Here is a 57,671-nt window from a genome sequence, read left to right on the forward strand (position 1 = left end):
CTATTAGATAATGGCGTATCAAGAACCGGAACTTTTAATCCTACAATTGCTCAAATTATTGATGAATATCAGGACGATGCAGACGGATTAGGAGACTTTACCGTCACCTACACTATTACTACAACTGATGGCTGTACAGATTCAACAAATCTTACAATTCGAGTAATTGAGGAAGGACCAGGAGAAGCTGGTAGTTTTGATGATATAATTGATGTATGTTCAAATGATGCTTCAATTGATCTAACCAATCTTACTAACAACAATCCAGAAGCCACTTTAGGTGGAACTTTCTCTGGAGACGGGGTAGCAGACAATACTTTTGATCCGTCTGTTGGACCTGGCACTTATACAATCACTTACTCGGTAGATGATACACTACCATGTGTAACCAGTAGTGATGAAACAACTTTTACTATTACAGTAATCGAAGGCGCCGATGCTGGTGAAGATGCTACTGTAGAATTAAGTAGTACTGATGACCCTATTGAACTTTTCGATTTCTTAGGGGGAACCCCAGAGATGGGCGGAACCTGGAGTCCTGGAAATGGAACTTTCGATCCGGCAACCGATGCTCCTGGTGAATTTGTTTATACAGTAACCAATGGAAATTGTGAAGATTCGGCAACGGTAACTGTTACGGTTGATTCAGAAACTGAATGTGAAGGAGCTGCTGGTGATGATAATGTTGGAGTAGTTTGCGAGGATGATGTCCCTACTACTTTTACATCAAACGATGAAGTTAGAAAATACTATCTAAATCTATTAGATAATGGCGTATCAAGAACCGGAACTTTTAATCCTACAATTGCTCAAATTATTAATGAATTTCAGAACGATGCAGACGGATTAGGAGACTTTACGGTCACATACACTATTACTACAACTGATGGCTGTACAGATTCAACAAATCTTACGATTCGAGTAATTGAGGAAGGACCAGGAGAAGCTGGTAGTTTTGATGATATAATTGATGTATGTTCAAATGATGCTTCAATTGATCTAACCGATCTTACTAACAACAATCCAGAAGCCACTTTAGGTGGAACTTTCTCTGGAGACGGGGTAACAGACAATACTTTTGATCCGTCCGTTGGACCTGGCACTTATACAATCACTTACTCGGTAGATGATACTTTACCATGTGTCACCAGTAGTGATGAAACAACTTTTACTATTACGGTAATCGAAGGTGTAGATGCTGGTGAAGATGCTACTGTAGAATTAAGTAGTACTGATGACCCTATTGAACTTTTCGATTTCTTAGGGGGAACCCCAGAGATGGGCGGAACCTGGAGTCCTGGAAATGGAACTTTCGATCCGGCAACCGATGCTCCTGGTGAATTTGTTTATACAGTAACCAATGGAAATTGTGAAGACTCAGCAACAGTAACGGTAATTATTACAGATTGTCCTGAGGAATTAACCGCAAATGCAGGTAATTTCGATAACATATCTGATGCTTGTTCAAACGGTGATGTAATCGATCTTAGCGAATTGATGAATAATGATGAAAACGCTATAGAAGGTGGAACATTTACAGGAGAAGGTGTTATGGACAATATGTTCGATCCTACTTCAGTAGATAATGGAACCTATACTATTACTTACACAGTAGATGAAACAACTCCTTGTGTAACAGGTAGTGATTCAACCACGTTCACGATCACTGTTTCAGAACCAGCAAATATCGGAACCGATACAACAGCCGATGTATGCGTGCTGGACGTTCAGGATCTATTCCCTGACATCGCTAGCGTTAGAAACTTCTACCTTAACCTGTTGGACGATGGAGTAGCCAGAACTGGAACTTTTAGTCCAAGTATTCAGCAAGTCATTGCCGAATACCAGGCTGATGAAGACGGACTTGGAGACTTCTCTACAGTTTATACCTTAACATCTGAAGGTGGATGTGCTTCTTCAGTTACCTTAACAGCTTCTATTTTTGAAGCCGATGTAATCGAAATCGAGCAGCCAGGGGATCAAAGCCTATGCTTAAGTGACGACGCAGTTAATCTTTCAGATTACCTGGCAGACGGAACTCTGGAAGGCGGAAGTTTCGCAGGTTACGATGATGGAACATTCGATCCTTCAGTTGTTGGAGAAGGAACTTATGATATCACCTATACAGTAAGAGGAGAAGGTTGTTCTCAGGGAACTACCACATTCTCTATCACTGTTACTGATGCTGCTTACGCAGGTGAGGATATGGAATTCGACGTTTGTATGAACGCTGGAATTCAGGATCTTTATTTATTCCTTTCTGCTGATGCTGACATGGATGGAGAATTCACTTATAACGACGAAGTGATCACTGATGGACTTATGGATCCTTCAGCTTTCGAAGCAGGTGAATATGAAGTAACCTACACTGTTACTGCAATCAACGATTGTGGAGACGATACAGCTACTTTCACAATCACTGTGCTTGAAGCTGCCGATGCACCAGAACTTAATGACATCTCTTTCTGTGCGATCCAGAATCCAACAGGATTAGACCTGATTGCTGAAAATGCAAATCTTACTTTCTATACCGATGAAGATTTAACCATGATGGTAATGGAAGAAGATGAATTAGTAGCGGGTACTTATTATGCTACTTTGACTCCTCAGGATGGATGTGAGTCTGAAGCAGCATCATTCACCGTTACGATCAACGATCCTGGAACACCAACGATCGATGATGCCAATCCGGTATTCTGTGAGTATGATGATGCGACCATTGCAGATCTTAACGATGCGGTAGACCAGACATCAAATGTTACCTGGTTCTCCACTGCAGACGGAACTGAATCATTAAGCACAGGAACTCCTCTACAGGATGGAGTCACCTACTATGCTTCTCTATATGATCCGGCAACAGATTGTGATAGTTCAGCTAGATTAGCCGTAACAGTAACCATCGAAGGATGTCCGCTTCTATTCCCAGAAGGTATCTCTCCAAACGGGGATGGAAGAAATGACGTATTCGATATCGAAAATATAGAACGAGAATATCCTAATTATACTATTGAGATCTACAACCGTTGGGGTAAAGTAGTATACAAAGGAAACGCCAACACACCAGATTGGGATGGTACTACCACCGAGTCTGGAGCATTAGGCGATGATACTTTACCAGTTGGAGTCTATTTCTACCTACTTGACTTCAATGACGGGGTTACTTCTCCTAGAAGAGGAAAAGTATACTTAAGTAGATAATAAAAGGATAAACACGAAAAAGTAATGAAAAAAAGAATCACAAAATATTTAATATTCGCAGGCATTATCCTTTTTTCAATAAAAGGTATGTCTCAGCAAGATCCCCTTTTCACTCAGTACATGTATAACATGAGTGTGATTAACCCAGCCTACGCTACCGATGAACCTGGTATGCTGGATATGGGAGGAATCTATCGAGCTCAATGGACAGATGTTGAAGGTGCACCACGTACCTTCAACTTCTTCGCCCACACCCCAATCAGCGAGCGAGTTGAATTAGGCTTAACCGTAGTTCACGATGAAATTGGTGGCTGGATCAAGGAAAACAACATCACTGCAGATTTCGCATATGTTATTCCAGCTGGAGAAAGAACCAAATTATCATTCGGAGCAAAAGCAGGTTTAACTACCTGGGATGCCAATATCGCCGGTTTAGATCTTAATGATCCTAATGACCCGGCTTTTGAAAATCAGAATGAAGTTTTCCCAGTTTTTGGTGTAGGAGCTTTCTGGTTTGGAGATAAGCACTATTTAGGTGTGTCGGCTCCCAACCTGTTCACTTCAGAATATGTTGAGAACAACGAAGGTCTTTTAAACAGAGGTACCGAAGAGATTCACTACTACCTTACCGGTGGTTATGTATTCGGAATCAGTGATAACTTCAAACTGAAGCCTTCATTCATGGCCAGAGGAGTTCAAGGTGCACCGCTTTCCATAGACGTTAATGCAAACGTATTGCTATACGATCGCCTGGAAGCCGGAATTGGTTACCGTTTTGACGAAACCGTAACAGGATTGGTGAATTTTAGGATTTCACCAGCTCTTAGAATTGGTTACGCTTACGATTATCCAACCTACGACCTAAGCAGAGACGGATCACACGAGATCATGTTATTATTCGATCTCGATCTGTTCGGTCTTAAAAAAGGATATGACAAATCACCTAGATTCTTCTAAAACCCGACTAACATGAAAAAATTATATAGTACACTTTTAATAATTTCTTTAAGCGTTTCTGCTTTTGCTCAAAAGTCGGATATCCGGGATGGAAACAAGTTTTTCGCCCAGGCTGCCTACGTTGATGCGGCAGATGCTTATGAGAACGTAAACAATAAATCTCAGGAAGTTCTTCAGAATCTTGGAGACTCCTATTTCTACACCAACCAGATGGCAAATGCTGCCGAGGTGTATGAGTTGCTATTCCTGAGACATTCAGGAAATGTAGATAACCAATACAAGTTCAGATATGCTCATGCGCTTATGGCGAACGGCAACTATGTAAAGGCTGATGAGTATATGAATGAAGTGACTGGTGCATCCTGGAATCATGAAGAATTTGCTGAAGAACTGGACACCCTGGTTCCTCACAAATTCAAGTATGACCAGATCATCAATAATGCGTCTTCTTCAGACTTCGGAATTGCGTTTTACGGAGACAACAGGGTAGCTTTTGCTTCTACAAGAAATCAGGAGCGCCCGATCTATCCATGGAACAAACTTCCAACTCTGGATCTTTACAGTGCTGAAATGGACGACGAGGGAGAATTGAGCGATATCGTTCTGTTCTCTGATGCCATCAATACCGATGAGCACGAAAGTTCTGCTACCTTCAGCCAGGACGGGATGGTAATGTTTTTTGACAGGACCAACGAAGACCGTGTAAAGAATGAAGAAGGAATGCGTATTGCACACATAAGTCTGTACCGCGCCGAGAATGTTGACGGAGAGTGGACCAATATCGAAAAACTGCCTTTCAGCAGTGAAGATTATTCGGTTGAGCACCCAACTTTAAGTGCAGATGGTTCTAAACTGTATTTCGCCAGTGATATGCCAGGCGGAAGCGGATCTTTTGACCTGTACGTGGTAGACGTAAATGCTGACGGTACTTACGGAACTCCTCAAAACCTAGGGTCTGGAGTTAACACTCCTTACAGAGAACAATTCCCATTCATCAGTGAAGAGGGAGTACTTTACTTCTCTTCTGACGGACACCAGGGATTTGGTAATATGGATATCTTCCGTACTGAAGGTGACTTTTCTGAAGTTGAGAACCTTGGAGGTTCTATCAACGGTGGTCATGATGATTTTGCTTTCGTAATCAGAGAAGGAGACGAAAAAGGTTTCTTTGCATCTAACAGAAGAGGTACCGACAACCTGTACCAGTTCGTTAGAGAAGAGAACGAGATCATCAAGGCTCCAACCAAGACTGATCCAACTTCTGGCCTTCCAACCATTCCGGTTGATGGAAGCAAGATCTACTTTGATTTTGATAAGTCTACCATAAAGCCAGAATCTGAGCCAGTACTTGACTCTGTTGTAACTTACATGAAACAATACCCAAGCATCAAGGTGAAAGTTGAATCTCATGCTGATGCAAGAGGTAGCGATAAGTATAACATGGATCTTTCACAAAGAAGAGCTGCTTCCACTGTAGATTACCTGGTTAATAAAGGAATAGACAGAAGCAGACTTACTTCTGAAGGATTTGGTGAAAGCAGACCTGTAAATGACTGTACAGAACCTACCGGATGTACAAATGAGCAATATGCTAAAAACCGTAGAAGTACCTTCGTGGTGTCGAACAACAATAAAGGTTCGGGATCAGGTATGGAGAACGAAGACGAAAACTAATTTTTCCGATCGATACTAACTAACCAATCAAAAACTGAAAAGCCCCATGCGACGCATGGGGCTTTTTTAATTCTATACAGCTCTGTATTACTTTTTAGGAGGATATCCGGAAAGAGCCTTTTCAACGATCTTATCAAATTGTTCTCTGCGTTGCTGCGGCTCAGCCTTTGGATTGAAAGGGCTTTCTACTTCGGCCTTCCATACCAGCACATCTTTTTCTACATCAATAAAATCGAAAGTTAGATTTAAATAGGTATCCATTGAACCAATTGGAATTCCACCGGAAACACCTACTCCTACATTACCTCCACCGCCTCCAACTCCAAGTCCAACTCGGCTTCGATTATCCCTCTGGAACTCCTGGGAATATACATTCACATAGATCCCGGGATCATTCGATTTAGAGAATCCCTTTTCCCGCATTTGTTCATTCAGGCTTTCGACCAATCTGGTTTCGTCAAGCTGACTTAATCCGGTACGGAAATCAGGAAATAAAGCATATTGTGAGTAGTTCGAAAAATTGACGCTCTCGTCATAATCGTAAACGGCCTGTGGCGAATTACAGGCCACGAAGAATAGAAGCAAAAGGCTTCTGGATACTATTTTCATGATCAGTTTTTACTTAAATTAAGCAAAAACGATTCCAGACCCTAAAGCTTTAACAGGATTTAAACAGGTTGCTTATTCAGCATTTCCCATAATTTATCCTTAAGATCGGTAAGGCCAGTTTGGGCTACAGAAGAGATAAAAATATAAGGCAATTTCAATTCCTGATCCAGCTCGCTAGCCAGCTCTTCCTTCAATTCGGCATCCAGAAGATCACTTTTAGAGATTGCGATTAGCCTGTCTTTATCCATTAACTCCGGGTTATAGCGCCTGAGCTCATCCAGTAAGATCTCGTATTGTTCCTTAATATCGGGAGCATCGGCAGGGATAAGGAACAAAAGCGTTGAATTACGTTCTATATGTCTCAGGAAGCGGTGACCCAGCCCCTTGCCTTCAGCTGCACCTTCAATGATCCCCGGAATATCGGCGATCACAAATGTTTTATAATCACGATATTTTACAATTCCAAGGTTGGGTTTTAGAGTTGTGAACTCATAGTCGGCGATCTTAGGCTTGGCAGCAGTAATTACCGAAAGTAAAGTAGATTTCCCGGCATTAGGGAAACCAACCAATCCAACATCAGCAAGAACCTTCAGTTCAAGGGTGATATCCTTTTGCTGACCTTCAATTCCAGGTTGTGCATACCTTGGAGTTTGATTAGTGGAACTTTTGAAATGCCAGTTTCCACGGCCACCCATACCACCTTCGGCTATTATAAATTCCTGCCCATCTTCAGTGATCTCCTTGATGATCTCATTGGTTTCTGAATCCCTGATCACAGTACCCAGTGGTACATCGATGTATTCATCAGATCCATCTGCCCCGGTGCTTCGTTGTTTTCCACCATCACCTCCATGTTCAGCTTTCACATGACGCTTGAATTTCAGGTGAAAGAGGGTCCAGAGATTTTTGTTTCCCTTGATGATCACATGTCCCCCACGACCTCCGTCTCCTCCATCAGGCCCTCCTTTAGCTATATATTTCTCACGGTGAAGATGAGCAGAGCCCTTCCCTCCTTTTCCGGAGAAAACATGAATCTTAACGTAGTCAACAAAATTCCCTTCAGTCATTCTTTCTTATTTCATTAATTGGTCGATCACCATACTCAATCGCTCGGTGATCTCTTCGATACTTCCAACACCATTTACGCCGAAATATCTGTTCTTCTTTTGGTAATAATTCTTTAGAATGGCAGTTTCATCATAGTATACCTTGATACGGTTTCTGATCACTTCCTCATCAGCATCATCTGCACGTCCGGACGTTTTTCCTCGTTCCAGCAAACGCTCTACCAAAATATCATCTTCAACTTCCAGTGCGATCATTGCATGCACCTTGGTTCCCTTAGCTTCTAAAAAAGTATCAAGGGCATCGGCCTGTGCTTCTGTTCGGGGAAACCCGTCAAAAATAAAGCCATTGGCATCCTGGTTCTTCTCAACTTCAGCCTGTAACATATTGATCGTAACCTCATCTGGCACCAACTGGCCCTTGTCCATATAGGACTTGGCGCTTAGACCAAGTTCAGTTTGATTCTTGATATTATACCTGAAAACATCTCCCGTAGAAATATGGATGAGGTCATACTTGTCTTTAAGAATGGTCGCCTGGGTTCCTTTTCCCGCACCCGGAGGTCCGAACAAAACTATATTTGTCATTTTTTATTCTTTGCGTTTGTATACTTGAGTGAGATTTCGTCCCAGACCATCATAGTCCAGTCCGTAACCAACAATAAATTTATTAGGTATTTCCATCCCGATATAATCCACAGGGACAGATTTTTTATAAGCCTCAGGTTTAAAGAAAAGGCTAACCACCTTGTATTCCTTAACGCCAGATTGCTTCAGAATTTGATCCAATTCCACAAGCGTATTACCAGTATCAACAATATCCTCAAGCAATACAACGGTTCTATCCTTTAGGTCCTGATTAAGTCCCAGCAAGGTCTTCACCTCCCCGGTACTTTCGGTGCCTTTATACGATCCCAATTTCACGAAACTGATCTCACAATCACCCTGGAATCTTTTTACAACCTCAGATGCGAACATGAACGATCCATTCAGGACCCCTATAAAAACAGGTGTTTTATCACCAAAATCACGGTTTACTTCGTCTGAAATTCTATCGATAACCTGTGTTATTTCTTCTTCAGAAATATAGGGTTCGAATTCAAGATCGTGTAGTTTAATCAAAGTTCTGAGATTTTAAGTGGCAAAGATAAGGAATCTCAATAAGCCCACGGGTGAGATTTCCTTCCTAATATCTATGGCAGAAATTCCGAATAGGTTATTTTTGCGGAAATCCTCTTTAATCTATGGTAAATTATTTTTCTTCAGACTTTAAACTTGGTATTCTCGGTGGCGGGCAGCTTGGGAAAATGATGTTATATGAGACACGGAAATATGATATCCATACGCATGTTTTAGATCCCAGCGCTGAAGCACCCTGTAAGATCGCCTGCAATTATTTCGAAAAGGGGGACCTTATGGATTATGACACTGTCCTGAACTTCGGAAGAAAGGCAGATGTGGTAACCTTTGAAATTGAAGGAGTAAATGTTGATGCCCTGAAAAAACTGGAGTCTGAAGGAATAAAAACCTATCCTTCCGCTACAACCCTGGAAAAGATTCAGAATAAGGCAACCCAGAAGAAATTCTATAAGGAAAAAAATATTTCTACTGCGCCTTTTGAAGTGTTTGATTCATTGGCCTTCCTTAAGGAAAGTGTAGCGAAGGGAAAAATTGAGCTTCCATTTGTCTGGAAAAGTGCCACCGGAGGATATGACGGAAAAGGTGTTTCGGTAATTAGAAAGAAAGAAGATCTTGAAAAATTATCAAGTGGCGAGTGTATAGCTGAAAACCTTATTCCGTTTAAAAATGAACTTGCAGTTATCGTAGCAAGAAACCCATCTGGCGAAATGATCACCTATCCTGTTGTGGAGATGGAATTTCATCCCACTGCCAACCAGGTGGAATACGTGATATGCCCCGCCAGGATTGATGATAAGGTTGCTGAAAAAGCCAGGAAAACAGCCGAACAGGTTTCAAAAGCTTTCGAGCATGTAGGACTTCTGGCCGTTGAAATGTTCCAGACCGAAGCAGATGAGATACTCGTGAACGAAGTGGCACCAAGGCCTCACAATAGTGGGCATTACAGCATTGAAGCTTCTTACACCAATCAATTTGAGCAACATATTCGGGCGATACTCGATTTACCTTTAGGAAGTACCGACAGTAAAGTAGGTGGAATTATGGTAAATTTGGTAGGAGCTGAAGGTCATGAAGGAAATGTGGTTTATGAAAATATAGAAAAGATCATGAAGATGGAAGGTGTAACCCCACATATCTATGGTAAAAAGATCACACGCCCATTCAGAAAGATGGGACATGTGACCATCGTAAACAAAGATCTTGCTGAAGCCAGAAAAATAGCTGAAAAAGTAAAGAACAGTATCAAAGTAATAAGCGATAAAGATTAGAAAATGGGAAAAGTAGCAGTAATCATGGGCAGTACCAGCGACATGCCGGTCATGCAGGAAGCCATCGACATCTTGGAAGGATTCGATATACAGGTAGAAGTAGATATCGTTTCTGCACATCGCACACCTGAGAAACTTTTCGAATTCAGTAAATCGGCTCATGAAAAAGGTATTCAGGTTATCATAGCCGGAGCTGGCGGAGCTGCACATCTCCCAGGGATGGTGGCCTCCATGTCTCCCTTGCCCGTGATTGGAGTTCCGGTAAAATCCAGGAATTCTATAGACGGCTGGGATTCTGTACTTTCCATACTTCAAATGCCAGGCGGTGTTCCAGTAGCAACGGTAGCTCTGGATGGAGCAAAGAATGCAGGGATCCTCGCGGCCCAGATCATAGGTTCTTCAGATAAATGTGTACTGGATAAAATTTTGATGTACAAGGAAGGCTTAAAGGAAAAAGTGATCGAAGGTGCAAAATCGATCAAAAAAATAAAATAAGAAAGGCCGCGATTGCGGCCTTTCAAGTAGTTTTAATCTGCATTATTATTTATTAACCATTCTAAATATAAACCAGAAACTTGTAAACTACTAAGTTATTATTATGTTAATGCATATCGCTTCAAAGTTCTAAAATAGTTAAAATAACTTAAAATATAGCTTTAGAGCTAAAAAAGTTATCAATAACGTCAATTCAAAAAAATTTATGGAATCTAACAACATTTTGCTAACAGAATTTGAATACGCTCCCTTTTCGAAGATCAAAACCAACGACTATAAACCGGCCATTCTAAAAGCCGTGGAGCTTGCGAAAGAAGAAATAAACAAAATAGTTGATTCCAGTGATACACCAACTTTCGAGAATACCATAGAAGCTCTGGAATTCTCAGGTCAAAAACTGGACCGGGTAACCAGTATTTTTTTCAATATCAATTCGGCTGAAACCAACGAAACCATCCAAAAGATCGCCCAGGAAGTGTCGCCAGTGCTTTCCGAATTCAAAAATGACGTGATCCTGAATAAAGGACTTTTCGAAAGGATCAAAGCTGTCTATGAGACCAAAGCTGAATTAGACCTGAATAAAGAGCAAACCACTTTACTGGATAAAAAATACAAACTGTTCACCCGTAACGGTGCGAATTTACCAGAAGACAAGCAGGGAGAGCTCAGGGAGATCGATAAGGAACTGTCTAAATTAAAACTGAAATTCGGCGAGAACGTCCTTGCTGAAACCAACCGGTATGAATTGCTGGTGACCGATGAGTCCAGGCTGGATGGTTTGCCTGATTCCTTCAAAGAGGAAGCAGCAGCATTGGCCAAAGAAAAAGAAAAGGAAGGCTGGATCTTCACCCTGGACTATCCCAGCTATATTCCTTTTATGAAATATGCAAAAGACAGGGAGTTACGCAAGGAACTTTCACTGGCTTTTGGATCAAGGGGCTTTCATAATGATGAACTGGATAACCAGGAGAACGTCCTTAAAATTGTAAAATTGAGATACCAGCGCGCAAAATTACTTGGCTTTGACTCTCATGCGCATTTCGTCCTGGAAGAACGCATGGCCGAAACCCCTGAAAAAGTGGACTCCTTTTTAAATGAAATGCTGGAGAAGGCTAAACCTGCAGCTGAAAGAGAATTCAAAGAACTGGAAAACTTCGCAAAGGAGCTTGACGGGATTGATCATCTTGAAAAATGGGATTCAGCCTATTATGGTGAAAAGCTGAAGCAGAAACTTTTTGACCTGGACGATGAAAAACTGAAACCGTATTTCGAATTAAAGAATGTGATTTCAGGAGTATTTACTATTGCTGAAAAGCTTTACGGTCTGCATTTCGAAGAAGTGAATAACGTAGACAAATATCATCCCGATGTTAAGACTTACCAGGTAACCGGTGTAGCCGGAGAGAAAATTGCCTTATTCTATGCCGATTTCCATCCAAGACCCGGAAAAAGAGACGGCGCCTGGATGACGATCTACAAACAGCAATACGTGCAGAACGATCAGAATGAAAGACCTCATATTTCCATCGTGTGTAATTTCACGAAGCCAGGCGCTAAAGAACCTTCATTGCTTACCTTTAATGAAGTGACTACCCTATTTCACGAATTTGGGCATGCGCTACACGGAATGCTTGCAAACACCACTTACCCCAGCCTTTCCGGGGCCAATGTATACTGGGATTTTGTAGAGTTGCCAAGCCAGGTGCTGGAAAATTGGTGCTACGAGAAGGAAGCCCTTCAATTATTCGCAAAACATTACAAGACCGGAGAAAACATTCCACAGGAATATATAGATAAGATCAAGGAATCGGCGAACTTCCTGGAAGGAATTGCCACCCTAAGGCAACTTAGCTTCGGAATGCTAGATTTGAGCTGGCACGCCGGTGATCCTACAGAGATCACCGACGTCAAGAAACATGAATTAAACGCCTTTGATCCTACCAAATTATATCCTGATGTCCCTTCTAACTGTATGAGTACCGCATTTTCTCATATTTTCCAGGGTGGCTATTCGGCCGGATATTATTCCTATAAGTGGGCTGAAGTCCTGGATGCCGACACCTTCGAATATTTTACCGAACATGGAATCTTCAGCAAGGATATCGCTGATAAATTCAGGGAAAACATTCTATCAAGAGGAGGAACCGAACATCCTATGGAACTCTATAAAAGATTCCGTGGAAAAGAACCAAAACCTGATGCCCTGTTGAGAAGGGCCGGGCTTATCTCCAAATAGGTTTAATCGAAGTGCGCATCAGCAAATCTTATCTTTTCTATAACTTTTGCTAGGCTTACTTTTGCTATTTTTGAGTAGAACCCTTGACACAACGGCAATGCCATCTAAAAAATTGAATCCGAATAAATGGGTTGACAGGTATTCAGATTACCTGTACAATTATACGATCGTTCGGGTGAACGACCGGGAGGTGGCTAATGACCTCATTTCAGAAACCTTCCTTGCCGCGCTTAAATCGGCCAAATATTTTAAAGGAGAAGCCACAGAACGTACCTGGCTAATTTCGATATTAAAAAGAAAAATCATAGATTACTATCGAAAGATCAATTCCAGAAAAGGCAAGGCCGAAGTCAAGATCGATTATTCCGACGACGAAAATAGTGGTGAATGGCTGGAAGAACAGGTCGCAGACCAATTTGATCGCACGGCTGAAGATGAAATGGAGAATAACGAGTTAGGACTCGCGATCCTGGAATGCCTGGATTCGATCAATGAAAAGCATGCCGCGATCTTTAAAAGAAAAACAATTGATGGTGCAGATACCGAAGCAATTTGTAATGAATTCAATATCACGCCGTCTAACCTTTGGGTAATCATTCACCGGGCCAGAACTGCCCTGGCTGCCTGTCTGGAAAAAAATTGGTTCTAATTATGAGTAAACTAAATAAGCTTTTCTTTGTTGATTGCTCAAAAGCGGCTGAATGCTGCAATAAAGCTCAGTACAAAGAAGCTAACTCCCTGGAAAAATTCAAACTTCGCCTACATCTATTATTCTGCCAAACCTGCAGAAACCTGGCCTCGAAAAACACCAAGCTCACTCAAACTATCGAAAGATCAAAAATAGAGCCCTGCCCGGAAGCTCAAAAAAAGCAATGGAAAGAAACCATTAAAAAGGAATATGTAAAGGATAATGCCTGAGAATCAAATAAATTCCCAGGTATAAAACAGGCAGTGATTCTACCCAGAATGAGGCATCATATTTCCCCTGATTTATTTTAGATCTCCATAAGAACCATCCACTTAAAAGAAGGCATATAAACATGGCCATAAAATCCTGCTGCTGAAAGGAGTTTTGGAAAATTTCAACACCAATTATCAGAAGGATCAAAATACTTCCAAATATCTTGGTAGAGCGTATCCCCAGTCTTTGAGGAATGGTCTCCAGGCTACCTGAATCATATTTCAGGTCCCGAATCTCAAATGGCAGCGTTAGCACAATCACGAATACCAATCGTTGTAAGAAATCAATTATAATTTCCAGGTCAAAAACTTTCCCTTCATTGATCAATGGTAACAGAACGGTAGTCCCTGCCCAGACAACTGCAATTACAAAAATTTTTAAGCCAGATAAACTCCGTAGGTTTTTGTTTGGACCCAAAAAGGGAACGGCATAAAGAAGGGTAAATAAGCCCAGGATACCTGAAGCGATGATCACTTCTGCTTTTTGTTGAAAGCAATAATACGCCAGTGCAATAAAGCACAGAAAAGAAAATATCTGTATAATCCGCAGATTTCCGGCCAGGCTTGAGTGATGTAATTTCGCGATACCGGCATATTTGACAAAATTATAACCTGTGATGGAAGCAAAAAAGATGAACAAACAAAGGTCTGCATCGATCGGGATATCAAAATTCAAAAAAGTGATGATCGTAAAGGCGATCACGGCAAGAGAAACATGAATGCTACTATTTATATATAGTTCAAAGGCATTCCTTAGGTAGTTCATAAAGCTAAAATAAGCGATAAAATCGGGCACTAAAAAGCCCGCTTAAAATCTTAACAACTGTACGCTAACAAACTATGAAAAATTCATTTGATTTTATGTATTTTCGCAGCACGAAAAACACAACTAATTTATATTGATGAGAACAGATTCTTTCGCATTGCGTCATATAGGTCCAAAGGCTGAAAACCTTCAGGAAATGTTGGATACTATTGGCGTTGAGTCTATTGAGCAACTGATCTACGAAACGATCCCAGATGATATTCGTTTGAACAATCCTCTGAATCTTCCGAAGGCGATGAGTGAAAATCAGTATGCCGAGCATATCAAAAAGCTTTCAGAAAAGAACAAGGTTTTTAAGACTTATATTGGATTGGGATATCACCAGGCCATTCTTCCGGCAGTGATCCAGAGAAATGTACTGGAGAACCCGGGATGGTATACGGCTTATACTCCATACCAGGCAGAAATTGCCCAGGGAAGACTGGAAGCTTTGTTGAATTTCCAGACCATGGTAAGCGATCTTACCAAAATGGAAATTGCAAATGCATCGCTTTTAGACGAATCGACTGCCGCAGCCGAGGCCATGGCTTTGTTGCATGCAGTTCGCGACAGAAAGCAAAAGAAGAATGATGTAAATAAATTCTTTGTTTCTCAGCAAACCCTTCCGCAAACCATTTCCTTGATGGAAACCAGGGCTAATTTCCTTGGGATTGACCTTGTGGTTGGTGATCACGAAAAATTTGATTTTTCTGAAGACTATTTTGGCGTACTGGTTCAGTATCCAGGAAAATTCGGTCAGGTTTTTGACTATTCCGAATTCATCGAGAATTGCCATAATGTAGGCATCAAAACTGCCTTTGCAGCCGATATTCTTAGTCTTGTCAAACTACAAGCTCCGGGAGAACTGGGTGTAGACGCGGTTGTTGGAACTACCCAAAGGTTTGGGATCCCACTTGGATATGGTGGTCCACACGCTGCTTTCTTCGCAACCAAGGAAGAATATAAGCGTAACCTGCCAGGAAGGATCATTGGTCTTACCAAAGATCTTGACGGAAACAACGCCCTAAGAATGGCGCTTCAAACCAGGGAACAACATATAAAAAGAGATAAGGCGACTTCAAATATTTGTACTGCACAGGTACTGCTTGCTGTTATGGCAGGTATGTACGCGGTGTATCACGGACCTGAAGGCCTTAAATATATTGCCAATACGGTACATTCTACTACAGTAGCGCTAGAGGACAGTCTGAAAAAACTTGGCTTCGAGCAGTTGAACTCAGCTTATTTCGATACGCTTCACGTGAAAGCTGATGCGGCTAAACTCAAGGAAATCGCCGAGCGCAACGAGATCAACTTCTATTATCCGGATGCTGAAAGCGCCTGTATCTCTATCAATGAAACTACCACGCTTGACGATTTGAACGCGATCATCGCTGTTTTTGCTGAACTGGCTTCAAAAGATCAAATCGAGGTGAGCGAACTTCCGGAAAGAACCGCGATCCCGACAAGCCTGGAAAGAAAGACCGATTTCTTAACCCACGAGGTTTTCAACCTGTATCATTCGGAAACCGAATTGATGCGTTATATCAAGAAACTGGAACGCAAGGATCTTTCGTTGAATCATTCCATGATCTCTCTTGGATCCTGCACCATGAAGCTGAATGCAGCATCAGAAATGTTACCACTAAGTAACCCACAATGGGGCAATTTACACCCATTTGTACCTGTAGAACAGGCCGAAGGTTATCAAACGGTACTAAAAGAGCTCGAACATCAGTTAACCGAAATTACCGGTTTTGCCGCTACTTCTCTTCAGCCAAATTCAGGAGCTCAGGGAGAATATGCCGGATTGATGGTAATTAGAGCTTACCACGAAGCAAACGGTGAGGGTCACAGGAATGTATGTTTGATCCCTTCTTCTGCTCATGGAACCAACCCTGCTTCTGCCGTTATGGCTGGAATGAAGGTGGTGGTTACCAAGGCTTCAGAAAACGGAAACATTGATGTAGACGATCTTCGAGAGAAGGCGCTAAAACACAAGGATAATCTTGCCGCTTTGATGGTCACTTATCCATCTACTCACGGAGTATTTGAATCGGCTATCCGCGAGATCACCAATATTATCCACGAGAATGGCGGACAGGTATATATGGATGGCGCCAACATGAATGCCCAGGTAGGACTAACAAATCCAGGAAGAATTGGAGCTGATGTGTGCCACCTGAACCTGCATAAAACCTTTGCGATCCCTCACGGTGGTGGAGGTCCTGGTGTAGGTCCAATTTGTGTGGCTGAACAATTAAAGCCATTCCTGCCAGGGAACCCAGTGATCAAAACCGGAGGCGATCAGGCTATCGGAGCGATTTCATCTGCACCATGGGGTTCTGCCCTTGTTTGCCTGATTTCTTATGGATACATCAAGATGCTTGGTACTGGCGGACTTCAGAAAGCTACAGAATATGCAATCCTTAACGCGAACTATATCAAAGAAAGACTTAACGGTCACTATAAGACACTTTATTCCGGAGAGAGAGGAAGAGCAGCACATGAGATGATCATAGACTGCCGACCTTTTAAAGAAAAGGGAATCGAAGTTGTTGATATCGCTAAGAGGCTTATCGACTATGGTTTCCACGCACCAACGGTATCTTTCCCGGTTGCAGGAACCATGATGATCGAGCCAACTGAAAGTGAAAGCAAAGCTGAACTTGATCGTTTTTGTGATGCATTGATTTCCATCAGGAAAGAAATCGAAGAAGTTTCTGCAGAGGATTCGAACAACGTGCTTAAAAATGCACCGCATACGATTCACATGCTAACTTCAGACGAATGGATTTTACCATATTCAAGGGAAAAAGCGGCATATCCGCTTGATCACCTTCACGACAATAAATTCTGGCCAAGCGTTAGGCGAGTAGATGAGGCATTTGGTGACCGAAACCTAATGTGCACCTGCCCTCCAACAGAAGAATACGCAGAAGCCTAACCCAATATTAACTTGAAAAGAGCCTGTTAATCAACAGGCTTTTTTTGTTTAAAAAATTTGACAGTTTAAGTAATTTTTAAGACTAATTATTTAAATTGTGTGTTTAACCCAAAGCTGTGCTCAATGAATTGTAAGATAACCGGAACCGGTAGTTATATCCCGAATGTCATAACTAGGAATGCCGATTTTGACAAGCACGAATTTTATAACCTGGATGGCTCGAATTTTCCATACGATAACGAGACCACCATTAGAAAATTCAAAGCTATCACCGGAATAGAAGAAAGAAGGTATCTGGATAACAACCTCAACACTTCGGACATCGCAGTAATCGCTGCCCAAAAGGCCATCGAAAGCGCCAACATAGACCCGGAAAGTCTTGATTACATTATCATTGCCCATAATTATGGGGATGTGCCCGCCGGTTCGGTGCAAAGCGATACCGTACCCAGTCTGGCAACCAGGGTAAAATCTCATTTAAGAATAAAAAATCCAAAATGTGTAGCCTACGATGTCCTCTTCGGATGTCCGGGATGGATCGAAGGAATGATACAGGCACAGGCCTTCATCAAAGCCGGAATGGCAAAAAGATGCCTTGTAATTGGTGCAGAAGCACTGTCAAGGGTAGTTGATAAACATGACCGTGATTCCATGATCTTTTCAGATGGTGCCGGTGCTGCGATCCTGGAAGCAGGAGATGATGAAAGCGGCATCCTTGCTCATGAATCTGCAACATTCTCATTTCAGGAGGCGGAATATATTTACTTCGGAAAATCCAATCATGCTTCTGCCCCGGAAGACATCAAATATATTAAGATGCACGGACGTAAGATCTATGAATTCGCTTTGGTGAACGTACCGAAGGCCATGAAAGAATGCCTTGACAATAGCGGGCATTCCATCAATGACCTGAAAAAGATCTTTATCCACCAGGCTAATGAAAAAATGGATGAGGCGATCATCAATCGTTTCTATAAATTATACAAAACAACTCCGCCGGAAAAGGTGATGCCTATGACCATTCATGAATTGGGTAATAGCAGTGTAGCAACCGTCCCTACCCTATTTGACCTTGTCCTTAGAGGAGAGATAGCAGACCAGGAGTTAAAGAAAGGAGATATTGTTATGTTTGCTAGTGTTGGAGCAGGGATGAACATCAATGCCATCACTTATCAAGTCTAGGAATGTACGAAAACAGCTATCCTGAAAAGCGATACCAGAAAACCTTAGAATTTTTAAAAGAATCGGTCACTCCACCTTCAAGGATTTTGGATCTTGGAGTGAAGAATCCCTTTTCCAAAATAATGGAAGAGAACGGTTACACAGTGATCAACACAAAGGGTGAAGACCTTGATGATGACTATACATCAGTACTACAGAATGAGTATGATGTGGTGACCGCCTTCGAGATCTTTGAGCACCTGCTTGCTCCCTATAATATTTTGAAAGAAATCAAGAGCGATAAGCTGGTTGCCAGCGTTCCGCTTAAATTATGGTTCTCTCCTGCCTATCGCAGCAAAACCGATAAATGGGACCGTCACTACCACGAATTTGAAGACTGGCAGTTCGACTGGTTACTGGAAAAAAGCGGCTGGAACATTCAAAAGCGGCTAAAATGGACGAACCCGGTAAACAAGATCGGGATCAGGCCCGCCCTTCGGAAATTCACCCCTCGTTATTATGCCGTCTACGCTGAAAGAAGCTAATCCTTAAATAGTATCTTAGCCTTCAGAAAATCCTACATTTTTGAAGATCTACATCGTCATACCCGCACATAACGAAGCCTCCTTTATAGGCCAGACCCTTGATTCACTCGTAAACCAGACACTTTTACCAGAACGTCTTGTAATAGTAGACGACAATTCTACCGATGACACCTTTTCGATTGCAAGGGAATATGCTGAAAAACATTCGTTCATCAGCGTGGTTAAAAATGAATCTACCACCGAACATGCCCCTGGAAGCAAGGTGATCAACGCTTTCTATAAAGGCTTCTATACGCTGGATGATGATTTTGACATCATCTGTAAGTTTGATGCCGACCTAGTTTTTCCTGAAAATTACCTTGAAGAGATAGCAGCACATTTCCGAATGAATAACCAGGCGGGAATGGTTGGCGGTTTTTGCAGTATTGAAAGAGGCAAAAAATGGGTACCAGAAAACCTTACAGGCAAGGACCATATACGAGGAGCATTAAAAGCTTATCGAAAGCATTGCTTTATCCAGATTGGCGAACTAAAGCCGGCAATGGGCTGGGACACCGCAGACGAACTACTGGCCCGTTTTCATGGCTGGAAAGTAGTCACCGATGAAAACCTGTTTGTAAAGCACTTAAGACCTACCGGGATGAACTATTTTGAACATTCCGGAAGAAAACAGGGCGAAGCATTCTACAGGCTTCGGTATGGTACCTTACTCGCCCTGATCGCTTCGGCGAAGCTCGCATCGATGAAAATGAACCCTTTTGCCTTTCTACATTATATTTCGGGTTACTGGAATGCTAGAAATAAAAAACGACCTTTTCTAGTTTCAGAAGAAGAAGGCCGTTTTATTCGAAATCTGCGCTGGCAGAATATCAAAAAGAAATTCGTTTAATTCTCATTTGTCAAGCATCTGGTATAGCGGTTTCCCGGTGGCAGCATTAGGAAACGCGATTCCCAGTAAAGCTGACATGGTTGGCGCAATATCGGTGATATAGGCCGGCTCGAAAGTACTCCCTTTTTTGATCCCTTTTCCGAAGAAGATCAATGGGGAATGAGTATCATAGGCAAAACCACTTCCGTGGGTAGAACCTGTTTCAGGATAAATAATATAGCCCGGATCCATCACAAACACCACATCACCACTCCTTTTTTGATGATATCCATTCTCGATTAGACTACCGATCCCTTTCTCAAAAGAGCCACCTTGCAGATTATCACGAGTGAAAACCCTTGATATATTTTCCTGTTTTAGCAACCAGTGAGAAAGCCTCTCCTGAATATCATCCATTTCAAGGTCTTTTTCTGCGATCATCTCATAATTCAGGAAAACCTGGGAATTTGAAATATTCGAGATCAGGTCTTCAGACCCGAATTCTTTCGCTACAAATTCTGAGATATTCTTCTGAAAACCGGCTTCATCAAAATAACCCGCTGGAATCTTTTTAGAATTCAAATAAGCTGGCACGTCCACTCCACCGTGATCGGCAGTAAGAAATACGGTATATTCGCCTTCACCAACTTCGGCATCGAGATATTTCAAAAAATCGGCAAGAGCAAGGTCCAGTCTTAAGTAAGTGTCCTGTACTTCTTTTGAATTCACCCCAAAATTATGACCAACATAATCGGTACTCGAGAAACTAAGCGTTAGCACATCGGTGATTTCGTCCTTGCCCAGTTGCTCCCCTTTGATGGCTGCTTTGGCAAATTCGGCAGTAAGATCATTTCCATACGGAGTCGCTTTGATAAGTTCATATCCTCCGTTTTCTGCTGCTAATTTTTTAAGGTCATATGGAAAGCTCGCATCATCCTTCCCGGTAAAACCTCTTTCAAAGTCATTGCGATCTGTACCACTCGCAATATATGATTCTATAGGCTTTAAAGTATTCCATGTTTTCAGATAGGACTCTGCTTTATCGGAATCATTGAATTCCTTTACCCATGCCGGTAGTTCATCCATATAATAAGTACTGGTAATCCAGTTGGCTTCCTGGCCTCCATTGAACCAGTAGGCAGCATTGGCTGAATGACCTGCCGGTAGTATGGCGCCACGGTCTTTCAAAGCTACTCCTATAGTTTTACCCTTCATTTGAGTATACAGCCTGTTCTCATCGGCAAAAGTGGTAGACAGCATTCGGTGCGGAGACATCTCCCCTGCCCTTGTTTGGGTCCCTACAGATTGAACCGAGTCATCACCGGCACAATAAACGAAACCATCTCCAAATTTATCATACCAGCTGTTGCTGATTATCCCGTGATAAGCCGGGGAGGTTCCAGTATATACAGAGGCATGGCCAGGTCCTGTATAGGTAGGCACATAGTCAAAATGCGTATTTTTAAAATTATAGCCGTCATTGACCAATCTTTTGAATCCGTCCTCTCCAAACTGGTCCCAAAACCGAGTAAGATAATCGTACCGCATCTGGTCTACCACGATACCTACGACCAGTTTTGGTTTTTCCTGGGACACCTGTGCGGTTGAGAAAGAAATGTTAATAAGGAAAGCAAAAAGAAATAAAAAACGTATCATCAATCTAAAATTTAAATTGCGTCCCAAAAATACTAAACTTGCTGGGCTAAACTTTAATTAGACGTTAAATACTTTCGATTTAAATTTTAGTATTTTAGCTTTTCAAAATTCTTTAAATGACCTACCTGCACTCCATTGGGGAATATTTTTTGATGTTAAAAGGGGTATTTGGTCGTATGACCAAATCTTCTGTTCTGCGGAATCTTATTCTTAAGGAAATTAATGATCTGATAATGGGGTCTATGGGAATCGTTGCATTCCTATCATTTTTCATTGGAGCGGTAGTAGCCATTCAAACAGCACTGAACCTAAACAACCCATTGATTCCAAAATCACTGGTGGCATATGCCGCAAGGCAATCGGTAATCCTGGAATTTTCACCTACTTTTATTTCAATTATCATGGCGGGTAAGGTTGGTTCCTTCATCACCTCGAGTATTGGATCCATGAGAGTAACCGAACAAATTGACGCCCTGGAAGTAATGGGGATCAATTCTAAGAATTACCTCATTTTCCCGAAGATCATTGCGATGTTCACCTATCCTTTCGTGATCGCAATTTCGATGTTCCTGGGAATCACAGGTGCCTATACGGCTGCAGTACTTGGAGGATTTGTAACTTCAGACCAGTTTATTACAGGGCTTCAGGATGAATTTATCCCTTTTCATCTTACCTATGCATTCATAAAAACAATTCTTTTTGCATTTATTCTTGCCACCGTTCCTGCCTATCACGGGTATTATATGAAAGGAGGAGCTCTTGAGGTAGGAGAAGCAGCAACAACATCCTTCGTCTGGACCAGTGTGGTTCTAATCGTAACCAACTACATCGTCACCCAACTTTTACTAAGCTAGATTATGATAGAGGTAAAGAATTTACATAAAGGTTTTAATGGTCAGAAAGTACTGAACGGGATCGACTATGTTTTTGAAAGAGGAAAGACCAACCTGATCATAGGCCAGTCCGGTTCAGGAAAAAGTGTTTTTCTGAAATGCATGCTGGGCCTTTTCAAACCCGATACCGGAACTATTGAATACGATGGGAAGCCTTACTCTAATTTTTCTGACGAGGAACAACGTGAATTGCGTAAAGAAATGGGAATGCTTTTCCAGGGCGGAGCGCTGTTCGATTCCATGACTGTGGAAGAGAATATCATGTTTCCCTTGAAAATGTTCACCAAACAGCGAAAAAGCGAGATGCTTAATCGTGTAAATGAAGTTCTGGAAAGGGTGAACCTTACCGATGCGGGCAGTAAAATGCCTTCAGAAATTAGCGGGGGAATGCAGAAACGTGTGGCCATTGCCAGGGCGATCGTAAACAAACCTAAATACCTGTTTTGCGATGAACCGAACTCAGGGCTGGACCCAAAAACGGCGACGGTGATAGACAACCTCATCCAGGAGCTTACTCATGAGAATGATATCACTACCGTTCTTATTACACACGATATGAACTCGGTACTAGAGATAGGTGAACGCATTGCCTTTCTTAAAAACGGAGTTTTGGCCTGGAAAGGAACTAAAGATGAGATTTTCAATACCGATGATGAAGCAGTTACCGATTTTGTTTATTCTTCCGATCTTTTTCAGAAGGTAAGGGAAGCCCAGCAAAAAGGTTTATAATCTCACATTCTTAACGGCCAGTGTATCCAGCTTCAATCGCAGGCGTATCCAGTTTTCGAACCTTGCCTGCCTTTCTCTTAATGCACTATTGCTCACCTGTGAATCCCAGGTTACAGTAAAAGTCGGGATCGTGTCTATTTTTTCAAAATTGGTCACTACCAGATTGGAATAGCCTATTTCATTGATATCCTCGTAATTGATCTTGGCCTCCTTGCTTAGATCGGCGAAAGAGAATAAATCTCCCCTGTACTTTGCGAGTTCCGATTCCAGTAATTCTATGCGCTTATCCTTATTCTCCAATACTTCCTGGTTGCGAACATAAAGGTCTTCCAGGATCCCGGTTCTGAGCTCACTGGAAAGCCTGTTGATATCCTGGCTTTGGTCGTTGCCCTGATGTACGATCAATTGTGCTTCCTTCAGGGCCTCGATCTCGTTCATTTTCTTTTCCCAGGTTTGGATGGTTCCCTGTGGAACCTGATTCCCAATAAGATAGATCTCGATAGTCTTTGTTTTATAATCCCTGGTAGCTTTCAGGATTTCGCTACCTTCAAATTGAACAGTTTCACTAAGGAATTCGTTGGCTTTACTATCAAAAACCTGCTCTCTTAGAAGCATCACAAATAGGATTACACTTGGTATCATCACGATCACGGCAATGGTTGAAGCCAGTTGTGCAGTTCTTCTTCGTCTTCGGCTGTTAGCATATCTAACAAGGGGAAATCCAAGTAATTTAGCAACCACAAAAGTGGAAAGAGCTATAAAAACAGCATTGATCGAGAACAAATACAAAGCACCCAGTGCATACTGCCAGTTTCCATTTGCCAGGCCGTAACCAACTGTACACAATGGCGGCATAAGCGCAGTTGCAATCGCAACCCCCATTATCACACTTGCGATGGTTCCTTTTTTGGTTTTGGCGACAATCAGGGCCAAACCGCCAAATATAGCAACCAACACATCGAGTATGGTAGGATAGGTTCTAGCCTCCAGTTCAGGAGTAACGCCCTTGACCGGCGATATAAAGAAGTAAATGGTAGCGGTGATCACACTTAAACCCACCATGATCCCAAGGTTGATAAAAGAGCGGCGAAGTGTATCCACATCATTAATGGCAATTGCCATTCCCACACCAACTATCGGTCCCATTAATGGCGAAATAAGCATGGCTCCAATTACTACCGCTGTACTACTAACGTTCAAACCTATAGAGGCCACAAAAATGGAAAATATCAGGATCCAGGCATTATGCCCTTTGAACGAGATATCTTTTTGAACAGCGATCAGGGTTGATTCCCTGTCGGTATCATGTTTAATGTTGAGCAACCTGCTCAGGAAATTATGAGCCTGATCTCCTATATGTCTGGCATCTTCAGCCAGATTATCTTCCTGAGATTTCTTTTCTTTTTCTTCCTTTTTTTCTGATTCAGCCATTCTTTAACCTAGGTCGTTTCCATATTTCTTCATTACTCGCTCCCTTAACTTCTTGATCTCCTGTTCATCTGATTTTGGCACTATCATCAGGACATTTTCATCCTCCACGATGATATAATCTGAAAGCCCTTTTAAAGCTACAATCTTGCCGCTAAAGATAGATATAATATTATTTTCGGCATCTTCTGCCTCCAGTCTCGAATTGATCACTGTATTTCCGTTCTCGTCTTTTGAAAGTTCCTTTTGTACAGAAGTCCAGGTCCCCAGATCGTTCCAGCCAAAAGAAACCGGGATCACATAAACATCCCGCGCTTTTTCCATAATTCCGTAATCGATGGAAATATTATCTGATTTCGCATAATTCTCTTTCAGAAAATCATCTTCCTTCTCGGTATTTAGACTGTCGAAACCCTTCTCAAAAATAGCATACATTTCAGGTAGATGCTGCTTGAAATTCTGAACTATAAAGTCAGCACTCCAGATGAATATCCCGGCATTCCATACATAATTTCCTGCTTCCAGGAACCGTTCAGCTTTTTCAAGATCTGGTTTTTCAGTGAATTTTTTCACTTTTTTGATGTTGCCTGTATCCCACTTATCGAACTCGATATATCCATACCCGGTATTTGGAGAATCAGGCTCCACGCCAAGCGTTAGAAGGCGATCTTCGTTCTTGAGGCTTTCAAAGGCAGTTTCCAGAACGTCCAGAAACTCATCTTCCTGCTGTATCCAGTGATCACAGGGAGCAACCACTATACGAGCATCCGTATTCATTTTGCGAATCTTAAGTGCTCCAAGCAAAATACTCGGCGCTGTATTTCGCATTTCCGGTTCAGGAACTATTTGCTCATCCCTGATTAGAGGAACCTGCTCCTTGATCCTATCCACATAGTTCTTATTGGTAAGAACCAAGATATTTTCTGTAGGAATTAGACGAGACAATCTTTTAAAGGTCATCTGGAAGAGACTTTCCCCTACGCCAAGAATATCGATGAATTGCTTGGGATTGGAAGCCTTGCTGGAAGGCCAGAATCTCGAACCAACTCCACCGGCCATCAAAATCGCGTAATAATTGTCATTTTTCCCTCGGGTCATCACTCTAAATCTTTAATAAATGAACTTCTGCGTTCGGCTGGAACAGGTAAATCTTCCCGGTATCGACCTCCAGGCATTCGTATCGCTTTACCTTACGCGGCCCTTTTTTGAAGGTCTTACCATTATGGATCTTAAAAATACTTCCCGCAGGAATTTCAAAAATATAGTTTTTATCGTTTTCCGGGTCAAACATTTTCAGGGCAACAGCCAGTTTTGCATCGGTATCACTGCTGGCTTTCGGATTTCTGAAATGATTCGCGATTAGCGGCAGCAACGAATTCGGAAATATCTCCGGGCGAATAAATGGCAGCATCAGGTTCCGGAAACAGTATTTCCATTCCTGCCCGTGAGGCTTGATCGTTCTCCCGAATTTTTCAAAAGCCACAAGGTGAGCGATCTCATGCACTGTGGTGATTAAAAACCTGTATTTATTAAGGTTGGCATTTATGGTGATTTGCTGGGTGCCATTGGCCATTCTTCTGTAATCACCGTGGCGTGTTACCCGCTCATTCACGATCTTCAGGTGAACGCCATTTATTTTAATAAGCTGAAAAACGGGTTCAACAGCATTTGAAGGTAAATATTTCTGAAGTATTTCCTTCATGGTTTAAGGAGTGCTGTTTGAAACCTGGAGAATCTTTCCATTATAATATTTATGGCCCTTCAGGCCGAAATCTGAAATATACTCAGCCATTGTACGGGCACTTACTGGAGCCTCGTAACCTGGAAATGCTTCTGCGAGCATTTCGGTTTGCACCGCACCAAGGGCCAGCCCATTGAACGAAGGACCCTCTTCTTTATATTCTTCAGCCAGTAATTCGGTTAAGGTGAGCAAAGCTCCCTTGCTGGAACTGTAAGCAGCCAGGCCAGGAAATTTTACACTTCCCTGTATTCCTCCCATACTGCTAACATTAACCACATGGGAATCTTTGTTCATATACGGGATCAATTTCCTGGTAAAAGAGGCCACGCCAATAACGTTCACCTCGTAAATACGGCGAAAATCATCTGAAGTGGTTTCCTCAAAAGGTTTGTTTAGAAATGCTCCTGCATTGTTGATAAGCAAATCTACCTTCGAATTCCAGTTCTCCTCGATAAAACCTTTGGTACGTATATGACTGTCTTCATCGGTAATATCGAAAGAGAAACTGTGAACATTCTTCAGTTCCTGTTCAGAAACAGGCTCACTATTTCGCGAAAGTGCCAGCACGTTCATTCCCATTTCAGAAAAAATCCTGGTCATTTCAAACCCTATTCCACGGCTGGTACCTGTAATTACTATATTCTTCATTCCTGATTCATTTTTATTTCCTTTTCAGAAGTCATGGTCATTTTATGTAAACCCGGGATGAGTTTATTGAAAAGAGCTGCCATATGTTCTGGATCCAGGTTTTCAGATTCGTCATCTACATGATGGTAATAATCATAATTTGAAAAATCGAAGGTGGAAATGGTTTGAGCCGGTACGCCAAATTCGGTATAAAAAGGATAATTATCACTTCTTTTAAAAAGGGAAAGCTGACTCGCCTGCGGAAGAAAACCAAGAACCTTCTCACCATTAGAATATTCGTTAAACTTCTCGGCTAGATTTGATTTTTCATAACCGGTTAGATAAGCTTCATAATCCTTGGCCTTCATTGGAACGCCGATCATTTCCATATTGATCATCGCGTAGAGATCCATTCCTTCTGCCTTTAACTTTTCAGCAAGGTGTTGAGAACCTTTCAATCCCATTTCCTCTGCTGAAAACAATACAAAAAGTAAGCTTCTGCCGTTATTCCCGAGCTCAGAAAGTTGTTTAGCTAGTTCTATTACAGCAACAGTACCGGCTGCATTATCGTTTGCACCGTTTGCGATCACATCTCCGTTAACCTCTTTTCCCGTTCCTATATGGTCATAATGAGCACCGATAATGATATACTCATCCTTTAGATCTTCGTTAGTGCCTTCAAGCAAACCAACCACATTATAGCCCTGTAAGCCATTCACCTGGAAACTATCGCGGTAGGTTTCAAAATAAGGTTTCAAACCAAAGGTTCTCATCTTTTCTTCCAGGAAACTGGCAGCCTTTTCAATACCCGGTTCACCGGTCTTTCTTCCGGCGAGTTCATCTGAGGAAAGGTATTCAAGATTCTGCTCGATCTGGTCTACTGAAATCTTTATGTTTTGTGTAGACTGTGCTTTAACCGATGTGGCGCAAAGCATCATTAACGAAAGGCCTGAAATGCCTTTTACAAGTAAGTTTCTCATACTGCTAAAGATAAAAAAATCCCGCAATTTAGCGGGATTTCAGATTGTTTGATATTTAAGATCTTAAGCCAGCATGGTAACCGGATTCTCAAGATAAGTCTTCAGTGTTTGAAGGAATGCAGCACCGGTAGCACCATCAACCGTTCTATGGTCACAGGCTAGGGTAAGTTTCATGGTATTTCCAACAACGATCTCCCCATTGCGCACCACAGGCTTCTCTACAATGGTTCCCACTGAAAGAATTGCCGAGTTAGGCTGATTAATGATACTGGTAAATTCAACGATTCCGAACATTCCAAGGTTGGAAACCGTAAAGGTACTTCCCTCCATGTCTGATGGCTGAATTTTCTTATTACGGGCTTTTCCTGCCAGGTCCTTCACATTGCTCCCAATTTGAGTTAGAGACATCTGGTCTGCAAACTTCAGCACAGGAACCACAAGCCCTTCTTCCACAGCTACAGCAACTCCCATATGGATATGCTTGGCAATTCTGGTATTATCACCCGTCCACTGGCTATTGACCTGTGGATGCTTTCTTAAAGCCATGGCAGATGCTTTGATCACCATATCATTGAAAGATACCTTAACATCTGGCATTTCATTGATATGCTTTCTGGATTGCATCGCATTGGCCATGTCTACCTCTATAGTAAGGTAATAATGCGGAGCAGTGAATTTAGATTCACCCAGACGTTTTGCAATGGTCTTGCGCATTTGAGAATTCTTTCTATCCTCAAAGCTCTCCTCACCTGCCGGAACGTAAGGCTGAACATCAGCTGCAGCTTCTTCCTTGGCCTCTTCTTTGGCAGCTGGTTTTTCTGAAGGTTTGAAATCTTCAATGTCCTTCTTGACGATTCGGCCGTTTTCACCCGATCCTTTTACGTCTGCAAGATCAATTCCTTTGTCTTCGGCCATTTTCTTGGCCAACGGAGAAGCAAAAATTCTTCCACCGTCTTTTGATTCAGATTTTGATTCGCTTGTTTTGTCTTCAGTTTTCTTTTCTGAATCCTTAGAGGAATCTGTTTCTTTATCCTTTTTAGAATCTGAAGATTTTTTTGATTTTTTAGATCCATCGCCTGACGTATCGATCTTGGAAACATCGGTTCCTTCAGGACCAATGATTGCCAGAAGACTATCTACTTTGGCAGATTCACCTTCCTGGATACCGATTTTAAGCAAGGTTCCTTCATAGAAAGATTCAAATTCCATGGTAGCCTTATCGGTCTCGATCTCGGCAAGGATATCTCCTTCTTCAACCTTATCACCTTCCTGTTTCAACCAGGAAGCGACTGTACCCTCTTCCATGGTATCACTAAGACGCGGCATTTTGATGATCTCTACTCCTTCAGGAATTTCGCCATCACCAGAATCTGAATCTTCATCGCCTTCAGAATCCTCATCTGAAGTATCTTCTGATTTTTCGTCGTCGGAATCCTTAGATTTTTCTTCCTTTTTATCAGATGAAGAATCTTCTCCATCGCCATCCAGCAGGCTGGAAATATCTTCACCTTCTTCCCCGATTATAGCTAACAAGGCATCAACCGGAGCGGTATCACCCTCTTCGATTCCTATATGAAGAAGGGTTCCATCATAGAATGATTCGAATTCCATGGTAGCCTTATCGGTCTCGATCTCGGCCAGGATATCTCCTTCTTCTACTTTATCTCCTTTTTGCTTAAGCCACTTGGCAACGGTACCTTCTTCCATGGTATCGCTCAGGCGCGGCATTTTGATTACTTCTGCCATCTTTTAGTCTAATTTATGGGCCAGGAACGGATAATCCTCCTGTTCGTAAACAACATCGTACATTACGTTCTTATTAGGGAAATCTGATTCATCTGCGAATTTCTCACATTCTGCAACCATATCCTTAACGCGTTTGTCGATCTCTTTTATTTCTTTATCGGTAGCGTACTTTTTCTCCTTAATATGGTTTTTCACCTTCGTAATAGGATCAAGTTTTTGGTATTCTGCCACCTCATCTTTGGTTCGGTATTTTTGAGCATCACTCATAGAGTGACCTCTGTAACGGTATGTTTTCAATTCAAGGAAAGTTGGACCATCACCTTTTCGGGCTCTCTTGATCGCCTCGTCTAAAGCTTCAGCAACTTTTACCGGATCCATCGCGTCTACAGGTCCACATGGCATTTCATATCCATTTCCTAGTTTCCAGATCTCGGTATCCTTTGAAGTCCTGGCTACAGAAGTTCCCATCGCATACCCATTATTCTCCACACAGAAGACAACAGGAAGATTCCAGTTTACAGCCATATTAAGGGTTTCATGTAACGAACCCTGTCTTACAGCACCATCTCCCATAAAAGTAAGAGTAACCGAATCTCTTTTATGATACTTGTCTGCGAAGGCAAGACCGGCACCCAGAGGAATTTGCCCTCCAACGATCCCGTGACCTCCATAGAACCTGTGTTCTTTAGAGAAAATGTGCATGGAACCACCAAGACCCTGAGAAGTTCCGGTACCTTTTCCGTAGAGTTCGGCCATCACTTTTTTAGGATCTACACCCATCCCGATAGGCTGAACGTGATTTCGGTAAGCAGTGATCATTCTGTCCTTTTTGAGATCCATCGCGTGAAGTGCTCCCGCCAGAATGGCTTCCTGCCCATTATATAAATGTAAAAATCCTCTAACTTTTTGTTGAATATAGACCTGCGCAAGCTTGTCTTCGAATTTGCGCCAGAACAACATATCCTCGTACCACTTTAAGTATGTGGCTTTTGTAATTTTCTTCATCTAAAAATTTATATTTAAAGGCCAGACAGATCGGTTTTGCCAAGCGGATAACAAAAATACTATTTTCGATAAGAAACGAAAACAGTTTTGTGGCAAAAATAACGAAAACCTTATAGCCAGGAACTGTCAAAAACCAAAGGAAGCAGATCTCCTATAGAATAAGCTTTTACAACCTTTCCGCTTTCGCCCATAAAATAGATCTCTATTGGCCGGTCCTGTTTCACCTCGTATTCAACAAGAGCCTGCCTGCACGCCCCGCATGGAGGCACCGGGGAAAGGATTTGACGCTTGAGCGACCTGGCGGTTATCGCGATTTTCAAAATATCAGCTTCCGGGTACCTTGCTCCCGCGTAATAAACCGCAGTCCTTTCGGCACAAAGACCAGAAGGATAGGAAGCATTTTCCTGGTTACTACCCACCACGACTTCATCATTATCGAGAAGCAGGGCGGCTCCAACCTTAAATTCCGAATAAGGAGCGTAGGCATTATCCCGAACCTCTGCCGCCTTTTCCATAAGAACTTTAACAGAATCGGGAATCTCATCAATAGACTCATACACTTCCAGCCGGGAAGTGATCGTAAGTGGCTTCATATATTATTATTGGGAAGACAAGGTAACAGAAACCAGATTGGTTTCAAATGATACTAAGATAGTTTTAAGATTTAAGGAGGCCTTAATTATTGTAGCTATCCCCGAAGTTAAAGCTTAAACCAAATCTAAGGGTTCCTTCAAGCGGACTTGGCACTGAGGAAGTTGAAAATAAATAGGACGCATCGATCACTACAGATTCATATACGAATCCGGCACCTAGCGAAAAGAACCTTCTAAATCCCTTTTCGTCGCTTTCGTGAAAATAGCCAGTTCTTAAAGCGAACTTATCCTGGTACCAGTATTCGGCACCCATCGCCCAGGTGATTTCTTTAAGCTCTTCAGAAAAACCATCAGGTGCATCGCCAAAGGATTTAAAGATCCCTTCTATAGCACCAATTTCATTATATTCTTCATCATCCTCACCATCTATATCGCCATCACCATCAAAATCCTGTGGTGTAGGAACCAGTAATTTATTGAACTCAATATAAGTTCCAAGGCGATTCTGGGCATCGAATATAAAATCGAAACCTCCACCCAGCTTTAAATTTGTTGGAATAAAGTTTTCCTGGCCAGCATCATCATATTTCATTTTAGGTCCAATATTCGCAATATTAGCCCCCAGTCTCCATCTTCCATCGAAACTATTGAAAGTTATCTGATCACTCTGATAATAGGCAGCTACATCCACTCCAAAAGTAGAAGCCGCACCAAGATCCTCATTATCCTGCAAACCCAGATCTGATCTCAAATACCTACCAGCAACCGCCATCGAAAAGGTTTCGCTCAATTTCAGGGAATAAGAAAGGTCGAAAGTCAACTCGTTAGGATTTACAAGAACAGGAGCCTGCTCAAAATTATCCCTCACCTCAATAGATCCCAGACTGAAATATCTTAAACTTCCTGCAAAAGCACTTCTATCGTTAAGTTTATGAGCGTAATTTAGACTTCCAAGGAATATGTCGTTCACAATTTCGCTAAGGTAGGGAGTATAAGAAACCGCAACCCCATTCTTCCTGGTCATAAAAGCGTATTTCGCCGGATTCCATTGTTGGGAAAAAATATCGGCAGAGGTTGCAACCCCCTGGTCACCGAGACCAGCTGCTCTGGCATCGGCAGCTACCAAAAGAAAAGGAACAGCGGTAGTGATCACCCTATCCCTCTGCTCCTGCGCATTCATTGAAAATTTCGCAAAAAATAATGCTCCTATTAAAAAGAATGTAATTTTTTTCATTATAGCAGTTAATGATAAACAAATATATGGTAATATTCCTGTTAAGAAAGAACCAATTTGGGAAAAAGCTTCTTATCCTGACTTTAACGAATATATTTTATGATTGCAATGGGATTAGGGGTTAATGAATATAACTCAAAAAGATGAATAATATTGTAGCATACAGACAAGACGACAAAATATTCGGTGAAAATTACATCATCCAAACAATTTCCCTGTCGAGCCATCGTTTAGATGAGTAATAGACCAGAAAACTCAGACCAAAGCAAATCAACCTGATACAGAATATTATAGGTCGTGGCATATCAGACAGTTATGCGATTAATCACCAGCCCAGAATAAATAAAATAATCTTGTACATTTAGCGTTAATTAGTATATTGCAGGGCCTAATTTTCTATCATAAAGAAGAGAATACTATGAAATTGAATGTAGCTTTAAAAGCCTTTATTGCTGTTGTTTGTGGCGTTAGCTTACTAAGCTGTAATAATTCCAACAATTACAAAAACACCTCTCGCGCAACCGGATGGGACATCAATTCGGATGAAGGCGGATTCCAGTATAACACCGATTATAAGGAACAGGAAGCAGCTCCTGGTCTGGTTTTCGTTGAAGGGGGAACTTACACCATGGGACGTGTTCAGGATGATCCTATGCACGACTGGAACAACACCCCAACCCAGCAGCATGTTCAGTCCTTTTATATGGACGAAACCGAGGTAACCAACAAAATGTACCTGGAATACCTTGACTGGCTAAAGAGAGTTTTTCCTCCAAGTGAAGACAACTACAAGAATATTTATAACGGAGCACTTCCAGACACCCTTGTTTGGAGAAACAGGCTTGGTTACAATGAGACAATGGTAACCAACTATCTTCGTCACCCCGCTTATGCCGAATATCCGGTAGTAGGGGTTAGCTGGATACAGGCGGTTGAATTCAGCAAATGGAGAACCGATCGTGTAAATGAAAGTCAGCTGGAAAGAGAAGGTTATATTAAGGAAGGTGCACACTTAACCGATGTTAATGCCTCTTCTACATTTAACACCGAAACATTTATCCACACCCCTAGCAAATCTTATGGAGGAAATACCGAAATAAGCCAGGGAGGTGATGAAGCACAGGACAGACTCAATAATACCAACGACGCCGGAAACCCGGTTAAGAAAGTATACCCGGGACGTGAAAGCGGCCTTATCTATCCTGAATACAGGCTTCCTACTGAAGCTGAGTGGGAATATGCAGCTCTTGGACTTGTTGGTATCAGAAACTACAACACTTACAGAGGTAGAAAGAAATATCCATGGGATGGCCAGTACACCCGAAATGGTGATGTAAAAAGAATGGGAGACCAGCTTGCTAACTTTAAGCAGGGAGATGGTGACTACGGTGGAATTGCCGGGTGGAGCGATGATGGCGCCGATATTACTGCAGAAGTTAAGACCTATGAGCCAAATGATTTTGGATTATATGATATGGCAGGTAACGTGGCCGAATGGGTTGCAGATGTTTATCGTCCTGTTGTAGACGACGAATTCAACGATTTCAACTACTACAGGGGTAACGTGTACACCAAGCATGCAATCAACGAAGACGGAACTGTAAAAGTAGTAGGAACCGAGGATGTGGTTTACGATACATTGAGCAACGGAAAACTGGTTGCCAGAAATCTCCCCGGAGAGATCGCACAGGTTCCAGTAACCGATGAGGATACTTATATGAGAACCAACTTTACCGAAAGTGACCAGAGAAACTTTAGAGATGGTGATAAAAGCTCAAGCCGCTATTATCAGCCTTTCCAGGAAGTAGATGACCCATCAAAAAGGATGTACAATTCACCTACTTACGATAATTTCTCTTATGCTTCTGAAGACAGCACAGCTGCTTCCAGCGGAATCACCCAAAGAGGATACGACAAGGAAAAAAGAACCACTCTTATTAGTGACGAGGTACGTGTTTATAAAGGAGGTAGCTGGAGAGACAGAGCTTACTGGTTAGATCCTGCCCAGCGTCGTTACTTCCCACAGGATATGGCGACCGATTATATTGGTTTCCGTAACGCAATGTCCAGAGTTGGATCTAAATCTTTACAAAAGAATAAGACTGCAAGAAGCAATTAATCATCAGCTTCTTTAAAATAAACTTAAAGCCCTAACTTGTTTAGGGCTTTTTTTATAGTTTTAAAATATGAATTCAGCTCAACTCCACCAGAGATTCCTTCTTAGTTCCGGTGCATGCACCGATACCCGAAAGATTAACAAGAATTGTATATTTTTTGCACTCAAGGGAGGCAATTTTAATGGCAATGAATTTGCAGCTGAAGCTCTTCAGAACGGCGCCCGTTATGCGGTGGTAGATGAAAAGGAATTTGCCCTGGAGGATGACGAAAGATTTATCCTGGTTAAGAACAGCCTGGAAAGCCTTCAGAAATTAGCAATTTTCCATCGCAACTACCTGGAGATCCCCATCCTGGCAATAACCGGCAGCAATGGAAAAACCACTACCAAGGAATTATTGTATGCGGTGCTTTCCCGTAAGTTCAGAACAGTTGCTACAAAAGGCAACCTCAACAATCATATTGGAGTTCCTCTCACTCTTTTGTCTATGGATGAAGAAACCGAATTCGGGATCGTTGAAATGGGGGCGAACCATCTGAGGGAAATAGAATTCCTGTGCAGTATTGCCAATCCGGATTATGGCTACATCACAAACTTCGGAAAGGCTCACCTGGAAGGTTTTGGTGGTGTGGAAGGAGTCATTAAAGGAAAGACCGAACTCTACAAACATTTGCAGGAGCAAAACAAACTGATCTTCCTCAATATCGACGATGAAATCCAGAGGAAGCATCATAATTACAAACACACTTTCAGTTTCGGAATGAGCCGGCTGGCAGATGTACGCCTTTCCTATCTCCAGGGGCAGCCTAATGCCCAGCTTCTTTTTAACGACACCAAATTCAACAGTAAACTAACCGGAAGCTACAATGCCACCAATATGGCTGCTGCCCTGTGCATAGGACTTTATTTTAAAATTAAATTTAACGACATTCGAGAAGCAATAGAAGAATACAGTCCTCAAAACAACCGGTCTCAGCTTATCGAAAGCGGAAACAATACTATTATCATGGATGCCTATAATGCTAACCCTACCAGCATGCATGCGGCATTAGAGAATTTCAATAACCTTCAAACCAGCAAGCAAAAGATCGCTGTTCTCGGGGATATGTTCGAATTAGGAGATGCTGCACCAACAGAACACCAGGTTATCGTTAATTTCATAGAAAACAGCAAAATTTCAGAAACCTATTTACTAGGAGAGAACTTCAAAAAAACTCATACCAGCAACGATTTTATCTTTAAGTTTAAGGACATCGAAGCTTTAAAAACTCACCTGCAAGAATCTAATTTTGAAAATTGCTATTTCCTTATAAAAGGTTCAAGGGGAATGGCACTGGAACGAGTGCTTGATTCGATCAAAAAAAGCCGGTAAAAACTTACTGAAAGTCTATCGTTGATCTGGAGGACGTTTACCAGGACAGGAAAAGTTCATTATTTTCATTTAATTTCAACGAGGTACCAAATTTCTGTCCTTCCCCGGAGAGAACCTCTTCGAGCCATTTCGCCTGTTTTTTATCAGCTTTATTTAACTGAAGCTTTTTGATATGCATGGGCTGCATGGTTAGGGCTTTAAGTTGTCCTTCACTATCTACCACAGGAAAGTACATAAGGCTTAACTGCGGTTTGAATTTCTCATTCCCACTAATCCCCTCATAGTCGTTAATGAAATCACCGGCGCCATAAATAATCAGCCGGTCATGGTAAACCTCCATACCAAGTGGATGATGCGAAGAATGACCGAAAATGATGTCCACTCCAGCTTCATCTATAAGCCGGTGTGCAAAATCTATATGCTCCTGCGGGATGTCATAACCCCAATTTCCGCCCCAATGAATTGAAAATATGACCAGATCATCAGGTTCTTTAAAAGACTGAATATTTTCCTTGACCTTTTCAAATTCAGTTTTTCCGAAAGCATCCAGGTAATTAACACCACTTATATTTACTTCTGCTTTCCAGGAACTCGGAATACCACTATTCCACGCTCCATAGGAAAACACAAGAATTCGGGTATTGTTGATATGAAAAGTAGAAGGAGCCTGTGCTGCAGCATGATCCTTTCCGACTCCTGAAAAGCTAATTCCTGCCTTCTCCAGACTTTCGATACTTTCCTGTAGACCTTTTCTACTCCAGTCCAGTATATGGTTGTTCGCAAGACTTACATGGTCTATCCCTGCCACCTTAAACAATTCAACATTTTCAGGATGCATTCGGTAATGTATACCTTTCCCCGGCCAGGCTTCGGAAGAAGTGGTGATACTGGTTTCGAGATTGATGAGTTTTAGATTGGGTTTATATTCGCGCCAAACCTGAATGGCATCTCCCCAGATATACTTATGATCAACAGGGGTATCGATCTTTCCGCTTTTTCTTTCGGCAAGCTGAAGGTAGGAACGTGCATCTTTCACATAAGCCTCATAAAGTTCAGGAGAAACAGAAACTGGCAGCGCCTGGTCAATTCCCCGGCCAGTCATTACATCTCCGGCAAGGAAAAGTCTTATAGAAGTATTCGCGTCTGGCTTTTTCATTTTGATTTGTTCACTCTGGGTAAAACAGAAGCATACAGAAAACAAAAACAGCAGAAAAAAATATATTTTGCTCATAGCTTTACCAACTCCCTTTAAGTTACGGAATTAATAGAAAGCCTGGAAAACTATTCAGAATAAGGCCTGAAAAACCTAAAATTTACAAAGGACAATTACTCAATACCGACCGAATCATACACCTGAACCTTTTTCCACAGGTGGGAGGCTTCATCGATAAAGAGCAAATGAGCAGGTTCTTTTTGATATTTATCCTGAACCTCTTTTGAAGGAAAGGTAAGAATCAGCGAATATGTATAGGAGTTATCTACCACATCACGGGGAGTGTTCGCAGGAACCCCAATGAACTTTGTTTGCGCATACTCACTATTCCTAAGAAACTTTTTAAGGGAAGTTTCGAAATCCTGCCTGTCTTGCGCATTATCGGGATTGTTCAACCAGAAATACACAACATGACTGAAGTTCTTGTCGAATTCTACTTTTTGCGCCTGCGCATGAATGCTTTGCACGCAATTAAAAACACCTATTACTATTAAAATCTTTAAGTAAGCTTTCATTTCAATTTTTATTAATGATCAACTGAACAATTCTAAATAAACAAAACATCAAATCCCACCTTATCGGTGGCATTAAGACCTCATAAGGCAAATATCATTCACCGGCATTTACACGTTTCCTGGTTGAATGCAGCATATCAATGCGCCAACCTCTTTCGGTCTTTACTGCCGTGGCACTTTCCAGCCATCTAATCACCTGAATGGTTTCTCCATCCTTTTTAAAAGTAGCATCATTATGATAAGCTATCCAGGCAGTATTACCGGCAACCTTCACTTCTACAAAATCAAATTCATTAACCCGCTGCATTCCCTGCAGATTAGCCGACTTTAATTCAGAAGTAAGCCTTTCCATATCCCAGACTTCTCCTACCTCAAGCAGCAGAAAATCATCGGTAAAATAATTATCAATATTCTCCACATTCAATTCGGAAAAAACCTCATCGAAGGAATTCTGAATAAGATCTTTGAGCTGTTGTTCATCGGTAGATTGAGCCTGTACCTGAAGCCCCAGAATGAGAAAAAACAACATAAAATTTTTCATCATGATTGATTTTGATTAGCCGGTTTAAGATACTTCAATTAAACCAATAAAAAACCCCGCAAATAGCGAGGTTTTAAAGTGTGAGTGATACTGCCCCGAATGGTTGGGGAACCAGTGACCTTATCTGTGAGTGATACTGGATTCGAACCAGTGACCCCTACCCTGTCAAGGTAGTGCTCTGAACCAACTGAGCTAATCACTCTAACGCGGCAAATATATTAAAAGTCCTTACAACGAGATTGAAAAACAATAAAAAAAGGAGGCCGTAAAGTCGAGACTTTAAGAGTAAATGACATCGACGTAGAATTCCACTGAGATAATTCATATAAAAAAAGGCCTCCATCCCTGGTGACCTTTTTAATTCTGTGGGCGTGAAGGGATTCAGTATATCCCGAACTGGATTGGACCATCCATAGGTTTTGAATTCTACCTGACAAGTATGCTAAATATTTTATTTAGTTTAGAGCCTTTAATATCCTGTTTTTTAAAAATTCGAATGAAAAGAACTATACTATTACTCCTTTTTCTTTTACCAAGTATTACTATCTCACAAATTTCCAAAGGTGTTTGGTTCTGGAATTCTGAAAATGGAAGAAATAGTTTAGAGTTAAGAATATTGAAAGTGGATGATAAATCTGTTGAAGGAAATTATTGTAGCGTATTTAATAATGGCGAAAAAATTGATTGCAATTCAGAATTAGAAAACGAGGTAAACTTTCTTTTGAATAAAACTTCTGAAAACACTTATCAGGGAACCTTTACAAGTCATTATAGTTCAGCAAATGGTTTGTTGAAAATCATCCATATCCCGTTAAATAAAAAAATGATATTTGAAATAATAGAAGCTCCGAAAGGTGAATATTATTTACCTGAAAAAGCAGTATTATCTCAATAGACCATATCTAAAACTGAGAACTTTCAGGCTTAAGAATCGTAAAAGAAAAAAGGTCTCCATTCCTGGAGGCCTTTTCAAGTCTGTGGGCGCGAAGGGATTCAGTCTATCCCGAACTGGCTTCGGGAAACCCCTGACCCTCCCGATGTAATCGGGATGCGCTGAACCAAACCGTTTTCAAATACTATTTTGCGAGATCAATTTCTCGATCATTCTGCGGTTTTTCCAGTTTTTAATTTCTTTTTCTCTAGCTAAGGCTAGTTTCTTGTCTGGAATTTTTTCCGAATAAACCAATTTCCAATCCTTACCTCTCGAGGTAAATCCTTTATGATTCTGTAGGTGCTTTATTAGTCTTGACTCGATATTTTCGGTGCAACCAATATAATATCGATCAAGACTTTGAGAATGAATAATATTGACGTAGAATTCCACTCAATCAATCTACATAAAAAAAGCCTCCATTTCTGGAAGCCTTTTCAATTTCTGTGGGCGCGAAGGGATTCGAACCCCTGACCCTCCCGATGTAATCGGGATACTCTGAACCAAACCGTTTTCAAATACTATTTTGCGAGATCAATTTCTCGATCATTCTGCGGCTTTTCCAGTTTTTAATTTCTTTTTCTCTAGCTAAGGCTAGTTTCTTGTCTGGAAATTTTTCCGAATAAACCAATTTCCAATCTTTACCTCTCGAGGTAAATCCTTTATGATTCTGCAGGTGCTTTATTAGCCTTGACTCGATATTTTCGGTGCATCCAATATAATATCGATCAAGACTTTGAGAATGAATTATATAGACGTAGAATTCCACTCAATCAATCTACATAAAAAAAGGCTTCCATTGCTGGAAGCCTTTCAATTTCTGTGGGCGCGAAGGGATTCGAACCCCTGACCCCTTGGGTGTAAACCAAGTGCTCTGAACCAACTGAGCTACGCGCCCTTGCGATTGCGGATGCAAATATATTAAAATTCAATTAGGACTAAACTAAAAAACTAATTTTTTATTCCCTGATTGAAATTAATTGTTGGTCTGGAAATTTCATCAAATAAAAAAGGCCTCCATTTCTGGAAGCCTTTTCAATTTCTGTGGGCGCGAAGGGATTCGAACCCCTGACCCCTTGGGTGTAAACCAAGTGCTCTGAACCAACTGAGCTACGCGCCCTCGCGATTGCGGATGCAAATATAGACCAGATTTTCCTTTACACAAAAGAAAATCTTGTAAAAAATTAAATATTTTAAAGCTTATAAAAATTTATAGGTAAGCCGGAAGAAAAGCCCTGAACCAACCGGCTCAGGGCCAGTTTCTTATTGATTGCTTTTCATCAATTCCGGCACACTTCGGTATACTAAATCGGCGTGCTTGCCGGTGAAATTTTTATTCATTTCCTTCATAAAATCTTCCCGTTCCTTTTCATCGGCCCAGGCTGCAGAGACCAAATTGGCTTCTTCTTCAAAAAATTCCTCGATATCACCCAGTTTGTCAAAAACAAAAACTTCAGCCATATCCCTGCTGTTAGCTCCCCATAGATGGCGGTGGGTGTAATAACCTTTTAGCTTTTTGCTTTTCCTGGTTACCTTTTCGTAGAATTCGTTGAATGTAGCCGGCGAACCCTGACCGTCCATCGCTAACTGACTATTTCTCACATAGAAGATCCTGGGCTCCCCGTTAGAAGCAGACTCTGGTATATAATACCTCATAGACAAATAGATCTCATCCCTGTGATCTGGCTTATAATACTTAGCCTGTTTATCAAAGATTGCCTGTCGCGCTTTATCATCGGGCCAGGCCTCCTCTACTAATTTCTGGTTAAGGTCGTTGGCCTTTTCGATATCATCCCAATTTTCATAAACATTCACCATAACGATTTCAGAATTATCTGGAGTGAAGTAATGAGTGTAAACTCCAGAACTAATTATTAGATCATTCTTTGCAGTGACGTTCTTGAAATATTCCTGCTCGGTTGCGAGCCAGTCGGAGAAATCGGTTTCCGGGTCATCGTTCCAGTGAGTGGTGGTCATGGTAATGTAGACCGGTTTAAAATCCTGTGAGCTTTCCTGTGTACTTGCTGCCATGCTTAGCATCAATGCCAGTAGAACGACAAATAATCGAGACTTTTTCATTTTGGTTGAGTTTTAAATTAATAAATCACCCAGCAAAAAGTCAGATCATATAAAAATGGGGAAATAAAAAATAAGGAAGTAAGGCTTAAATAAATGATCTTCGGATACTTATAAAGATAACCTATTTTTTAAAGCAAAAGCCATTTGAAATGGCAATTCTCCCTATAAAACCTCAGCTACGGTAAAATTGCTTCCACCAATAAAAATAAGGTCTTCATCCAGGGCAGCATCGAGAGCAGTATCGTAGGCATCTTTTACTGAATCGAACACCTTCCCCTCAAGCCCATACTTTACAGCTTCCTGCTGAAGCAGTTGAGCCTCAAGACCGCGTGGTACATTTGGTTTTGCGAAGTAATAGGTAGCCTCCTTCGGAAATAGATCAAGAACCTTTGAAAGGTCCTTATCATTAACAACACCTATAAGTATATGCAAATGCTGAAATTTTTCTTTTTTTAATTGCTTCAGGACAATCTTAAGGCCTTCGGCATTATGCGCAGTATCACAGATCACTTTAGGTTTTAGCTGAAGCACATCCCAACGTCCCTGCAAACCTGTAAGCAATTTAACCTTCGATAGCCCATTCTTTACTTCTGCTTCCGAAAGCTTCCAGCCTCTTTCCGCAAGCACTTTGATCGCTGTCATCAGCGTTCGAAGATTCTTTTTCTGATAGGCTCCTTTCAAATCGCTTTCAACAACAGGAAATTGATAGTCTTCAGCAAAAAAGATCCGGGCCTGCATTTCGGTGGCCTTTTTCTGAAAAACCGGTTGGGTTTCTTGCTGTTTTTCGCCAATGACCACCGGCACCTGTTCCTTGATAATTCCCGCCTTCTCGCCTGCGATAGTCGCAAGATCCTCTCCCAGAAAAGCGGTATGATCTAAACCGATATTGGTGATCACCGATAATTCAGGATTAATGATATTGGTAGAATCCAGCCTGCCTCCCATTCCTACCTCGATAATGGCGATATCTACCTGCTGCCTCGCAAAATGATCAAAGGCCATTCCAACGCTCATTTCAAAAAAGCTTAAGCTATTCTCTTCCAGGAAAGCTTTATTCTCATCTATAAACTCAACAACTTCCTCCTCGCCGATCATTTGGCCATTGACCCTGATCCTTTCCCTAAAATCCTTTAAATGAGGTGAAGTGTAGAGCCCGGTTTTGTAACCTGCACTTTGAAAAACCGCGGCCAGCATATGGCTTACAGAACCTTTTCCATTGGTCCCGGCAACGTGAATTGATTTGAATTTCTTTTCAGGATGAGCAAGTTGTTCAGCGAGTTTCAGGGTATTGGTAAGATCTTTTTTAAACGCCTGCTTCCCTACCCGCTGGTACATGGGCAACTGTTGAAACATCCATTCAACAGTTTCATGATAGGTCTTCACTTATTCGGTAAGTTTGAAGTTATAGATAATGGTTCCCACCTGTTTTGCAGGCGCATTGTCATCGCTATTGAACCTGGTAGCAAGAGCGGCTCTTTTTGCCGGTTCAGTAAGGCAGCTGGCACTATTGGTAGTCCCTTTCATTCCCGGCTGCGCACTGATCACTCTTCCGGTCCTGTCTACAACGATCTTGACCACTACAATACCAGATTCATTACAATCCTGTACGAATTTTTCTTTATTCAAAGCAGATCGTCCACCAAGCCTGTAGTTTCCGTCCCCATCGAGTCCTGCTCCCTGGCCGTAATAAGAACTGGCATTAGGGTCACCTTCAGGGCTTCCCTTATCACCAGCCTGGTTGTCATTCCCTTCCCCTCCAGAAGCCGTTCCACTTCGTTCAGGTCCGTTTAAAATACTGCTCAGAGCGTCATTGGTAGACTTACTTGGCTTAGGTTCCGGCTTTTTTACCGGCTTGGGTTCTTCCTTCGGCTTTTCAACGGGTTTCGATTCGACGGGAGTTTCCTTTTTCTTTTTTTCGATCACAGGGGCCTCCTCGATATCCTGGGTCACAACCTCCTTCTCGATCACAGGTTCCGATTTCACCGGCTGTGCCGTGGTTTGTTGTGGAGCCGACTTCACCGGCTCTTTTGGCTGTTCGTCCCCCATCCCAACTTCAGAAGTACCAAAATTGATCGCGATCCCACTTTCAGGTGGCGGATCCAGGTAAGTAAGGCCAAAAAAGATCAAAAGAAGGATCAGGACCACATGTATCACTACAGTGATGGTAAAGGATTTCTTCTCATGTTTTGTTTCTAAAACAGCCATTTTACTTTCTATTCTGGTTTTACAGCCAGTACGATCTTATACGAATTACGATTCGCGATATCCATCACGTTCACGGCCTTTTCGATAGGCACACCTTCTTCAGCCCTTAAAATAATGGTTGGATTCTCTTCTCCTGCCAGCCGACTTTTTAAAGTGCCTTCCAGCGCAGAGTTACTGATCCTTTCATCATTGATATAAAACTGCAGATCCTTGGTTATACTAACCGAAAGGGTTTGCTTGGTGGTCGTCTTTCCTTTAGCCTTTGGAAGTATCAAATCCAGAGCTTCCGGAGTGATCACCGGAGAAGTTAACATAAAAAAGATGAGCAGTAGAAAAACTACATCGGTCATCGAGCTCATGCTAAACTCCGGGCTTATTTTATTTCTTCCTCTCAGGTTCATATTAAGCTGGTTCGTTTAACAGGTCAAGGAAATCAACCGCGGTTGCTTCCATGCGGTGCACCATTTTATCGGTTTTAACAACAAGATGGTTATATCCAATATAAGCGATAATACCCACGATAAGTCCAGCCACCGTTGTGGTCATGGCAGTGTAAATCCCTTCTGCAAGGGCTCCCATCTGGGCCTGCCCGCTACTGGTGGCCAGTTCATGAAAAGCAAGTACCATACCAATTACGGTTCCAAGGAAACCAATCATAGGAGCGGCTCCCGCGATAGTAGCAAGGATACTTACATTCTTTTCCAGCTTATAGACCTCGAGTCTTCCGGCATTCTCAATAGCCGTATTGATATCCTCCAATGGACTTCCTATACGGGAAATTCCTTTTTCGGTAAGTCTGGCGACCGGGGAATCACTTTGCGCACACCTTATTTTGGCAGATTCGATATTTCCGCTCAAAACGCTGTCTTTGATCTGGAGCATAAAGTTTTTGTCGATCTTTCCGGCAGCCTTAATGGCAAAAAGCCTTTCAAAATAAATATAGACCGCGGCGAATAATAGAACGAAAAGGATGATGATAATGATCTGTCCACCAAGCCCTCCACTAAACATGAGTTCAAATAGAGATAGGGTCTTTTCTTCTACGACGGGCTCTGCAGTTTGGGCAGCATCGGCCAGCTCGTCCTGCTGAAAAAAGTTAAGCATATGTTCTAAATAGGTTTTTTATTGTAACGTGCTAAAGTAAGTTTAATTGTAACCAAATTTAAATAATAGAAATAGGCGTTCTACCAATCTTTCAAGAATGTTTACACAAACTTTTAAACAAGCTGTTTTAGAGCTACTTCAAAAGCAGTTTTACTGATGTTGGTCTTGCTGCTGTTATTATCAAATGTATTCTGAATGGCATTTTTAATGGTCATGGAAGTATCATTGAAGATGGCTTCATCGGTCATTTGAACTCTTCTTTCCATGAAATAGGCAAAAACACGGGCCATACCGCAATTTGAAATAAAATCAGGGATCAGGCTTACACGTTCATCGGTATATTCCATAATTGGCCCGAAGAAAATTTCCTTATCGGCGAAAGGAACATTGGCCCCGCAAGAAATAACTTCCAGTTTTCTATCGATCAAACTGGTGATCTGGTCTTTTGAAATAAGCCTTGAAGCTGCACAGGGCGCGAAAATTTCGGCATCCAGTTTCCAGATCTTTTCATTAATCTCTTCGAAAGAGATCATATCCTTATGGCTCAAGGTATTTCCTTTTTTATTCAGGAACATTTCCTTGATCTCTTCAAAACTGAAACCTTCTTCATTAATTAGTCCGCCTGCCCGGTCAATGATCCCAACGATCTTCGCTCCCATTTGGGCAAGGTAATATGCTGCTGCAGAACCTACATTCCCGAACCCCTGGACGATGGCTTTTTTTCCTTCAATATCACCTCCATAAATGGAATAATAATGATGAACCGCCTCTGCCACACCGTAACCGGTGATCATATCGGCCACTGTATATTTCCTGGTAACATCCGGTGAAAAATGAGTGTTTTCAAGGACTTTAATCACTCCCTGTCTTAGCTGACCTATTCTATTGATCTTATCGGCTTCGGTTGGTTGAAAATGACCGTTAAATACTCCTTCCTGAGGATGCCAAACGCCACAATCCTCTGTAATAGGAATTACCTCGTTGATCTCATCCACGTTCAGGTCGCCACCAGTTCCGTAGTAACTTTTCAGAAGAGGAGAAACCGCTTTATACCAGCGCTCGAGAACTCCCTTTTTCCTTGGGTCGGCCGGGTCGAAGTTGATCCCAGATTTAGCACCGCCAATAGGAGGCCCGGAAACAGTAAATTTAACTTCCATGGTCTTGGCAAGCGAAAGCACCTCGTTTTGATCAAGTCCCTGTCTCATTCTGGTACCACCACCGGCAGCACCTCCACGAAGCGAATTGATCACCGTCCAGCCTTCAGCTTCGGTTTCAGAATCTTTCCAGTTAAATACAATTTCGGGTTCTTTATTCTCGTATAATTTGAGTAATTCTTTCATTTTTGGAATATTTTGCAGCAAATATAAAAAACTGAAGAGGCTATATTCCGAATTTGGCAAAATTTTCAGGGTTCATAAACCCTTCCTGAAGAATGGTCCATTCGGGCCCCGGTAACCGAGCTCAGCACATTGATCTCCTTGCGCAATTTAAGCACTCCCAGAAGGGTAAAAACAAGGGCTTCCTTGAAGTCAACCAACTCCTTTTCTGGGATCACGAGTTCGCACTTGGTCCTGGATTGTAGTTCTTCTATAAGATATCCATTGAAACTTCCTCCGCCGGTGACAAGAATCTTCGAAGCTGGAGCATTATCAAGACAGGCCGCGATCTGATCTGCGACATGAATGGTGAAGGTCTTTAGAATATCCCGAATTTCAAGTGATTTACTTTCGATCAATGGGAAGATTTCCTTATTCACCCATTCTATCCCGAGGGATTTTGGTGCTTCCTTTTTATAAAACCGAAGCGCATTTAATTGGTTCAACAGCTCCCGATCCAGTTTTCCTGACCTGGCCATTTCACCATCCTCGTCATATTCCTTGCCGATCTTACGGGTATAAAAATTGAGAACCGTATTTACGGGGCAAATATCGTAAGCTATGCGCTGGTCACTTTTTTCCAGCGAAATATTGGCAAAACCTCCCAGGTTAATGCAGTATTTAAAATCACCAAACAGGAGCCTGTCCCCTATTGGGACCAAAGGAGCGCCCTGACCACCTAATTCCACATCCTGCACCCTGAAATCACAAACAACCGGAACATTCACCAGTTTGGCCAACTTGGGCCTGTTCCCAATTTGAAAGGTCACTCCCTGTTTAGGCCGGTGTTTAACGGTATGGCCGTGACTGCAAACCGCATCCAGCAGATCAATATCATGCTTTTGAATAAAGTCATTGATCACCTCTGAAAGAAAGATACTGTATTCATTATCCAGTTCGGTGAGTTCTTCAGAAGGCAAATCGATGGCTTTCTCCAGTTTTTCGCGCCACTCTTTATTATAGGAAATGGTTTCGGAAGCCAGAATGGAATAGCTAATCGAATCTTTAAAATCGATCTCAGTAAAAACAAGGTCGATCCCATCAAGGGAAGTTCCAGACATAACACCAATTAGCCTGTAGGTCAATTTTTCCATATTCGTAAAAATACTCAATATCAATTGAAAAATAGGTATCAAAAAGCTATCTTTGCCGTCCAAAAATCAGTTTTTTACAAATTTCTTTTCAGATGGATTTTAAATTTACCGAAGAACATATCATGATACGCGATGCGGCAAGAGACTTCGCTAAAACCGAACTTTTGCCAGGGGTGATCGAGAGAGACGAAAAACAGGAATTCCCGAAGGAACTCATCAAGAAGATGGGAAATCTTGGATTTCTTGGAATGATGGCATCGCCTGAGTATGGTGGTGGCGGAATGGATACTATCTCTTATGTTCTAGCCATGGAAGAGCTTTCCAAAATAGACGCATCTGCTTCTGTTATGGTTTCTGTAAACAATTCACTGGTTTGCTGGGGTCTTGACACCTTCGGAACCGAAGAACAGAAGAAAAAATACCTTTCAAAATTAACAACTGGTGAGAAACTGGGCGCTTTTTGCCTTTCTGAACCGGAAGCAGGAAGTGATGCTACTTCACAAAGAACTACTGCTATAGATAAAGGTGATCACTATATCCTTAACGGAACCAAGAACTGGATCACCAACGGATCTTCTGCAGATTATTTTTTAGTGATCGCACAAACCGACAAGGAGAAAAAACATAAAGGGATCAATGCCTTTATCGTGGAAAAAGGATGGGAAGGTTTCGAAATAGGACCTAAGGAACAAAAGCTTGGTATCAGAGGTAGTGATACGCATTCTTTGAACTTCAACGATGTAAAGGTTCCGAAGGAGAATAGAATTGGTGAAGACGGGTTCGGATTCAAATTCGCTATGAAGACACTTTCCGGTGGACGAATCGGTATCGCCGCTCAGGCTTTAGGAATTGCTTCCGGAGCCTATGAACTCGCAAAAGATTATTCTAAGCAGCGCAAGGCTTTTGGAACCGAGATCTGCAATCACCAGGCTATCGCTTTCAAATTAGCCGACATGCACACCCAAATCGAAGCAGCCAGGCATCTGGTGATGAAAGCTGCCTGGGATAAAGATCAGGGTAACAACTATGATCTTTCAGGTGCCATGGCAAAATTACATGCTTCTCAAACCGCAATGGATGTAACCGTAGAAGCGGTTCAGGTTCACGGAGGTAATGGATATGTGAAGGAATACCACGTAGAAAGATTGATGAGAGATGCCAAGATCACGCAGATCTACGAAGGGACTTCTGAAATTCAGAAGATCGTTATTTCAAGAAGTATTCTAAAGGATTAATTTCCGTCGATATAATAAAACAAAAGAGCAGCCATCTGGCTGCTCTTTCTATTTTTAGTTAATAATTAATCTATTTCGCTGCGATGATCTTAGCAGTATACACCTCCCGATCTGTCTCCATCCTTACAATATAGATCTGGTTTGGTTTCGTTCTGAAATCTACACTGAAGGTTGAAACACTATCAGAATTGACCGCAGTATCGGTATAGGTTGTCAACAACCTACCATTTAGGTCAAATACCTGGATGGTCACATCTGAAGTATAATCGAACAGGTATCCAATGTTCAACACATCTCTGAATGGTACAGGTGCGATACTGAATAACGGCTCGCTTGGTTCAGAAAGAGATGTTTGTGTCAACTCGGTAGAACTCTTGGAAGGTCCATTCGAATTAATACATGTTTGCATACTACTAAACCTTTTGTGTAAGGTATAGTTCACAGGGACAGACTCTGATCTAATTTCAGAAATAAGATCTGGATCTTCGCTGGTACAGATATCAACGTGCGCAATAACATAGAAACTACCACTTACCTCAATTCCCTCTATAGTATAGTCGGTAACATAACCAATATTTCCATTCGGATTTTGAGGATATTGCCCTGGTGCAACGGTATACTCATAATTCTTACCTTTTTTCTTATAAGGTAATGGTTCACAACCTACATAGAGATGAACAGAACTCATGATATATCCCGGGTCGGCAAGAAACTGAACATCGATAGTTCCATCGCCATTATCATAGATATTTACTTCTCCTACTAATGCACCTTTGCTGATATCACACTGGCCTGCAGCTGCATAAAGATCTAAGGTATAATCTCCCGCAGACTCATAGTAATTGGTCCAACCCCATCTATTATCATTCGGAATAAGGTCTGGATACTGATCGAAACAACTTGAACTGCTTGCATCTTTAGCAAATGCGGTTTCGCAGGTGATACACTGTGGCTCGATTAAATCGGCCGGCGTAATAGCCGATAAACATCCATCAGGACTTTTTGCTATGACGTAGTAGCTACCTACAGCAATTCCTGAAATCAATCCACTTGTGGAATCATAATTCATATAAGCCGAACTAGGAACACTTGCGATATCATCAAAAGTAGCCTGATCAACCACCGCATATAAATAAGTTGGTACGTGATTCGTAATTTGAATGCTACCATAATAGGTAGTTCCATCAAAAGAATCACAGGTTGGACTATTTACCATTAATGTAACAACAGATGGTATATCTAATGGAACAGGTGTTGTGAACTCATAATCTGTTTCACAGAAGGTTGGCCCGGTCGTAGACCTGGCAGTTAACACATAGGTTGTATTATATTCGAGATCTTCGAAGGAACCAGTATAATCTGCAAATGATCCAGATTGTCCTTTAATCACCAACCTAAATTGCAAACCACTTGTATCGGAAGTGACCGCTATTGATGGCGCTCCTCCTAAACAGTCTAAAGGAGGCTGTTGGGTATCAAATGTTGGGTTTGGATTAATAGTAATGGTCAATTCTGCGTCGCTATCACAAGTATCAGAATTGGTTACTGTTGCATAGAAGGTATGATCTCCTACGGCAAGATCTCCGGTTTGAGTCACTACCATTGTACGCTCTGGATCACTATACCATACTACGGTATCTGCAGGACCTGCCCCGATGTCATCGTTATAATCACTCAAGGTGGTTTGTGACTGATCATCCTCACAGAAGGTATCACTCGCATTCTGAAGATCAGGCGCAGCATCAATGGTAATGGTCAATTCTGCATCGCTATCACAGGTATCAGAATTAGTTACGGTAGCATAGAAGGTATGATCTCCTACGGCCAGATCTCCCGTTTGGGTCACTACCATAGTACGTTCTGGATCGCTATACCATACTACGGTATCACTACCTCCAGCACCAATGTCACTATTATAATCACTCAGCGTGGTTTGTGACTGATCATCCTCACAGAAAGTATCTGTTATATTAATTAAAGAATTAGTATCGTTGATATAAATGGTCAGCTCTGCATCGCTATCGCAGGTGTCAGAATTCGTTACGGTAGCATAAAATGTATGTTCCCCTACCGCCAGATCTCCCGTTTGGGTCACCACCATAGTACGTTCTGGATCACTATACCATACAACGGTATCTCCAGGACCTGCCCCGATATCATCATTATAATCACTCAAGGTGGTTTGTGACTGATCATCCTCACAGAAGGTATCACTCGCATTCTCAAGATCAGGCGCTGCATCAATTGTAATGGTCAATTCTGCATCGCTATCGCAGGTATCAGAATTCGTTACGGTAGCATAGAAGGTATGTTCTCCTACGGCAAGGTCTCCCGTTTGGGTCACTACCATAGTACGTTCTGGATCACTATACCATACCACGGTATCTCCAGGATCTGCCCCGATATCATCATTATAATCACTCAAGGTGGTTTGTGACTGATCATCCTCACAGAAGGTATCACTCGCATTCTCAAGATCAGGCGCTGCATCAATTGTAATGGTCAATTCTGCATCGCTATCACAGGTGTCAGAATTCGTTACGGTAGCATAAAATGTATGTTCTCCTACGGCAAGGTCTCCCGTTTGGGTCACCACCATAGTACGTTCTGGATCACTATACCATACAACGGTATCTCCAGGATCTGCCCCGATGTCATCATTATAATCACTCAAAGTAGTTTGTGACTGATCATCCTCACAGAAGGTGTCACTCGCATTTTCAAGATCAGGCGCTGCATCAATTGTAATGGTCAATTCTGCATCGCTATCACAGGTATCAGAATTGGTTACGGTAGCATAGAAGGTATGTTCTCCTACGGCAAGGTCTCCCGTTTGAGTCACTACCATAGTACGTTCTGGATCACTATACCATACAACGGTATCTCCAGGATCTGCCCCGATGTCATCATTATAATCACTCAAGGTGGTTTGTGACTGATCATCCTCACAGAAGGTATCACTCGCATTCTCAAGATCAGGCGCAGCATCAATGGTAATGGTCAATTCTGCATCGCTATCGCAGGTATCTGAATTCGTTACGGTAGCATAGAAGGTATGTTCTCCTACCGCCAGATCTCCCGTTTGGGTCACCACCATAGTACGTTCTGGATCACTATACCATACCACGGTATCTCCAGGATCTGCCCCGATATCATCGTTATAATCACTCAAGGTGGTTTGTGACTGATCATCTTCACAGAAGGTATCACTCGCATTCTCAAGATCAGGCGCTGCATCAATGGTAATGGTCAATTCTGCATCGCTATCGCAGGTATCTGAATTAGTTACGGTAGCATAGAAGGTATGTTCTCCTACGGCAAGGTCTCCCGTTTGGGTCACTACCATAGTACGTTCTGGATCACTATACCATACAACGGTATCTCCAGGATCTGCCCCGATATCATCATTATAATCACTCAAGGTGGTTTGTGACTGATCATCCTCACAGAAGGTATCACTCGCATTCTCAAGATCAGGCGCTGCATCAATTGTAATGGTCAATTCTGCATCGCTATCACAGGTATCAGAATTGGTTACGGTAGCATAGAAGGTATGATCTCCTACGGCAAGATCTCCTGTCTGGGTTACTACCATTGTACGATCAGAATCACTATACCATACTACGGTATCTGCTGGGTCTGCACCGATATCACCGTTATAATCACTTAAAGTTGTTTGCGACTGAACATCCTCACAGAAGGTATCACTCGCATTCTGTAAAGATGGTGCATCTATAAAAGTAACCTCTGCTGTATCGGCTTCTGAGGTACAAGTCCCTATTCCTCCTACTCCACTACCTGTCACAGTAACAGAATAAGTGCCTTCCTCGGAAACGGAAATACTAGACCCTAATTCCCCTTCAATAACTACTCCATCCTTTTTCCATTCAAAAGTTAAAGGTGGGATACCCCCATCAACAGTGGCAGTTAGTGTTTGTGGGAACTGATCTTCACAATCTGTTATATCTTCAATGGTAACAGCTGGTTCCACATTAAAATTAGATCCAACAAAATCTTCTAAAATTGAAGTTAAAGAAAAGGAAGATCTGGTTTCAATTAGGAATGAAGAAAAGCACGCATTATTTAAGTTAAGACCTTCGATGTTTATAAACCCTTCAAAAAAACTGATTGGCGGCATCACATTGGGTGTAGGCTCACCTTTTCCAACATAAGGCCATGGGGTTGGAGCAGGCATACTATTTACAACCGCTGATAATAATTCTGGTTGAGGATTCTCTTCATCAACAATTTTAATTAAACTTTTTTCACTACTGGGAACTTCACCCCCGTTCGCTTCGCTTCCTCTCCATTCGTAGGCTGCAATTTTACCAACTGCCCCTCCATTAGTAATTTCGGCTACCACCAAAATATCACCAATTTCATGTTCCCCTTCAAAAGAACCTTCCAGTACGTTTATATCATCCTGAAAAAACCAAAAACCTATATTAGTTGAACCTTCATTGGAAAATCTATTTCCAAAGAAATAAATTCTTCCATCTATTAGAATAGCCCCCCCCTGTAGGATATTAGATTTGTCACTAGAGCTACCATCCTGTAGTTTATTCAACCAGCCTGAAATTGGTAAATGATCTTTAGTGGAGCCACCGGTAAAAATATCATCCGGTAAAACTCGATCATTAACAAGTCCGGTGGAAATACTACCTACTGGTAATCCAGAATTATTGTACACATCCTCCCAGTCTAATTTACCATCATCGTTAAGGACATTCCCATCTAAAAATCCATACGGATGTTGAGCATAACCCGTTTGGATTATAAAAACTCCTAAAATCAAAAGAAAAATTAATTTCCTGATAAAATTTTTGTTTTCAGATTCCCGGAAACCGTGATCCTGAATAGTAATTCTTTTCATAATTCTAAAATTTTAAGGTTAGGCCATAGACCAAGCCACCAGAAAAGTATTGGAGAGAAGGGGAGCCAATTATGTATATAGAATCTAACCTGGAATAAACCAGGGAAGGTGTTCAACGAACACCACGTCATCCGGGGGGAAGAAAAATTAAAACTTTGGAGCAAGTAAATCAGAGCGGTAATTACTACCAGCTTCTGTTAACTAACAATAAGTAACTAAGATTAGGGGGCCTAAAACAATTTTCGTTTGATCTAAACTGAAGTAAGGTATTTCAAATCAACATATTAAAATTAACTTTTTATTTTGAATAATAAGACCTAAAAGTTATCTCTGACAAAAAACAGGGGAAAACCCTTATTCCTGAAAAATGCCTGTTCGATCTTAAAGGATTCTCGTTTTTAAGCTTATAAATTCCTAAATTCTTAATATAAAAAGCTCTCATTATTAAATCCTAAAATCTTGATTTTAAAGTCCTTAATTTTTGCAGGATATCTTCGCTTTTCTTTATTTTTAAAAGAATAACTCAGAAGGAAAAACGTATGAGAATGAAAGAACAGGGACTCTACTCCCCTCAGAATGAAAGGGATAATTGTGGAGCAGGATTTATTTGTAATTTAAAAGGAGAACGAAGCAATAAAATCATACATAACGCCATCGATATCCTGGTGAGACTGGAACACCGGGGTGCCGTTAGTGCCGATGGAAAAACCGGAGACGGAGCAGGGATCCTGATAGAAGTCCCTCATGATTTCTTTAAAAAAGTTTGTGACTTCGATTTACCCGAATTCCGGGAATATGCGGTTGGAATGGTTTTCCTGCCTAAAAATCAAAACCAGTCTGATCTTTGTAAACGCAGCTTCGAAGACGAAGTCAACAACCAGGGACTGGAGGTCCTTGGCTGGCGTAAAGTTCCGGTGAATCATTCCTGCCTGGGAAAAATGGCCAGTAGAGTAGAACCTGCTATAGAACAGGTCTTTGTGGCCAGGCCAGAAAATATGGATGACCGCACCTTCAATGCGAAGCTTTACTCGGCTCGAAAGATCGCTGAACATAGTATCGAAAATTCCGGTCTTGCTCAAAGTGATTATTTCTATTTTTCCAGTCTTTCAACTAATACCATAATATATAAAGGACTGTTGATGCCCCAGGATATCAACGATTATTATAAGGACCTGAACGATCCGGATCTTATCACCAAACTCGCGCTGGTACACCAGCGTTTCTCAACCAACACCTTCCCTACCTGGGACCTTGCGCAACCTTTCCGCTATATGTGCCATAACGGGGAGATCAATACGCTTCGCGGAAACCTGAGCCGGATGCGTGCGCGTGAAGAACTTTTTGAAAGTGAGATTTTTGGAGAGGATATCAAGAAGATCCTACCGGTTACTATGGAAGGAAAATCCGATTCGGCTTCCATGGATATGGCACTGGAAATCCTTTTACAAACAGGACGTTCTCTGCCCGAAGCCATTATGATGATGGTACCCGAAGCCTGGGAGAAGAATCCTTCCATGAACGATAAGAAAAAAGCATTTTACGAATATAATGCCTGTATCATGGAACCCTGGGACGGACCCGCTTCCATTCCTTTTACCGACGGAAATTACATCGGTGCACTTTTAGACCGAAACGGCTTAAGGCCTTCCAGGTACACCGTTACCAAAGACGGTTATGTAGTAATGTCTTCTGAAACCGGGGTCCTGGATATAAAACCAGAAAATGTTTTGAAACACGGTAGGCTCGAACCCGGAAGAATGTTCCTGGTAGACATGATCGAAGGCCGAATCGTGGAGGATGAAGAAGTGAAGGAAAAGATCGTTTCAGAAAAACCTTACCGAAACTGGCTCGATGAAAATTTACTTCCTCTGGCCAATGTTCCGTATACCGGAAATAAAACCCCGGTGGAAGATATTCCTTATATCACCAGGCTGAAATTGTTCGGATATACATACGAAGATATTACCACCATCATTTCTCCGATGGCGTCGAAAGCCAAGGAAGCGATCGGCTCTATGGGAACCGATATTCCACTGGCAGTGCTTTCAGATAAGCCACAGCTGCTTTTCAATTATTTTAAGCAGCTATTCGCGCAGGTTACCAATCCGCCGCTTGATGGAATTCGGGAAGAGATCGTTACCGACATTAGTCTGTCGATTGGTGAAGACCTTAATTTATTTGATATTATCCCTGAGCAGGCCCGAAAATTAAAAATTCAGAATCCGGTTATCTCGAATGAAGACCTGGACAAAATAAAATACATCGATCAACCCGGCTTTAAGGCCAGGTCGATTTCCATGCTTTATGATGCCGATAAAGGCATGAACGGTCTTGAAGATAGGCTGGATGAAATGATCCTCGAGATCAATGATGCCGTTGATAATGGCTGCAATATCATTATCCTTTCAGACAGGAATGTGAATCCAGAACTGGCTCCAATCCCATCAATTCTGGCCTGCTCTTATGTGCATCATAGGGCTAAGGATTATAATAGAAGATCATCCTTCGGGATCGTGATAGAGTCTGCCGAACCTAGAGAGCCGCATCACTTTGCTGCTTTATTTGGATATGGCGCCAGCGCGATCAATCCGTATATGGTGAATGAAGTGATCTATGATCTTGTTGAAAGAAAGGAGATCGATGTTCAGGATCCTGAAGTGGCAGTTGAAAATTTCAATGTCGCCATCGGAAAAGGGATCGTGAAGATCATGAACAAAATTGGAATTTCAACGCTTCTCTCCTACCGCGGATCCCAGATCTTTGAGATCCTTGGATTGAATAAGAAATTCGTCAATAAATATTTCACCAATACACCAACCCGAATTGAAGGGATCGGACTTTATGAGGTTGAGAAGGAAATTCAGAAGCGCTACCAACACGCCTTCTTTCCACCTGAAACTGAAACCGACCTGGACCTGGAGATGGGCGGCGATTACCGCTGGAGACGTAATGGTGAACGCCATGTTTTCAATCCCGCCAGCGTAGCCAAGCTTCAGCAGGCAGTAAAGCAAAACTCTTACGCAACCTATACCGAATATTCTAAAATAATCAACGAGCAGAATGAAAAGCTCATGACCTTAAGAGGAATGTTCAAATTCAAGGACCTGAACCCTATTCCTATTGAGGAAGTAGAACCATGGACCGAAATCGTGAAAAGGTTCAAAACCGGTGCAATGTCTTTTGGGTCGATAAGCAAGGAAGCCCATGAAAACCTGGCCATTGCCATGAACCGTATCAAGGGAAAGAGCAATTCTGGGGAAGGTGGTGAAGATGCCGGTCGTTTTCAGAAAGACATCAACGGGAACTGGCGAAATTCTGCGATCAAACAGGTTGCTTCGGGAAGATTTGGTGTAAGTATCGATTATCTTACCAACGCCAGGGAAATTCAGATCAAAATGGCACAGGGAGCCAAGCCCGGAGAAGGCGGACAGCTTCCCGGCCCAAAAGTAAATCCAGATATTGCCAAAACAAGGAATTCAACGCCTTATGTTGGCTTGATCTCTCCTCCACCACACCACGATATTTATTCTATTGAGGATCTGGCTCAGCTGATCTTTGACCTGAAAAATGCAAATCGTGAAGCCAGGATTAATGTAAAACTGGTTTCAAAAGTTGGGGTAGGAACAATCGCCGCGGGTGTGGCAAAGGCCAAGGCAGATGTTGTGTTAATTTCAGGTTACGACGGAGGAACAGGAGCTTCCCCGCTCACTTCTCTGAGACATGCCGGATTACCCTGGGAACTGGGAATTGCCGAAGCACAACAAACCCTATTACTGAACAACCTTCGAAGCAGGATCGTGGTAGAATGCGATGGCCAGCTTAAAACTGGTCGCGATGTTGCCATTGCCTGTCTTCTGGGGGCGGAAGAATTCGGTTTTTCAACAGCCCCGCTAGTTGCTACCGGATGTATCATGATGCGAGCCTGCCATTTAAATACCTGCCCGGTTGGGATCGCAACCCAGGACCCGGAGCTTCGAAAGAACTTTAAAGGAACCCCAGAAAATGTGATCAATTTCATGTATTTCATCGCGCAGGAATTGCGGGAGATCATGGCACAATTAGGTTTCAGAACCATGAACGAGATGGTTGGCCAATGCCAGAAACTGGATATGAACCGTGCCATCAAGCATTACAAAGCCCAGGGCATCGATCTTTCCAATATTCTGCATAAACCGAATCTGAAGGATGGTGTTCCCCTGGCAAATACTGAAAAACAATTACACAACCTGGAAGGGGTGCTGGATTTTGAAATCCTGAAACAGGCGCACCCGGCTATTTATAGAAAAGAACCGGTCACGCTCGATTTCCCTATCAGTAATACCAATCGAACCACAGGTGCGATCATCAGCAATGAGATCTCCAAGATTCATGGTTCCATCGGTTTACCTAAAAATACGCTTACCCTGAACTTCAATGGTTCAGCCGGGCAAAGTTTTGGGGCCTTTGCAGCAAAAGGTT

47 protein-coding genes and 3 tRNA genes (2 of these 50 running past the window's edge) are annotated in these 57,671 nt (G+C 42.0%); 19 read left to right on the forward strand and 31 right to left on the reverse strand.

The genetic code is table 11. The annotated features are described in order from the left end of the window. The 3 genes in view from MKO06_RS16795 to MKO06_RS16805 are tightly spaced (at most 24 nt apart) and all read left to right on the forward strand, a layout consistent with a single transcriptional unit that may run on beyond the window. Nucleotides 1–3,198: the 3' portion of a T9SS type B sorting domain-containing protein gene (locus MKO06_RS16795; RefSeq protein WP_241552399.1), read on the forward strand. 1,959 nt of this gene lie to the left of the window's left edge; the window shows 3,198 of its 5,157 coding nt (coding positions 1,960–5,157); the start codon falls outside the window, past its left edge; the stop codon is at nucleotides 3,196–3,198. Between the two features lie 24 nt (nucleotides 3,199–3,222). After that, nucleotides 3,223–4,155 (forward strand): PorP/SprF family type IX secretion system membrane protein, encoded by a 933-nt coding sequence (locus MKO06_RS16800; protein ID WP_241552400.1) that lies wholly within the window; start codon nucleotides 3,223–3,225, stop codon nucleotides 4,153–4,155. Between the two features lie 12 nt (nucleotides 4,156–4,167). Then, the gene (locus MKO06_RS16805; protein WP_241552401.1) at nucleotides 4,168–5,829 is read left to right on the forward strand and encodes an OmpA family protein; all 1,662 of its coding nucleotides are present in this window, start codon (nucleotides 4,168–4,170) and stop codon (nucleotides 5,827–5,829) included. 87 nt (nucleotides 5,830–5,916) lie between these two features. Here the strand turns inward: MKO06_RS16805 and MKO06_RS16810 are convergent, their stop codons facing one another. From MKO06_RS16810 to hpt, 4 genes are read right to left on the reverse strand one after another with little or no spacing between them, the layout of a single operon-like run. Then, a complete protein-coding gene (locus tag MKO06_RS16810; protein WP_241552402.1) occupies nucleotides 5,917–6,438 on the reverse strand; it encodes a DUF4136 domain-containing protein in 522 nt (173 codons plus the stop codon). A gap of 59 nt (nucleotides 6,439–6,497) precedes the next feature. Further along, nucleotides 6,498–7,505, reverse strand: a complete 1,008-nt coding sequence (gene obgE / locus MKO06_RS16815) for a GTPase ObgE (protein WP_241552403.1) — start codon at nucleotides 7,503–7,505, stop codon at nucleotides 6,498–6,500. Between the two features lie 6 nt (nucleotides 7,506–7,511). Beyond that, nucleotides 7,512–8,090 carry an adenylate kinase gene (locus tag MKO06_RS16820; RefSeq protein ID WP_241552404.1) on the reverse strand — a complete coding sequence of 193 codons (579 nt, stop codon included), beginning with the start codon at nucleotides 8,088–8,090 and terminating at the stop codon, nucleotides 7,512–7,514. 3 nt (nucleotides 8,091–8,093) lie between these two features. Further along, nucleotides 8,094–8,624 carry a hypoxanthine phosphoribosyltransferase gene (gene hpt / locus MKO06_RS16825; protein ID WP_241552405.1) on the reverse strand — a complete coding sequence of 177 codons (531 nt, stop codon included), beginning with the start codon at nucleotides 8,622–8,624 and terminating at the stop codon, nucleotides 8,094–8,096. A gap of 122 nt (nucleotides 8,625–8,746) precedes the next feature. On the opposite strand from hpt, the gene MKO06_RS16830 reads away from it, so the two are divergent. The 5 genes from MKO06_RS16830 (at nucleotide 8,747) to MKO06_RS16850 (ending at nucleotide 13,559) form a co-directional block, all read left to right on the forward strand. After that, nucleotides 8,747–9,910 (forward strand): 5-(carboxyamino)imidazole ribonucleotide synthase, encoded by a 1,164-nt coding sequence (locus tag MKO06_RS16830; RefSeq protein WP_241552406.1) that lies wholly within the window; start codon nucleotides 8,747–8,749, stop codon nucleotides 9,908–9,910. Between the two features lie 3 nt (nucleotides 9,911–9,913). Further along, a complete protein-coding gene (gene purE / locus MKO06_RS16835) occupies nucleotides 9,914–10,405 on the forward strand; it encodes a 5-(carboxyamino)imidazole ribonucleotide mutase (RefSeq protein ID WP_241552407.1) in 492 nt (163 codons plus the stop codon). 205 nt (nucleotides 10,406–10,610) lie between these two features. Further along, a complete protein-coding gene (locus MKO06_RS16840) occupies nucleotides 10,611–12,641 on the forward strand; it encodes a M3 family metallopeptidase (RefSeq protein WP_241552408.1) in 2,031 nt (676 codons plus the stop codon). A 97-nt stretch (nucleotides 12,642–12,738) separates the two neighbouring features. Further along, complete coding sequence (locus tag MKO06_RS16845) at nucleotides 12,739–13,290, forward strand: sigma-70 family RNA polymerase sigma factor (RefSeq protein WP_241552867.1); 552 nt, start codon at nucleotides 12,739–12,741, stop codon at nucleotides 13,288–13,290. 2 nt (nucleotides 13,291–13,292) lie between these two features. Beyond that, complete coding sequence (locus tag MKO06_RS16850) at nucleotides 13,293–13,559, forward strand: hypothetical protein (RefSeq protein WP_241552409.1); 267 nt, start codon at nucleotides 13,293–13,295, stop codon at nucleotides 13,557–13,559. Here MKO06_RS16850 and MKO06_RS16855 read toward each other — a convergent pair. Continuing rightward, a complete protein-coding gene (locus MKO06_RS16855) occupies nucleotides 13,528–14,367 on the reverse strand; it encodes a UbiA prenyltransferase family protein (protein WP_241552410.1) in 840 nt (279 codons plus the stop codon). The two genes, MKO06_RS16850 and MKO06_RS16855, sit on opposite strands and share 32 nt — an antisense overlap. Before the next feature lie 136 nt (nucleotides 14,368–14,503). Between MKO06_RS16855 and gcvP the strand changes: the two genes are divergently transcribed. The 4 genes from gcvP to MKO06_RS16875 all read left to right on the forward strand — a co-directional run bounded on the left by gcvP (nucleotide 14,504) and on the right by MKO06_RS16875 (nucleotide 19,948). Continuing rightward, nucleotides 14,504–17,353 carry an aminomethyl-transferring glycine dehydrogenase gene (gcvP, locus tag MKO06_RS16860; protein WP_241552411.1) on the forward strand — a complete coding sequence of 950 codons (2,850 nt, stop codon included), beginning with the start codon at nucleotides 14,504–14,506 and terminating at the stop codon, nucleotides 17,351–17,353. Nucleotides 17,354–17,476: 123 nt separating this feature from the next. Further along, the gene (locus MKO06_RS16865; protein WP_241552412.1) at nucleotides 17,477–18,535 is read left to right on the forward strand and encodes a 3-oxoacyl-ACP synthase III family protein; all 1,059 of its coding nucleotides are present in this window, start codon (nucleotides 17,477–17,479) and stop codon (nucleotides 18,533–18,535) included. A 2-nt stretch (nucleotides 18,536–18,537) separates the two neighbouring features. After that, nucleotides 18,538–19,059 carry a class I SAM-dependent methyltransferase gene (locus tag MKO06_RS16870; protein ID WP_241552413.1) on the forward strand — a complete coding sequence of 174 codons (522 nt, stop codon included), beginning with the start codon at nucleotides 18,538–18,540 and terminating at the stop codon, nucleotides 19,057–19,059. Between the two features lie 40 nt (nucleotides 19,060–19,099). Then, complete coding sequence (locus MKO06_RS16875; RefSeq protein WP_241552414.1) at nucleotides 19,100–19,948, forward strand: glycosyltransferase family 2 protein; 849 nt, start codon at nucleotides 19,100–19,102, stop codon at nucleotides 19,946–19,948. Nucleotides 19,949–19,951: 3 nt separating this feature from the next. On the opposite strand, the gene pafA is transcribed toward MKO06_RS16875, so the two are convergent. Then, on the reverse strand, nucleotides 19,952–21,583 hold the full coding sequence (pafA, locus tag MKO06_RS16880; RefSeq protein WP_241552415.1) for an alkaline phosphatase PafA: 1,632 nt from the start codon (nucleotides 21,581–21,583) through the stop codon (nucleotides 19,952–19,954). A 116-nt stretch (nucleotides 21,584–21,699) separates the two neighbouring features. On the opposite strand from pafA, the gene MKO06_RS16885 reads away from it, so the two are divergent. Together MKO06_RS16885 and MKO06_RS16890 are read left to right on the forward strand one after the other, a co-directional pair. Continuing rightward, complete coding sequence (locus MKO06_RS16885; protein ID WP_241552416.1) at nucleotides 21,700–22,437, forward strand: MlaE family ABC transporter permease; 738 nt, start codon at nucleotides 21,700–21,702, stop codon at nucleotides 22,435–22,437. 3 nt (nucleotides 22,438–22,440) lie between these two features. Next, nucleotides 22,441–23,205 (forward strand): ABC transporter ATP-binding protein, encoded by a 765-nt coding sequence (locus MKO06_RS16890; protein WP_241552417.1) that lies wholly within the window; start codon nucleotides 22,441–22,443, stop codon nucleotides 23,203–23,205. Here the strand turns inward: MKO06_RS16890 and MKO06_RS16895 are convergent. From MKO06_RS16895 to porV, 9 genes are all read right to left on the reverse strand, one after another. Next, the gene (locus tag MKO06_RS16895) at nucleotides 23,200–24,636 is read right to left on the reverse strand and encodes a DUF389 domain-containing protein (protein ID WP_241552418.1); all 1,437 of its coding nucleotides are present in this window, start codon (nucleotides 24,634–24,636) and stop codon (nucleotides 23,200–23,202) included. The genes MKO06_RS16890 and MKO06_RS16895 overlap by 6 nt on opposite strands. Nucleotides 24,637–24,639: 3 nt before the next feature. Beyond that, on the reverse strand, nucleotides 24,640–25,731 hold the full coding sequence (locus MKO06_RS16900; protein ID WP_241552419.1) for a mannose-1-phosphate guanylyltransferase: 1,092 nt from the start codon (nucleotides 25,729–25,731) through the stop codon (nucleotides 24,640–24,642). A 4-nt stretch (nucleotides 25,732–25,735) separates the two neighbouring features. Beyond that, nucleotides 25,736–26,335, reverse strand: coding sequence for a SprT-like domain-containing protein (locus MKO06_RS16905; RefSeq protein ID WP_241552420.1), 600 nt, complete (start codon nucleotides 26,333–26,335; stop codon nucleotides 25,736–25,738). A 3-nt stretch (nucleotides 26,336–26,338) separates the two neighbouring features. Continuing rightward, complete coding sequence (locus tag MKO06_RS16910; protein ID WP_241552421.1) at nucleotides 26,339–27,022, reverse strand: SDR family NAD(P)-dependent oxidoreductase; 684 nt, start codon at nucleotides 27,020–27,022, stop codon at nucleotides 26,339–26,341. Next, nucleotides 27,019–27,981: a M28 family metallopeptidase gene (locus MKO06_RS16915; protein ID WP_241552422.1), complete on the reverse strand. Its 963-nt coding sequence runs from the start codon at nucleotides 27,979–27,981 to the stop codon at nucleotides 27,019–27,021. Before MKO06_RS16915 ends, MKO06_RS16910 begins: the two co-directional genes overlap by 4 nt. 63 nt (nucleotides 27,982–28,044) lie before the next feature. After that, nucleotides 28,045–29,727: a pyruvate dehydrogenase complex dihydrolipoamide acetyltransferase gene (locus MKO06_RS16920; RefSeq protein ID WP_241552423.1), complete on the reverse strand. Its 1,683-nt coding sequence runs from the start codon at nucleotides 29,725–29,727 to the stop codon at nucleotides 28,045–28,047. Nucleotides 29,728–29,730: 3 nt separating this feature from the next. Continuing rightward, nucleotides 29,731–30,732 carry a pyruvate dehydrogenase (acetyl-transferring) E1 component subunit alpha gene (pdhA, locus tag MKO06_RS16925; protein WP_241552424.1) on the reverse strand — a complete coding sequence of 334 codons (1,002 nt, stop codon included), beginning with the start codon at nucleotides 30,730–30,732 and terminating at the stop codon, nucleotides 29,731–29,733. Between the two features lie 110 nt (nucleotides 30,733–30,842). Then, nucleotides 30,843–31,325: a cytidine deaminase gene (cdd, locus tag MKO06_RS16930; protein WP_241552425.1), complete on the reverse strand. Its 483-nt coding sequence runs from the start codon at nucleotides 31,323–31,325 to the stop codon at nucleotides 30,843–30,845. A gap of 82 nt (nucleotides 31,326–31,407) precedes the next feature. Beyond that, entirely contained in the window at nucleotides 31,408–32,559 is a 1,152-nt protein-coding gene (porV, locus tag MKO06_RS16935) for a type IX secretion system outer membrane channel protein PorV (RefSeq protein WP_241552426.1), read from the reverse strand. Between the two features lie 418 nt (nucleotides 32,560–32,977). On the opposite strand from porV, the gene gldJ reads away from it, so the two are divergent. Together gldJ and MKO06_RS16945 are read left to right on the forward strand one after the other, a co-directional pair. Then, on the forward strand, nucleotides 32,978–34,678 hold the full coding sequence (gene gldJ, locus MKO06_RS16940) for a gliding motility lipoprotein GldJ (RefSeq protein WP_241552427.1): 1,701 nt from the start codon (nucleotides 32,978–32,980) through the stop codon (nucleotides 34,676–34,678). Between the two features lie 67 nt (nucleotides 34,679–34,745). Then, the gene (locus MKO06_RS16945; protein ID WP_241552428.1) at nucleotides 34,746–36,047 is read left to right on the forward strand and encodes a UDP-N-acetylmuramoyl-tripeptide--D-alanyl-D-alanine ligase; all 1,302 of its coding nucleotides are present in this window, start codon (nucleotides 34,746–34,748) and stop codon (nucleotides 36,045–36,047) included. 37 nt (nucleotides 36,048–36,084) lie between these two features. Here MKO06_RS16945 and MKO06_RS16950 read toward each other — a convergent pair whose 3' ends face one another. The 4 genes from MKO06_RS16950 to MKO06_RS16965 form a co-directional block, all read right to left on the reverse strand. Further along, nucleotides 36,085–37,203: a CapA family protein gene (locus MKO06_RS16950; protein WP_241552429.1), complete on the reverse strand. Its 1,119-nt coding sequence runs from the start codon at nucleotides 37,201–37,203 to the stop codon at nucleotides 36,085–36,087. Between the two features lie 170 nt (nucleotides 37,204–37,373). Beyond that, nucleotides 37,374–37,775, reverse strand: a complete 402-nt coding sequence (locus tag MKO06_RS16955; RefSeq protein ID WP_241552430.1) for a Dabb family protein — start codon at nucleotides 37,773–37,775, stop codon at nucleotides 37,374–37,376. Between the two features lie 94 nt (nucleotides 37,776–37,869). Then, nucleotides 37,870–38,319 (reverse strand): nuclear transport factor 2 family protein, encoded by a 450-nt coding sequence (locus MKO06_RS16960; protein WP_241552431.1) that lies wholly within the window; start codon nucleotides 38,317–38,319, stop codon nucleotides 37,870–37,872. 124 nt (nucleotides 38,320–38,443) lie between these two features. Continuing rightward, a tRNA-Val gene (locus MKO06_RS16965) sits at nucleotides 38,444–38,518 on the reverse strand. Between the two features lie 294 nt (nucleotides 38,519–38,812). Here MKO06_RS16965 and MKO06_RS16970 point away from each other — a divergent pair. Further along, complete coding sequence (locus MKO06_RS16970) at nucleotides 38,813–39,211, forward strand: hypothetical protein (RefSeq protein ID WP_241552432.1); 399 nt, start codon at nucleotides 38,813–38,815, stop codon at nucleotides 39,209–39,211. Between the two features lie 174 nt (nucleotides 39,212–39,385). On the opposite strand, the gene MKO06_RS16975 is transcribed toward MKO06_RS16970, so the two are convergent. From MKO06_RS16975 to MKO06_RS17025, 11 genes are all read right to left on the reverse strand, one after another. Further along, nucleotides 39,386–39,640: a GIY-YIG nuclease family protein gene (locus tag MKO06_RS16975; RefSeq protein WP_241552433.1), complete on the reverse strand. Its 255-nt coding sequence runs from the start codon at nucleotides 39,638–39,640 to the stop codon at nucleotides 39,386–39,388. A gap of 121 nt (nucleotides 39,641–39,761) precedes the next feature. Continuing rightward, nucleotides 39,762–40,016 carry a GIY-YIG nuclease family protein gene (locus MKO06_RS16980; protein ID WP_241552434.1) on the reverse strand — a complete coding sequence of 85 codons (255 nt, stop codon included), beginning with the start codon at nucleotides 40,014–40,016 and terminating at the stop codon, nucleotides 39,762–39,764. A gap of 54 nt (nucleotides 40,017–40,070) precedes the next feature. Continuing rightward, nucleotides 40,071–40,145, reverse strand: a tRNA-Val gene (locus MKO06_RS16985). 147 nt (nucleotides 40,146–40,292) lie between these two features. Next, nucleotides 40,293–40,367: transfer RNA gene (locus MKO06_RS16990), tRNA-Val, on the reverse strand. Between the two features lie 143 nt (nucleotides 40,368–40,510). Next, nucleotides 40,511–41,326: a hypothetical protein gene (locus MKO06_RS16995; protein WP_241552435.1), complete on the reverse strand. Its 816-nt coding sequence runs from the start codon at nucleotides 41,324–41,326 to the stop codon at nucleotides 40,511–40,513. 162 nt (nucleotides 41,327–41,488) lie between these two features. Next, the gene (locus tag MKO06_RS17000; protein ID WP_241552436.1) at nucleotides 41,489–42,709 is read right to left on the reverse strand and encodes a bifunctional folylpolyglutamate synthase/dihydrofolate synthase; all 1,221 of its coding nucleotides are present in this window, start codon (nucleotides 42,707–42,709) and stop codon (nucleotides 41,489–41,491) included. After that, entirely contained in the window at nucleotides 42,710–43,531 is an 822-nt protein-coding gene (locus tag MKO06_RS17005; protein ID WP_241552437.1) for an energy transducer TonB, read from the reverse strand. Nucleotides 43,532–43,539: 8 nt separating this feature from the next. Further along, nucleotides 43,540–43,932 carry an ExbD/TolR family protein gene (locus MKO06_RS17010; protein WP_156283620.1) on the reverse strand — a complete coding sequence of 131 codons (393 nt, stop codon included), beginning with the start codon at nucleotides 43,930–43,932 and terminating at the stop codon, nucleotides 43,540–43,542. Between the two features lies 1 nt (nucleotide 43,933). Further along, complete coding sequence (locus tag MKO06_RS17015; protein ID WP_241552438.1) at nucleotides 43,934–44,635, reverse strand: MotA/TolQ/ExbB proton channel family protein; 702 nt, start codon at nucleotides 44,633–44,635, stop codon at nucleotides 43,934–43,936. Nucleotides 44,636–44,748: 113 nt separating this feature from the next. Beyond that, on the reverse strand, nucleotides 44,749–45,975 hold the full coding sequence (locus tag MKO06_RS17020; RefSeq protein ID WP_241552439.1) for a Glu/Leu/Phe/Val dehydrogenase dimerization domain-containing protein: 1,227 nt from the start codon (nucleotides 45,973–45,975) through the stop codon (nucleotides 44,749–44,751). Nucleotides 45,976–46,040: 65 nt separating this feature from the next. Further along, entirely contained in the window at nucleotides 46,041–47,105 is a 1,065-nt protein-coding gene (locus tag MKO06_RS17025; RefSeq protein WP_241552440.1) for an anhydro-N-acetylmuramic acid kinase, read from the reverse strand. Between the two features lie 92 nt (nucleotides 47,106–47,197). Here MKO06_RS17025 and MKO06_RS17030 point away from each other — a divergent pair, with 92 nt between their 5' ends. Further along, nucleotides 47,198–48,340, forward strand: coding sequence for an acyl-CoA dehydrogenase (locus tag MKO06_RS17030; protein ID WP_241552441.1), 1,143 nt, complete (start codon nucleotides 47,198–47,200; stop codon nucleotides 48,338–48,340). Nucleotides 48,341–48,410: 70 nt separating this feature from the next. Here MKO06_RS17030 and MKO06_RS17035 read toward each other — a convergent pair whose 3' ends face one another. Continuing rightward, on the reverse strand, nucleotides 48,411–53,213 hold the full coding sequence (locus MKO06_RS17035) for a T9SS type A sorting domain-containing protein (protein ID WP_241552442.1): 4,803 nt from the start codon (nucleotides 53,211–53,213) through the stop codon (nucleotides 48,411–48,413). A gap of 539 nt (nucleotides 53,214–53,752) precedes the next feature. Here MKO06_RS17035 and gltB point away from each other — a divergent pair. Further along, a protein-coding gene (gene gltB, locus MKO06_RS17040; RefSeq protein ID WP_241552443.1) for a glutamate synthase large subunit crosses the window boundary here: on the forward strand, nucleotides 53,753–57,671 show its 5' portion. 605 nt of this gene lie beyond the right edge of the window; 3,919 of the gene's 4,524 nt are visible here — the first part of the coding sequence; its start codon is at nucleotides 53,753–53,755; the stop codon falls past the right edge of the window.

This window comes from Christiangramia oceanisediminis (assembly GCF_022570735.2).
Classification (GTDB): domain Bacteria; phylum Bacteroidota; class Bacteroidia; order Flavobacteriales; family Flavobacteriaceae; genus Christiangramia; species Christiangramia oceanisediminis.

Coding starts and splice junctions, on each gene's coding strand:
- MKO06_RS16845 (WP_241552867.1), top strand. CDS start 12,739: ATGCCATCTAAAAAATTGAATCCGAATAAATGGGTTGACAGGTATTCA.
- MKO06_RS16830 (WP_241552406.1), top strand. CDS start 8,747: ATGGTAAATTATTTTTCTTCAGACTTTAAACTTGGTATTCTCGGTGGC.
- MKO06_RS16885 (WP_241552416.1), top strand. CDS start 21,700: ATGACCTACCTGCACTCCATTGGGGAATATTTTTTGATGTTAAAAGGG.
- obgE (WP_241552403.1), bottom strand. CDS start 7,505: ATGACTGAAGGGAATTTTGTTGACTACGTTAAGATTCATGTTTTCTCC.
- MKO06_RS16960 (WP_241552431.1), bottom strand. CDS start 38,319: ATGATGAAAAATTTTATGTTGTTTTTTCTCATTCTGGGGCTTCAGGTA.
- MKO06_RS16865 (WP_241552412.1), top strand. CDS start 17,477: ATGAATTGTAAGATAACCGGAACCGGTAGTTATATCCCGAATGTCATA.
- MKO06_RS16850 (WP_241552409.1), top strand. CDS start 13,293: ATGAGTAAACTAAATAAGCTTTTCTTTGTTGATTGCTCAAAAGCGGCT.
- MKO06_RS16895 (WP_241552418.1), bottom strand. CDS start 24,636: ATGGCTGAATCAGAAAAAAAGGAAGAAAAAGAAAAGAAATCTCAGGAA.
- MKO06_RS16920 (WP_241552423.1), bottom strand. CDS start 29,727: ATGGCAGAAGTAATCAAAATGCCGCGCCTGAGCGATACCATGGAAGAA.
- porV (WP_241552426.1), bottom strand. CDS start 32,559: ATGAAAAAAATTACATTCTTTTTAATAGGAGCATTATTTTTTGCGAAA.
- MKO06_RS16945 (WP_241552428.1), top strand. CDS start 34,746: ATGAATTCAGCTCAACTCCACCAGAGATTCCTTCTTAGTTCCGGTGCA.
- MKO06_RS17010 (WP_156283620.1), bottom strand. CDS start 43,932: ATGAACCTGAGAGGAAGAAATAAAATAAGCCCGGAGTTTAGCATGAGC.
- MKO06_RS16910 (WP_241552421.1), bottom strand. CDS start 27,022: ATGAAGAATATAGTAATTACAGGTACCAGCCGTGGAATAGGGTTTGAA.
- MKO06_RS17020 (WP_241552439.1), bottom strand. CDS start 45,975: ATGAAAGAATTACTCAAATTATACGAGAATAAAGAACCCGAAATTGTA.
- MKO06_RS17005 (WP_241552437.1), bottom strand. CDS start 43,531: ATGGCTGTTTTAGAAACAAAACATGAGAAGAAATCCTTTACCATCACT.
- gldJ (WP_241552427.1), top strand. CDS start 32,978: ATGAAATTGAATGTAGCTTTAAAAGCCTTTATTGCTGTTGTTTGTGGC.
- MKO06_RS16855 (WP_241552410.1), bottom strand. CDS start 14,367: ATGAACTACCTAAGGAATGCCTTTGAACTATATATAAATAGTAGCATT.
- MKO06_RS16915 (WP_241552422.1), bottom strand. CDS start 27,981: ATGAGAAACTTACTTGTAAAAGGCATTTCAGGCCTTTCGTTAATGATG.
- MKO06_RS16840 (WP_241552408.1), top strand. CDS start 10,611: ATGGAATCTAACAACATTTTGCTAACAGAATTTGAATACGCTCCCTTT.
- MKO06_RS17015 (WP_241552438.1), bottom strand. CDS start 44,635: ATGCTTAACTTTTTTCAGCAGGACGAGCTGGCCGATGCTGCCCAAACT.
- purE (WP_241552407.1), top strand. CDS start 9,914: ATGGGAAAAGTAGCAGTAATCATGGGCAGTACCAGCGACATGCCGGTC.
- MKO06_RS16900 (WP_241552419.1), bottom strand. CDS start 25,731: ATGACCCGAGGGAAAAATGACAATTATTACGCGATTTTGATGGCCGGT.
- MKO06_RS16970 (WP_241552432.1), top strand. CDS start 38,813: ATGAAAAGAACTATACTATTACTCCTTTTTCTTTTACCAAGTATTACT.
- MKO06_RS16955 (WP_241552430.1), bottom strand. CDS start 37,775: ATGAAAGCTTACTTAAAGATTTTAATAGTAATAGGTGTTTTTAATTGC.
- MKO06_RS17035 (WP_241552442.1), bottom strand. CDS start 53,213: ATGAAAAGAATTACTATTCAGGATCACGGTTTCCGGGAATCTGAAAAC.
- cdd (WP_241552425.1), bottom strand. CDS start 31,325: ATGAAGCCACTTACGATCACTTCCCGGCTGGAAGTGTATGAGTCTATT.
- gcvP (WP_241552411.1), top strand. CDS start 14,504: ATGAGAACAGATTCTTTCGCATTGCGTCATATAGGTCCAAAGGCTGAA.
- MKO06_RS17025 (WP_241552440.1), bottom strand. CDS start 47,105: ATGGAAAAATTGACCTACAGGCTAATTGGTGTTATGTCTGGAACTTCC.
- MKO06_RS17030 (WP_241552441.1), top strand. CDS start 47,198: ATGGATTTTAAATTTACCGAAGAACATATCATGATACGCGATGCGGCA.
- MKO06_RS16810 (WP_241552402.1), bottom strand. CDS start 6,438: ATGAAAATAGTATCCAGAAGCCTTTTGCTTCTATTCTTCGTGGCCTGT.
- MKO06_RS16800 (WP_241552400.1), top strand. CDS start 3,223: ATGAAAAAAAGAATCACAAAATATTTAATATTCGCAGGCATTATCCTT.
- MKO06_RS16820 (WP_241552404.1), bottom strand. CDS start 8,090: ATGACAAATATAGTTTTGTTCGGACCTCCGGGTGCGGGAAAAGGAACC.
- pafA (WP_241552415.1), bottom strand. CDS start 21,583: ATGATACGTTTTTTATTTCTTTTTGCTTTCCTTATTAACATTTCTTTC.
- MKO06_RS16805 (WP_241552401.1), top strand. CDS start 4,168: ATGAAAAAATTATATAGTACACTTTTAATAATTTCTTTAAGCGTTTCT.
- MKO06_RS16905 (WP_241552420.1), bottom strand. CDS start 26,335: ATGAAGGAAATACTTCAGAAATATTTACCTTCAAATGCTGTTGAACCC.
- MKO06_RS16890 (WP_241552417.1), top strand. CDS start 22,441: ATGATAGAGGTAAAGAATTTACATAAAGGTTTTAATGGTCAGAAAGTA.
- MKO06_RS16995 (WP_241552435.1), bottom strand. CDS start 41,326: ATGAAAAAGTCTCGATTATTTGTCGTTCTACTGGCATTGATGCTAAGC.
- MKO06_RS16950 (WP_241552429.1), bottom strand. CDS start 37,203: ATGAAAAAGCCAGACGCGAATACTTCTATAAGACTTTTCCTTGCCGGA.
- MKO06_RS16870 (WP_241552413.1), top strand. CDS start 18,538: ATGTACGAAAACAGCTATCCTGAAAAGCGATACCAGAAAACCTTAGAA.
- pdhA (WP_241552424.1), bottom strand. CDS start 30,732: ATGAAGAAAATTACAAAAGCCACATACTTAAAGTGGTACGAGGATATG.